Consider the following 53,774-nt stretch of genomic DNA (forward strand, 5'->3'; position numbering starts at 1 on the left):
CGACCTGATGCGAAGCCGTCAGTTTCTTGATTGTTGTTGTTTGGCATGGGCCGTCCTCCGGAAGCAGAACGGAGGTTATGGCTCCGGCCCCTCGTGTCAACGCACGCTGCGCGCATCCTGAAAGAAAAACCCCGCCTCGGTGGGACTCCAAGGCGGGGAAGGTTCATTGGGTAGAAATCCACGCGCGTGGAAAACGAGTGCGCGGGAAGTAGCGGCATCAATTCTATTCGGACGGCTGGCTCGGACAACGGGATTAAAGGGCGCACAACACCGGGACTTTTTCCCGATCCGGCCGGCAAAAATCCCGACCTCGCTCAAGCGACGCGGCTCACCGCACCACGTCGAGCCTGACATTCGCGACACCCTTGCCGATCATGCCGAGCGACTGCGCGGCAGAATGGGAGACGTCGACGATGCGCCCGGGAACGTAAGGTCCGCGGTCATTGACACGCACGGTGACCGAACGGCCGGTCTTGACGTCGGTGACGCGCAGCTTGGTGCCGAACGGCAATGTCGGATGCGCGGCAGTCAGTTCGCGTCCGTCGAACTTCTCGCCGCTCGCAGTCTCCTGCGCGTCGCTGTAGAAGCTCGCGACCCCCTGCGATGCAATCTTGGTGTTGCCGGTCCGGCGCGAGGCATAGGGCGTGTGCCTGTGCGCTGTGGCGACGCGTGTGCGCGTGGCAGACGAAGCAGTCCGTGTCGGCTCAGCCGATGCCGGCCTGCTCGCGAGCGCCTGCGAGCGCTGGCTGACAACGGAAGACTGCGCGCAGGCCGCGAGCGATGCGGCTCCGATCATGATGGCGAACAGCCGGAGCGGCTTGCGCGCCTGAGCAAACAGGACCGCGGGCGCAGCACCGCGCACACTGCGTTTGACGTCGACGTACGAAATGACTGCATCGTCGCGCAACATGTTGCATCCCCAACTCGCGCCCCAGCCCAAGCCGAAAATCCAACGCCCAATGAGCCGAATCCAATCAGGGCGGAACGGTGGCGGAGCGCGGTTGGACACGCCTCACGCAGCGCGATTTCCCCTCGGGTGTGGTGGATGCGCCACACAACTCAGGCGCTTCGCCTGGGAATGCAGTCCGGTGCCGTCCGTGTGTGGACATGGATGCCGGCGCCTCGGCCGCCGGTTTCGGTTCCCGAAACTCCCCAACCTCTCCATCCTCTCGCCTTGCTTTGGTCAAACCGGACTGGAGTCGTGGGGCCCGGGCCAGGGGTCGAAGCAGAGCGAGGATTCGCCGGCCGCCATTTGCGGTTGACCTTGGACTGAAACGGGGACCGCCAATGCAATCGACACTTAAAGACGCTGATCCGCACGATATTTTCGCGATCGAACCGAGCTTCGCTGCAACACGCAACGACAACGCCGCCGCCACGCCGGTAGCCGCCGGCAAGGGAGCGCCTGGGCAGCGCGAGCCCTGGTTCGGCCCGAGCCTCGCCCCCTCCGCCACGCCACCGGTCGCGTCCGCCGCTGCGGTCACCTCGGTGCCGCCGGTCACGCCGATACAACCAGCGACGCCGGTGCCGCCGGCCGCGCCGGAGTACAGCACCGCAAGCCATGACGGCAGACTGGACGACATCAGACTGGAGCGCGCGCCGCGCCCGACCAACAAATGGGCGATCCGCGCCTTCTGGTTCGTGTTCGCGATCGCCGGCGCCATGGGCACCGCGGCGTGGCAGCACTACGGACATCGCGTCAAGCAGGTGGTGGCGGAGTACGCGCCCCAGGTTGAGGCCCTGACGTCGCTGCTGCCGGGCAAAACGACTGCCGCTCCCGATCCGGCGAGCCCACCGGTCGCGCAGGAGGCGGCCGCCGATCAGCCGGCGGAGGCCGCTCCGGCCGCAGCCCCACAGAACGTTGCCGCAGCGCAGCCCACCCCTGCCGCAGCACCAGCGGCCGCAGCAGCACCGATCGCACCCGCCACCGCGACAACGCCGGCCGCAGCCGCACCTGACCAACCGCAGTTGCTGCAGTCGATGGCGCGTGACCTCGCGTCGATGGGACAGCAGATCGAGCAGCTCAAGACCAGCATCGATCAGCTCAAGGCCGGCCAGGATCAGTTGGCGCAGCGTGTCGCGCGGACAACCGAGACCAGGGCGGTCGAGCCACGGCCGGTCGCCCCACGCCCGCGCGCCGCAATCGCGCCGCCGCCGACGGTCCCCCACACGGCGGTTGCGCCGCCGCCGGTGCGCCGGCCGGCACAGGCCTACATCCCGCCGCCACCGCCGGCATCAGCAGCGCCGCTGCCGGCCCCGGTTGCAGTCTCCCCGCAATCGGCCGTGGCACCGCGGCCCGTGCAACCGCAGCAACAGTCCAGTGTTGTTGACGCGGATGATGGCGGCCCGGTGGTTCGGCCGCCGATGCCGCTGCGCTAGACGGATGAAAAAATGCGGCCGATCGCGATGACGCAATCGGCCGCATTGCACTTCGGTATTCGAATTACGCGCTCTGTCCCGGCGGCAGCACCACCACGGTCGCGCCCGGCTTGACGTGCTGGTAGAGATCGATGACGTCGGCATTGTTCATGCGGATGCAGCCCGACGAGATCGCCTGCCCGATATATTCGGGCTGGTTGGTGCCGTGGATGCGATACAGCGTGTCCTTGTTGCCCTGGTAGAGGTAGATGCCCCGGGCGCCGAGCGGGTTGGCGGGTCCACCGGCGACGCGCGCCGGGTACGGCCCGAGCCGCTCCTGAATATCCTTGGTCGGAACCCAATCCGGCCATTCGGCCAGGCGGCCGACGGTGGCGACGCCGGAGAACGCCATCGCCTCCTCGCCGACGGCGACGCCGTAGCGGATCGCCTTGCCGCCGGGCAGCACGTAATAGAGATAGCGCGCGTCGGTATCGACCAGGATCGAACCCGGCTGCTCCTTCCGCGTGTAATCGACAATGTGGCGCTGGAACTGATCGGGGATCCTGGCCTCCGCATAGGGCGGATGCGCCAGCAATTGCCGATCGCGCGGCGTCATCGCAGCATCCGTCACCGGCGACAGCGTCGCCTGCATGCAGCCGCCAAGCGCAAGCGAACCCACCAGCACCGCAGCAAGCCCCAACTTCGACACGATCATTCTCCCCCTGCGTCAACTTGTGGCACTTGCTGCCGAAATCGTGCTGAAATCGTGGCAGCCCCGCCTGGAACACGGCTGTTTGATCGGTTCCCTCGGCAGGTGTGTCCTGACGGTTGCAGGTGGTTCCCGCGGACGCTAGCCTTGCGACAAAATGTCTAAAACATCGGGAGGAATTCGATGCGTTACGCTCTGCTGGTCGGCGGTCTGATTGTCGCGGCAACACCGGCCCACGCCGATCCGCGCTCAGCGTATGTCACGATGGTGCTGCAGGCCTTTGCGGCCAAGGTCGAGTGCCCCGGCACCGATCTCGTCTATCAGGACCTTGTGCAGCGGGCGCAGGACATGCACCTGCCCGACGGCACCACCGAGCAGGTGCGCAAGGCGATCGCCTTCATGCACACCGGCGGCAAGATGGGCGAGAAGCAGCCCGACGACCTGATGACCGAAGTCGCGATCGCAACCCAGTCCACCGACCTCGACCAGCGCCGCGCCGGCAGCATGACGACCTGGTGCCAGGACCAGAAGTCGCGGCTCGCGGGCTACATCAGGACGAAGGAATAGAAAACGTTTTCGAGCGAAGGGGGCACCGGTTCGCGTGAAGAAAACGCGTCAAACAAGAATCCTCAATCAAGCTCCGGCGGCGCGAACCAGTTGGTCAGCGACAAGCCGCCGTCGACCACGATCGATGCGCCGGTGACGTAGCCGGAGAGCTTCTGCGACAGCACGGCGAGCGCCATCGGCGCGAGATCGTCCGCCTGGCCAAGCCGGCCAAGCGGGATGTGCCTTGCAAGCGCAGGATCGGCGACGAAGCCGCCGGCCGCAATCGCGCCGGGCACCAGCGCATTGATGCGGATGCCATAGCGGCCCCAGCTCTTGGCCAGCTCCTTCACCAGCATCGCCATGCCGGCCTTCGCCGACGAGTAATGCGGCAGGTTGCGCGGCGTGCCGGCATGCAGCGACGTGAGCAGCAGGAACGAGCCCGGCGACTTCGCCGCGATCAGCTTGCGCGCCAGTTCGCGCGACAGATGAAAGCCGGCATCGAGATTGACCGCGTGCATCTGCCGCCAGGTCTCTTCATCGACCGTCATCGCGTGATCAGCCTCGCGGCGCGGCGGCGACGCGCTATGGACGAAATGCGTCACCTGCCCGAGTGACGCTTGCGCATGCGCCAGCAAGGCGTCGCAAGCCTCGCGCTGTGCGAGATCGCCGATCCAAGGCACTGCGAGTTCGGGACGCGGAGCGGCCGTGATCGCGGCGACGACCTTGTCTTCATGCAGATCGGCGAACACCGTGCGCACGCCCTCGCCGACCAGCGCCTGCGCGATGGCGCGGCCGATGCCGTTACCGGCGCCGGTCACCAAAGCCGCTTCCCGAACGGGATCGAAGGGCGATGTGAAAAGGCTCATGATCCCGCAACTCCCGGACTTGCAGACCTGCGTTCAGTATGGCGGCGCTTTGCGCGCCCGCTGCGCCTTGGCAGCTTCGATCCACCAGTTGAAGTCGTCGGCAAAGCGAGGAAAGGCGCGCTCCAGCGATTTACCGCCCTCGCCGATCGGCTTGCCGTCGGCCGACAAGGTCTGCGCGATCGGCCCCGCGCTGATCGTGCTCGACACCACCACCATGCCCATCTCCGACAACGTGCCGTGCCAGGCGGTCGCGGCACGCGCACCGGCGAACCGCCCCGCCGAATAGCTTGCGATCGCCGCCGGACGCCAGAACCATTCCTCGAGGAAATGATCGGTCAGGTTCTTGAGCCCGGGCTGCATGCCCCAATTGTACTCGCCGGTGACGAACAGGAAGCCGTCGGCGTCGCGGATTTTTCCAGCGAGCGTTTCGAGCACGGCCGGCGCCTGCCCCTTGGGATGTTCCTTGTACATCCGGTCGAGCATCGGCAGGCCGACCTCCTTGGCATCGATCAGCTCGACATCGTCGCCACGGGCGCGAAGACCGTCGACGACGAAGTGCGCCAGCCGGATGCCCATGCGATCCGAACGATAGGAGCCATAGAGAACGAGAATGCGGTGGGTCATGGCGCGATCCTACCACGGCGCTGCGACAGCCGTCCTGCGGCCGGCGCGCAGATGTTAACGCCGTTCGGCGGGTATTTTCCCGGCGTTAAGCAATTGGTCGCAGGCCGGCCGCGGTGGCCAAAAATCGCCAGATTTGTTTTCTGGATATGTCGTCGCTTCGAGAAAGGAGAACCCGACATGCCGATCGCAAGGCTGTTTTTTGCAGGCTCGCTCGCCGCCATCGCCGCCATCGCCACTCCGGCGCTGGCAAAGAGTGCCGAGCGGCAGAAGCCCGACGAGAAGTCCACCACCGCCACGCCGACAGGCTGCCAGGCCTACCAGCAAGCCCCTGACGGCACCTGGAACCAGCTTCCCTGCGGCGAGGCGGGCTCGGGTGGCACGACCCAGCACCGCGCAGCGACCAAGGGCGCTGACGACGACGAGCACTGAACCGTCACGCGTGGCCCTTTGCCTTGGCCGAGCCTTGCCGGCCGTCGCGGCCGGGGCGGTGCGGCGCCTTCGACTTTCGATGATCGGGACCGCTGGGACCACCGCGGCCCCGTATCATAAACCCAAGCTTAATGCGCACCCGGTACGGTTGAGGTCTCTCCCCTCGTCCAGAATGGCGCGCATCCCATGAAAATTGGTACTCTCCTGACGGCCGCGATCGTCTCGTTATCAGCGGTCGGCGGCGGACTGGCGGCCTATGTCGCTGTCACCAAGTACCAGACCATGGACAAGATCTCGACCGCGCAGAGCCGGCTCGAAATCGTCCGCGCCGTTGGCGATATCCCGCGTTACATGAACCCCGAGCGTGGCTACGCCACCAACCTTTTGCTTGGGGGCGCCACGATCGATCCGAAGCAGATTGCCGAACTCGACCGTCAGCGCCAGCTGACCGACGGTGCGCTTGCCAAGGTCAACCAGGTGCGCGCCACCCTGCCGGGATCGCTCGACGATGGCGAGGCCGTCGCGCGCGAGATCGACGCGCTGAAGGTGAAGTTTACCGGACTGCGCGACGCCATCGCGGCTGCGATCGCCGGCCCCGTCGATGCCCGTCGCGCCGCCGCCGGCAAGATCGTCGCCGACAATTCCGTGTTCAACGCCGGCGTCACCACGCTGCTCGACGAGCAGGTGCGCCGCCTTGCCGGCCTCGACGGAAATGCCTATCGCCAGGCCAACTACGCCAACGTCGCCTGGACCTTGCGCGACATCGGCGGGCTGAATGCCAGCCTGCACAAGGCGCTGGTCGGCGCCAGGCGCGTCGCGACCGAGCCGGAGAAGCAGGAGCTCTATCGCTCGACCGGCCGCACCGAGCAGATCCTCTCGACCTTGCAGGAGCTGCGCAACAATCCCGCGACGCCTGCCAACGTCATGACGGCGCTCGGCAAGATGCAGGCCGATTATGTCGAGCGGTTCGGCAAGGCGCTGAAGCTTGCCAAGGAAGGCGCAGTGACCGGCAAGTACGAGCTGGATCTCGACGCCTACTACCCCGAATCGCAAATCGGCCTCGCCGCCATCATCACCGTCCGCGACGCGTTCTACGAGAATGCCGAGCAAGGTCTTGCCGCCGCCTATTCATCGGCACGCGTCAGCTTCGTGGTGGCGCTGACCGGGCTGCTCGCCGTCATTGCCGTCAGCGCCGCTCTGATCGTCATGGTCCGCCGCCGCATCCTCAACCCGATCGCCGCCCTCACCGGCCGGATGTCGCGTCTCGCCGCGGGTGACGTCGCCGAGGCGATCCCGGGCGCCGCGCGCAACGACGAGATCGGCGCGATGGCTGCCGCCGTGCAGGTGTTCAAGGACAACAAGATCGACGCCGATCACCTCGCGACCGAGAAGGAAGCCGAGAACGACGTCAAGATGCGCCGCGCCCGCGTGCTCGACGATCTGACACGCGCCTTCGAGGCCAAGGTCACGGAGCTGGTCGGCGGGTTGTCCGCCGCGTCCTCGGTGATGGAGAACACGGCGCAATCGATGTCGGCCACCGCCGCAGCAACCAACCGGCAGGCCGCGGTCGTCGCCGCGGCATCCGATCAGACTTCGACCAACGTGCAGACGGTCGCAAGCGCGACCGAAGAACTGACCTCCTCGATCTCGGAGATCGCCCGCCAGGTCGCGACCTCGACCGAGATCGCCGCGCGCGCGGTCGATCATGCCCGGCGCACCGGCGACACCGCCCGCTCGCTGGCCGAGGGCGCCCAGAAGATCGGCGACGTCGTGACGTTGATCCAGAGCATCGCCGCGCAGACCAATTTGCTCGCGCTCAACGCCACCATCGAGGCAGCCCGCGCCGGCGAGGCCGGCCGCGGCTTTGCCGTCGTCGCCTCAGAAGTGAAGTCGCTGGCCGGCCAGACCGCGAAGGCAACCACGGAGATTTCCGAGCAGATCACCGCGATCCAGACCGCCAGCGACGAGACCGTGACTGCCATCCGCAGCGTCGTCGACGTCATCACCGAGATCGACCAGATCGGCACCGCGATTGCCGCGGCGATCGAGGAACAGGGCTCGGCGACCAAGGAAATCTCGCGCAGCGTTCAGGAAGCTGCGCGCGGCACGCAGGAGGTCAATTCGAACATCTCCGGCGTGCAGCGCGCCGCCGACGACACCGGCGCGGCGGCAACCCAGGTGCTGGGCGCGGCCGAGCAGCTCTCGACGCAGTCCAAGGACCTCGCCGGCCAGGTCAACCGCTTCCTGTCAGACGTGCGGGCGGCGTAATCGACGGCACGCCGCTGTCAAAGGGGGCAGATATTTGCTCCCCGTCATTGCGAGCGCAGCGAAGCAATCCATCGCACCGCAAGCGGCAGCATGGATTGCTTCGTCGCTTCAGCGCAAAATTGCTTCGCAATTTTGTCGCGAGCTCCTCACAATGACGAGGTTTGGCAGCCCTCTAGCCGCCACGCAGGCCAAGTACGCGGCGGGCGATCGCCTGGCGATGGACCTCGCTCGGGCCTTCGTACACCCGCATCAGCCGCGCCTTTTGCCAGAGCGCGTTCAACGGCAATTCCAGCGTCACGCCGAGTGCGCCGAGCGTCTGCATGGCATGGTCGCAGGCGTCATAGGCCATCTCGGTCGCGAACACCTTGATCATCGAGGCCTCGTGGCGGATGTCCTCGCCGCGGTCGGTCTTGTCGGCGGCTTCGCGCACCATCAGCCGGCACGCATGCATGCGGGTGGAGATATCGGCAATCCACCACTGGATCGCCTGGCGCTCGGCGAGCTTGACGCCGAACGTCTCGCGCTGCTTGGCGTGCTCGCACATCATGTCGAGCGCGCGCTTGGTGATGCCGACGCAGGTCGAGCCCATCTCGAGCCGACGCGTGCGCAGGCGCAGCTGCATCGGCGCGTAGCCCTTGCCGACTTCGCCGAGCACCGAATCCTTCGGGATGCGGCAGTCCTCAAACACGATCTCGTAGGTCGAGCCGCCGCCGACCATCGGGATCTCGCGTTCGATGATGAAGCCCGCCGTGCCCTTCTCGACGATGAACGAGGTGATGCCGCCCTGGCGCTGATCGTTGCCGACCCGCGCCATCACGATGATGAAGTCGGCAGCGCGCGCATTGCTGATCCAGATCTTGCGGCCGTTCAATACCCACTCTTCGCCTTCGAGCACCGCACGCGTCTTCATCCCTGCGGGATCGCCGCCGGCGCCGGGCTCGGAGATCGCGATCGCCGATGTCATCCGGCCCTCGATATAGGGCTGCAGATATTTCTTCTTCTGCGCGTCGGTGCCGACCGCCTGCAACATGCGCAGGTTCGGCGAGTCCGGCGGCAGCACGAACGGCACGCAGCTGCGGCCGAGCTCTTCGTGCACCGCAGCCATCGTCCGCGTCGGCAGGTCGTGGCCGCCGAGATCCTCGGGCGCATCGAGGCCCCAGAGACCGAGCTCCTTCGAGACATCGCGCAGCCGTTTGCGCTGTTCCGGCGTGAGCTCGGGATGATCGCTGCCGGGCAATTTCGATTTCAGATATTGCGGCTCGAGCGGGATCAGTTCGCGATCGACGAACCTCGCGACGGTCTCGCGGATCATGGCTGTCTGTTCGTCATCGCTCATCTGGGATTCCTCGCCTGTGCTGTTGTGCTTCACAAATCCAGTAGCGCATTTTTTGTCGGCACAAATAGCGGAAACGCGCACCCACGCTCACTGTCGCGCGAGGGTTTCATGGTGCGGAATTCAATATCCCGCGGCGCGGTCAGCGACCGCGCAATTGCGCAAGATGCGCGGGCGCCTCGACCAAATCATCACGCAGCACGAAGTTGTCAGGCGTGCCCTAGTCGGCAAAGCCGACGTAGCTGACGAAGTCGCTGTTGGCCTCGCGGTCCGACCGCACCGCGTTGGCGGCAAAGCTGTCGTCGGGATAGCCCATCGCGACGCAGGTCATGATCACCTGGTCTTCCGGGATATTGGCGACCTCGCGCACGATGTCGGAGCGCATGATGCCCTGGCCGTTGATGACGCTGCCAAGGCCGCGATCCCAGGCCGCCAGCACGATGCCGTAGCAGAGCGCGCCGAGATCGAAATGGCAGACCGCGCCGGGATCGAGGATGCGGTCGTAGGTCAGGACCAGCGAGACCGGGGCGTCGAACTGGCGGAAACCGCGCAGCACCCAGTCCTGCCGCATCGGCTTGTCGTCGCGGGCGATGCCCATGGCGCCGAACAGCTTCTTGGCGATGTCGACCTGGCGGCCGCGGTGAACGCCCTGGTACTCGCCGTGGCTGACAATGTCGCGCTTGGCTTTGGCGCCGGCGATCATCTCATCCATATTGCGGCGACGCACTTCCTCCAGCGGCGCCCCGGTCAGGACATGGACGTGCCAGGGCTGGGTGTTCATCGAGGACGGCGCCCGCTTGGCCACCTCGATGATCTCCTCGACGGTCGCCCGCGACACCGGTCGCTTCTTGAACCCGCGCACGCTTTTGCGTGTCTGTACCAGCGCCTCGAACTCCATTCCGCGTGTCCCCCATTTTGTTCCGCACGGCACGCGGAATTTTCTCACGACTATCCGGGCATTTTATAGACAAATTTGGCTGTGGGAACTTGATCGGGCCAAGAATCCGATATCCAATCCGCCACTGGTTTGGTTTAGGGAGAACCCAGATGAAGCGGATTTTCTTGGCGGCCGTGATCGCGACCTTTGCCGCCGGTTCGGCATTTGCTCAGGACGCCTCCTGCGAGACAAAAGCCGTCGGCAAGGACGGCAAGCCGCTGGCCGGCGCGGCCAAGACCTCGTTCATGAAGAAATGCACGATGGATTCCTGCGCGACCAAGGCGGTCGGTTCCGACGGCAAGAAGCTCGCCGGCGCGGCCAAGAACTCGTTCATGAAGAAGTGCCAGAGCGGCGCCTGAGCCCTTCCCGGCGCTGATCGCCCCCAGATCGAAACAAACCATCGGGTCGCGCCGGGCGCGGCCCGAACGGCTATTGACGAGCAGACGGCCCAGGTCGGCGGGCGCTCAGAACGAGACGCCGACCCGCACGCCCCTGCTCCAGACCCGCCGGCAGCGCTTCTTCGTATTGCCGTGGAACATTTCGAAGCGTTCCGGCAGTTGGATGGGCTTTGAAAATTCCAGGCAGGCCCCGCCGGCGGAATAGTCCACCAGCCGGCATTCGATCAGCGGCGCCTTCGGTTCAAGCTGGAGCTTGACCACACTGGACACGCATCCCGTCGGTCGAACACGCGCAAATCGCCGGGGATGCATCAGGCCGCCTCTGGTGGAATCGTACCAACAGGTTCCTCGGCCGGCGTTAAGATTCCGTTCAGGCGGATTGTTACGATTCGTGTCTGCTCGATGACGGATCGGCACGCGGGACGCCTGGACGGCGCGCGGCCGCCAGCGTCTCCGACGGTGCTTCGCCGAACTGCGACCGGTAGCTCCGCGAGAAATCGCTCAGGTGCCAAAATCCATAGGCCAGCGCACAGGCCTTGACACTGGGCGCCCCGGCGAGCAGTTGCCGGCGTACCAGCCAGAGTCTGCGCAACCTCAGGTAGCGATGCAGGCTGACGCCGCGGTAGCGCAGGATAGCGTCGTGTAGCGCGCGCACTGACACGCCGATCTGCCTGGCGAGCTCGCCGCTGTAGATCGGGTGAGCGACGTCGCCGGCCAGGATGGCGCGCGCGTCGTTGAAGACCTTGAACTGGCGCGTCGTGTTGGCCCGTGTCGCCCACTTGGCCGGCACGATCTCGGCGAACGCGTTGTCGATCGCGGCGAGCAACGTCTCCTTGATCGATGCCCCGGTGGCGAACTCCGCAATCGTCACCTGTTCCGACGTGACGAGCAGAACCTGCCTGACCACTTCGCGCAGCCGATCCTGCGCGCGTTGGGAGATCTCGTGGATGCTGAAATGCAGACCAGGGTTCGGCCAGCCACGGTCGACAATCTCGGGCGTGAAGATCACCGAGGCATATTGGCGGGGTGTCTCCTCCACCGAGGTGTAGAACGCACCGCCGCCGCCGAGCACGATCACGTCGCGATCGCGCTCGGCGCCGTTGAACCGCATCGGAACGCCGTCGTCCATCGTGAAGCCGACCGCGGTGGTATGCGGCGCAAGCTGCGCGTCGACGATCCTTGGAAAGGACTGCGTGTAGTTGAGGTCGCATCCCGGCAAACTCAGGATGATCTGCTCGGCCGAAATCTTCCGCGCAAGCGGCGTGAAATCAACATCCAGATTTCGGATCGAACTCCGGAATGCATCAACATCGTCAAAACGAAAGACTCTCGGCACCAGCAATGGCGCCGTCAAATGACCGCTCCTATGAAATGATCTTGAAAATTTGCGCGCGGCGCGGCGTCCTGCGTGCCCGCATCATCGATAATGTCCATGCCCAAATGCGAATCGACCAATAAATTCAATCGGGAAAAATGCGGCCGTTGGACGGACCGAACAATCAGACAAAGTATCGCTGCTGCCGAATTTCGATAGTGTTTACCGGAATATCCACCGGTGGATCGGCTCTCCCCATCAAACTCTATACCCCTATTAAGGATTCGGGGAGCAGATTGACGTTGGGAACACTGATGTTCCTCGTCGCGGAACATTTTAGGTACCGCAATGACAGTCATTGCCTCGCCCGATCTTTTTGCCAAACTCGACCATGTCCTGAAAGCCGGCTCCCCCGATCTCCGCACGCGCATGCTGCGCGAGGTGGCCAGCCTGTTTCTGGACGACGTTCACCGCCTCAGCGCGCATCACGTCGAGATGTTCGACGGCATCCTGGTTCGCCTGACCGACGGCGTCGAGCTGCGGACCCTGACCACGCTCAGCCGCTCGCTCGCCGATTTGCCTGTGGTGCCGCGGGAGCTCGCACGCCGTCTGGCCAACCATGATGACGCCGATGTCGCCGCGCCGATCCTGCGAAAGTGCGACTGCATTCCGGATGCCGACCTGATCGACATCGCCTGGATGCGGGCCGAGGGACACCTCTGCGCGATCGCCGGCCGCAAGGCGGTCAACGCGGAACTCACGGACATTCTGCTGATGCGGGGCGACAGCAGCGTGCTTCGCGTTCTCGCGGGCAATCCCGGCGCCGCCATGACCAGCGCGGGTCTTGCGATGATGGTCGATGCCGCCGAGCGCGACGACGATATTGCGGACGGGTTGATCGCGCGCAGCGACCTGCCTCACCGTGTTGTCGCCGATCTCGTGATGCGATCGACGCCGCGCCAGCAGGTCCGGCTACTCAAGCTCGCACGTCCCGAACTTCGGGACACGATCCGCGCCGCCATCGATGCCGGCACAGCCCGCGCCTCCGCAAACCCGCCAGCCAAAATCGACTATGCAAAGGCGCCGGCCGCGGTGATTGTGAAACGCTCTCCGGCGGTGCGAGTGGTGTCATGACGTATGGTGACCGCAGGGCGGAGCGCGTCAAACTCGATACGCGCCATCCCGTCAACCTCATGGGCGTCGACGGCACATGGCGGCGGAGCTGCATCCTGCTCGACGTCTCGCAGAGCGGCGCCCGGCTCGAGGTCGATGGAACGCTCGACGTGCTGAAGGCGCAGGAGTTCTTCCTGGTGTTGTCCTCGCGGGGCCTGGCCTTCCGCCGCTGCGAGCTGGTCCGTGTCGACGGCAGCGAGATCGGCGTCAGATTCATCGAAGAAAGAAAGCGCAAGGGACGCGCCGTCATTCCGAAATGAGGATTTACGCAGACCGGCCTGAGGGGGGAAGTTGACGACATGACAACGCACAGAGCGACAGATATCGAGGTGTCGACCACCTCCGCCGCGCCATTGCGCGGGACCATCGAAATCGACTGCGCCGGCACCGTCGCGACGTTCGCGATCGATGAGGAACTCGCGCATCGCCTGTGCGCTGATCTCGAACGGTTTCTGACCCAGGTCCCGCGGCGCACCCGCACCGCGCGCGTCTGACAGCACCGAGCACCCGGCGGCCCGCGCCTACTCCCGCTTGAAGCGATAGTCGAAGCGTTCGCCGTCCGCCTTGATCAGACCGACCGTCGGGGCGGGAAAATGGATCGGCAGGATCAGCGTGTCGGTCTCGGCAACCGAGGCAAAGAATTTTCGCCGCGATAGAGCCGACTGCTTCGGATCCCAATCCGGCTTGGCCGACCACTCCGGCTCGCGGCACTGGATCGCGTGGTGCATCAGATCGCCGGCGACCACCGCGCGCTGCCCCTTCGAGAAGATGTTGACGCAGCAATGGCAAGGCGAGTGGCCCGGCGTCGGCGTCAGCGTGACGGTGTCGTCGAGCGCATAGTCGTCGTCGACCAACAGCGCCTGCCCGGCCTCGACGATCGGCAGGCAGTTGTCGCGAAACACCGTGCCGGGCGGATTGGCGCCCTTGGCATTCTCGGCCTCCCAGGCCGCATACTCCCCCTTGTGAAAGACGTATTTCGCGTTCGGGAAGGTCGGCACCCAGCGCCCGTCACGCAGCGTGGTGTTCCAGCCGGTGTGGTCGATATGCAGATGGGTGCAGAACACGTAGTCGATCTGCTCGTAGGAGATGCCGAGCGCAATCAGTTCGTTGCGCCAGCGCTCTTTGCCCGGGAAGTCGAACGGCGGCGGGTGTCCCTTGTCCTCACCGGTGCAGGTGTCGACCAGGATGGTGTAGCGCGGCGTCCGCACCACGAAGGTCTGGTAGGTGATCACCATCATGCCGCGCGCGGCATCGAAGACTTCCGGCTCCATCGTCTTCAAATGATGCTTGAACACATCATCGTTATAGGTCGGGAAGAAATCCTGCGGCCGCCGCCACGGCCCCTCGCGCTCGATCACCGCGTCGATCGTGATGTCGCCGATCCTGATCTGCTTCATGCCGTTTCACTCCCGCTTTTTTGCAAAGCGTAGCGGGCAGCGCCCGGCCTCACAAGCCGAACGCCGCGCAGCGCCCCATGCGGCATTGCATTGCCGGGAACGCTGCTGCCGCAATTCATCCGGAACGTTGTCCATGCTGCGGAGATGACCCATCGCGCGAGCAGAATTGCTTGCGCGATGCTGAGGTCGATTGCCGCGGCCGACGCCTTGAAGGATTGGGCTGCCGCAAATCGACCCAAAACGGCTCCTACCCGGAGCGACGGTCCAGCAAGGAAACGAGTCGCGTGGGCAGGAAATTGAAATACGCGGCAGCGGCGATCGTTGCCGTCACAGCCGGAATCTACCTCAACAACTCCAGCCTTCTCGCGCCCCACTCCGGCGGCAAGCCCGTGCTCCTCGCCCATCGCGGCATCGCGCAACGGTTCGACGAGCGCAATCTCAGGAACGACACTTGCACCGCGGCGCGCATGCTGCCGCCAAGCCATGACTACCTCGAGAACACGATCCGCTCGATGCGGGCCAGTTTCGATCGCGGCGCGGACATCGTCGAGTTCGACGTCCATCCGACCACCGATGGTGAATTCGCGGTGTTTCACGACTGGACGGTCGATTGCCGGACCGACGGCCAGGGCGTCACCCGCGAACAGGCGATGGCGCGGCTGAAGATGCTCGATATCGGCTATGGCTACACGGCCGATGGCGGCAAGACCTTTCCATTCCGCGGCAAGGGCATCGGCCTGATGCCGTCGCTGGATGAGGTGCTCAAGACCTTTCCGGATCGCCGGTTCCTGATCAACATCAAGAGCCGCGATCCCGCCGAAGGCGAGAAGCTCTCGGCGGTCTTGAACCAGCTCCCCGCCGAGCGGCGCAAGCTGATCATGGTCTATGGCGGCGACCAGCCGATCGAGGCCGTCCGGCGTCTTTCGCCGGAGACGCGCACCATTTCGCGCGCAGCGATCAAGAGCTGCCTGGTTCGCTATCTCGGCTATGGCTGGACCGGCATCGTGCCGGGCGCCTGCCGCAACGCCATCGTGCTGGTGCCGATCAACTACGCGCCCTGGCTATGGGGCTGGCCGGACCGCTTCCTCGACCGCATGGCGGCGGCCAACAGCGCGGTGTTCGTGCTCGGCCCCTATCAGGGCGGCGAGTTCTCGACCGGGGTCGACGATGCCGACACGTTCCGGCGACTGCCGGAAAACTATTCCGGCGGCATCTGGACCAATGAAATCGAGGCCATCGCCCGCCTCACCGGCCGGTAGATCCGCATCTTCTGTCATCTCACCGTAACAGAAATCGTGCGACTGAGACGGCTCGCCGCATCGAGGACAAACCTTATGACCGAACCGAATCCTTCCCTCCCCAAGCTTGCCGAAACCGTCATCGAGCCGACGGTCAAGCTGCGGGAGGTCAAGGTCGGACGTTGCTGCGAAGTCCTCGGCGACACCGCGATCGAATACACCGAGCTTGGCGATTACTCCTATCTCGGCAGCGGCTGCATGGTCGCTGACGCCGTGATCGGTCGCTTCTGCGCCATCGCCGCGCAGGTCCGGATCGGTGCGCCCAATCATCCGGTCGAGCGCCCGTCGCAGCATCGCTTCACCTACTGCCCGGAATATTACTCGGCCTCCGCCGAGCGCGATCACGGCTTCTTCAGCGATCGGCGCGCGGACCGCGTCGTGATCGGCAACGACGTCTGGATCGGCCATGGCGTGATCGTGCTGCCCGGCGTCACCGTCGGAGACGGCGCGGTGCTGGCAGCCGGCGCAGTGGTCTCACGCGACGTCGCGCCCTACACGATCGTCGGCGGCGTGCCGGCCCGGCCGATCAGGGAGCGCTTCAGCCGCAAGATCGCGGCCGACCTGTCGCAGATCGCGTGGTGGAACTGGCCGGCCGACACCATCTGGGAGCGCCTCCCGGAATTCCAGTCCGGCGACGTCGAAGCTTTTTGCGCGCGGTGGCGGGCTTGAGCTAGCTCCGCAACCCCGGCGCTTCGTGGCCGGTGCGCGCGACATATTCGGTGTAGCCGCCGCCAAATTGGTGGATGCCTTCCGGCGTCAGTTCCAGCACGCGGTTGGAGAGCGCGGCGAGGAAGTGCCGGTCATGCGAGACGAACAGCATGGTGCCCTCGAACTCGGCGAGCGCGTTGATCAGCATTTCCTTGGTGGCGAGATCAAGATGGTTGGTCGGCTCGTCCAGCACCAGGAAGTTCGGCGGATCGAACAGCATCTTGGCCATCACGAGCCGCGCCTTCTCGCCGCCCGAGAGCACCCGGCATTTCTTCTCGACGTCGTCGCCCGAGAAGCCGAAGCAGCCGGCAAGCGCGCGCAACGAGCCCTGGCCGGCCTGCGGAAAGGCGTCTTCCAGCGACTGGAATACGGTGCGCTCGCCGTCGAGCAGATCCATCGCATGCTGGGCAAAATAGCCCATCTTGACGCTGCCGCCGACCGCGACCGCGCCGTCGTCGGGCTCGGTTGAACCGGCGACCAGTTTCAGCAGCGTCGACTTGCCGGCGCCGTTGATGCCCATCACGCACCAGCGCTCGCGGCGACGGATCATGAAGTCGAGCCCGTCATAAATGCGCTTGCTGCCATAGGCCTTGTGAACGTTCTTCAGGCTGACGACGTCCTCACCGGAACGCGGCGCCGGTTGGAATTCGAACGCCACGGTCTGGCGCCGCCGCGGCGGCTCGACCCGCTCGATCTTGTCGAGCTTCTTGACCCGGCTCTGCACCTGGGCCGCGTGCGAGGCGCGCGCCTTGAAACGCTCGATGAACTTGATCTCCTTGGCGAGCATTGCCTGCTGCCGCTCGAACTGCGCCTGCTGCTGCTTGTCGGAGAGCGCGCGCTGCTGTTCGTAGAACTCGTAATTGCCGGAATAGCTGGTGAGCTGGCCGCCGTCGATCTCGACCACCTTGTTGATGATGCGGTTGATGAACTCGCGGTCATGCGAGGTCATCAAGAGCGCGCCTTCATAGCCCTTCAGGAACTGCTCGAGCCAGATCAGGCTTTCGAGATCGAGATGGTTGCTCGGCTCGTCGAGCAGCATGACGTCGGGACGCATCAGCAGGATGCGGGCCAGCGCCACGCGCATCTTCCAGCCGCCCGAGAGCTTGCCGACGTCGCCGTCCATCATCTCCTGGCTGAAGCCGAGGCCCGCCAGCGCCTCGCGCGCGCGGCCGTCGAGGGCGTAGCCGTCGAGCTCCTCGAACTGGTGCTGCACCTCGCCATAGCGCGCGATGATGTCGTCCATCTCGTCGGCCTTGTCGGGGTCGGCCATCGCGGCCTCGAGTTCCCGTAGCTCGGCCGCGACCACGCTGACAGGTCCCGCCCCGTCCATCACCTCGGCGACCGCGCTGCGGCCGGACATCTCGCCGACATCCTGGCTGAAATAGCCGATCGAGATGCCGCGATCGAGCGAGACCTGGCCCTCATCCGGGATTTCCCGGCCCGAGATCATCCGGAACAGGGTGGTCTTGCCGGCGCCGTTCGGCCCGACAAGGCCGATCTTTTCGCCCTTCTGGAGCGCGGCGGAGGCTTCGATGAAGAGGATCTGGTGGCCGACTTGCTTGGAGACGTTATCGAGGCGGATCATGCTTTAATGCTGGGGAAATGAGGGTTTGCGGCCTCTTATTCGATCTGGGACGCGGGTGGAAGCCCATTCCGCGGGTTTCGCGCCGCGCTTCATGCATGCCACGATCGTTGCCAATGGAATATGACAGGAATCCTTCGGCGATCGGTTCTGGGGCATCACATGCAGGTCTGGTTTCTCTATCTTCTCGCGCTCGGCGCCGGCATCAGCGTAGCCACGCAGCAAGTCCTGAATGGCAATCTGCGATCCGCCCTCAACTCGCCGGCATGGGCCGGGCTGGTCAGCTATCTTGGCGGGCTCGTGACGATGGCGGTCGTGCTGGTCGCAACGCGGGAGCCGGTTCCGTCCTGGAAACTGGTGACGGCTGTGCCCTGGTGGGCCTGGAGCGGCGGCATCCTCGGCGGCGTCTTCATTTTGCTGATGATCCTGCTGCTGCCTTCACTTGGTGCTGCCACCTTGCTGGCGCTGGTGGTCGCGGGTCAGATGCTCGCGGGGATCGCGATGGACCATTTCGGCATGTTCGGGCTGGCGCAGCACCCGGTGTCGGTGTCACGGCTGGCCGGCATCGCGCTCATCATCGGCGGCGTGCTCCTGATCAAGGATTGAGGCCATCGACAAGCCGGTCGCCGCGATCGATTCCCTGAATGAGAAAGCTCCGCTGACTCCGCCGGCGTATGACGTTATGGCGCAGCCACCCTGGGTAATCTCCGGGTGTGGACACCCGCCGATTCGTCGCTTAGCTGTAAGCACCCGCCCTCGTCGTGTTGCGTCCTGCGGGATCGCCCATCCCAGTTCATTTGCGTCAGAAAAGAATTGCGCATCCGCCATCGTCGAGAGGCCGCATCGCGGACTTCGGCATGGGTCGGAGGCTGCAAGGAGCATCACATGACCCATTGTTTCCGTTTGGTCGCCGCACTGGCGTTATTGCTCGGCAGTGGCGGTGCCGCTCTGGCCCAGTCGCTGCCCGACTACATGGCACCGATCTCCGGCAAGACCTCGTCGACGCCGGCCGATGTCGCGACCAAGGACGTGCTCGCACTCAACACCGGCATGTTCGAGCTCTACGGCGATGCGGCAAGGATCTTCCAGAAGAACGTCCTCGACAAGCACCCGGTGATCCTCGGCCTGTTCTCCGGCGCCGGCGGCCGCCTGATCCTGTACCGGCCGGGCAAGCCGCCGACCGAGGCGCCGCAGGTGCCGATCGTCTATCAGTTGCTCAAGTCGGTCGGCCACAGCACCATGGCGCTGGCCGAGGTGGTCGGCCCCTATGTCAACAATCCCGACGACAAATCATGGCGCGGGTCGATGCAGGCCTATCGCAGCCGGATGCAGTCGGCGCTCGACGGGCTCGATGCCACGCCGATGCAGGCGGACTGGCGTGACAACAACCGCGCCATCCTCAAGAACAACCTCGCCTTCATGGACGAATGCCTCACCGCCGGCGCCATCCCCTTCGCGACGCTCGAGGCGTTCGGCAAGAAGCAGGCCCCGCTGCTGGCCAAGAACGTCGCCTGGGCCGCACAGACCCAGGTCGCGCACTGGATGACGGTCATGGCCGACTGGAAGACCCAGCTCGGCGCCGACTGGGACAAGACCTACGGCGCGAGCAACACGATCTATGTGGCGCGGCAGAACAACGTGATCTTCAGCGTGCTGGCGCAGTTTTTCGGGCCCGATGCCATCAACAGCCGCCTGATGCTGATCGAGACCATCTCATTCACGACGACGCCGTCGGACATGCTGGAATCGCTGACCCGGATCATCGCCGACCGCTCGGTCGGGGCGCTGTTCTTCGGCAGCTACCACCTGATGGACTATGAGTTGATGGGGGGCGATGCGCGCGAGGCGATCATCGCCGAGACCAAGACGCGCGGCATGACGACCTTCCTGCCGCCGCTGGTGCCGTTCGGTTCCAAGCAGTGGCCGACGCTGATCACGCCGGGCCCGGGACCGGCCACCATTGCCGACCTCAAGTGAGGCCAAAGCGACAAGTGAGAGGGCCACGACCTATTGCGGCGTTGCGATTGCATCGGCTTTGCCGCAATACTTTCGCGTGTCTTGCACAGATCGTTAAACCCCGGCGCGATATGCCGGCGAGGTGTTGATGAAAGATCCGACCATGCGACCCTCGCGACGCGAATTCGTGAAGTGGCTGTCGGCGGGCGGCATTTCAGTCAGCCTGTCGCATCTGGCGCTTGCGAAGGAGCCGGCTTTCACGAGCCGCGAGACACTGCCCGGGCGCGGCCATTTCAATCCGGCGGCCAAGGGCGCAGGCCGTGTCGACGGGGTGGCGAAAGTCACCGGCGCAAAACTCTACGCCTCCGATTTTCGCGCCGCCGACATGCCGGGCTGGCCTGCGACCACCTCGCACGCCATCCTGGTCCGCGCCAATGATGCCACGCATGTCTATGCCGGCATGGACCTCGCCCGCCTCGACGGTCCGGCGAAGCCGTCCGTTGTCGTCACCGCAGCCGATCTTGACCGGATCGGCGCGCGGGTGCCGGAGTTCTACACCGGTGATCTGTTCTGCCCGATCGGCAAGACGCCGATCTATCTGGGACAGCCGGTTGCACTGTTGATCTTCGAGCAATTCGACGCCTTCGATCGGGCGCGCCTCGCGCTGCGCGATGTCGGCTTCGTCAAATTCGGCGACGAGACCGGCCCGGTCACCCTGCCGAACTTTGGCGCCTATCGCTTCACGCGTGTGGCCGGCGCCACGCCCGACGCGCCCGACGTCTACTCGCCGATCCTGGCCGGCTGGGTTTCGCCGAGCCGCATCCAGAATGCGGCGCTGCCGGTCTGGCTGCCGCTCGCCAAGGAGACCAAGGCCGACTACGCCAAGGCCGCCACCTATGGCGAGCAGATCCGCGCCCAGCTCGACAAGGATGATCCGTCACAGCTCGTGCTCGACCGCGAGTTCGAGACCCAGTCGGTCGATCCGATGTTCCTCGAGCCGGAGAGCGGCCTCGCCTGGTACAGCGACAACAGCGAAACGCTCGAACTGGTGCTCGGCGTGCAGTCGCCCTATGAGGCGACCGAGTCGATCGCCTTCATGCTGGGCAAGGCCCGTTCCCCGTTCAGGCCCTCGCACATCAACGCGCAGTTCGCCCATGTCGGCGGCGGCTTCGGCGGCCGCGACCACACCCCGTTCGTGCTTTACGTCGCGCTGGCGGCGATGTTCTTCCCGGGACGGCCGGTGCGGCTCGCACACGACCGCTACCAGCAATTCCAGGGCGGCATCAAACGCCACCCGATCAAGATGCGCTCGCGGATCGGCATCGATCGCGCGAGCGGCAAGATCACGGCGTTCGCCGCCGACCATGTGCTCGACGGCGGCGGGCTCGCCAACTTCTCCGCCAATGTCGCAACCGTCGCAGCGACCGCAGCGATCGGCATCTACGACGTCCCGAAGGTCGACGTCACCACCGTGGCGCTGCATTCACGCGGCGTGACCGCAGGCTCGATGCGCGGCTACGGCACGCTGCAGACCATGACCGCGCTCGAAGTGCTGATCGACGAGGTCGCCAGCGAGCTCAAGGTCGATCCGATCGCATTTCGCCGCAACAATGCGCTCAAACAGAATGGCCGGACCATGACCGGCAATCCCTACATCGTGTCGGTGCGCACGCCCGAAATGCTCGACAAGCTCGAGACGCATCCGATCTGGCAGCAGCGCGCCGCGTTCAAGCAGAAGGCCCCGGAGGGACGGCTGGTCGGCACCGGCGTCGCCTGCGTCACCAAGGATTACGGCGCGGGCGCGGATTGCTCGCTCGGCCGAGTCGAGATCGATCCCGACGGACGGATCGCGATCCACTGCGATCATGTCGAGATGGGCAACGGCATTGGTACCGCACTTGCGAACCGGGTCGTGATCCATCTCGGCGCCGTCGCCGACGAGGTCGCCGTCTCCCGGGTCGACAGCTTCGACGCGCTCGGGCTCGTCACCTCGGGCGATCCCTACACGATGGATCAGAAGACCCAGGACCTCGCCGAGAAGAACCCGCGCTGGGTGCCCGCGATCAGCTCGGCAACGAGTGCGTCGATCGGTGCCCATGTCGGCACGCATTCGGCGGCCGAGGCGGCGCGCGTCATCTTCCGCTTCGGCCTCTGGCCGGCAGCGCTCGAGCTCTGGCACATCGGCAAGGCCGATCCGCGCGCGCGGCAGTGGGACAAGGCACGCTGGCAGGGCGGGCAACTGGTGCTCGACGATCTCGCACCGCAGCCATTGTCGCAGCTTGCGGCAACCGCGCATAAGCGCGGCTTCGTCACCGGCGCGGTAGCGCACAGCTTCTCGCGCTGGGCCTGGTCGCGCGCACGTTTCCCCTTGTTCGGCGAGCAATACCGCGCCGAGATCGATGCGCTGGCGATCCGCCGTGGCCGCGGCAGGTTCGAGCGGATCGACCGAACAAGCGTGAAGTTTCCGCCGACCGACAACAACCGGATCGGCACTGCCTACACCTCGATGTGCGGCACGCTGGTCCGCGTCGAGATCGAGCGCGCGACCGGCATCCTGCGCATTGCCAAGGCCTACAGCGTGTTCGAATGCGGCCAGGCGCTGGTGCCCGAAGTCGTGCTCGGCCAGTCCCATGGCGGGTTCGCGATGGGCGTCGGCTACGCGCTGCTCGAGACCCTGCCGCCGTTCGAAGGCGGCCCCGGCAACGGGCAGTGGAATCTCGGCCAGTACCTGATCGCGCGCGGTTCCGACCTGCCGCTGCACGACCTCGAGATCGAGATGCTGCCGCCGCTGACGCCGGACGAAGCGCCGAAGGGCATGGCCGAAGTGGTGATGATCCCGATCGTGCCGGCGCTGCTCAACGCCATCAACGATGCCACCGGCCATCGCTTCCGCTCACTGCCGGTGACATCAGCCCTGCTCAAGGGAGCGCTTGCGTGACGACGCTCACCCTCACCATCAACGGCCACAAGCACGGCCCGATCGAGGTCCGTGACGACCTCTCGATGAACGACTTCCTGCGCGAAATGCTTGGGATGACCGGCACCAAGTTCGGCTGCGGCGCCGCGCAATGCCTGAGCTGCGCCGTCATCATCGATAATCCCGACGGCACCAGCTTCACCAGCCCGACCTGCGTGGTGCCGGCAGCGAATTTCGACGGCATGGCGATCCGCACCGTCGAGGGCCACGCCAAAGACGGCGAACTCTCGGCGTTGCAGCGCGCCTTCATCGACCACTTCGCATTCCAGTGCGGCTATTGCACCGCCGGCTTCCTCAATGAGGGCCAGGTTTTGCTCGAACGGCTGGCGAAAACGCCGGTCGCGCGCGACCAGCTCGAGGCCGTGATTGCAGATGCGCTCGACGGCCATCTGTGCCGCTGCACCGGCTACATCAAATATCACCAGGCGGTGCGCGATGTGATCCTCGCCGATTCCAGCCGCTATCTGACCGCCAACAAATGAGCCCGCGAGCGATGTCATCGGAAACGCGGTTTCGGATCATTGCAGTCGTGACGGCGGTCGCGACCAGCCTGTGCGCAGGATACGCGGCATCGGAGAGCGCAAGCCACGCCCTCGCCTCCCCGGAAAGCTTTGCCGGAATCGAGAATGTCGAGCAGCGCTCTGCGGCGATCTTCACCGAGCTCGGCAAGGTGCTGACCCATCCCCGCTGCACCAATTGCCACCCCGCCGGCGACAGCCCGCGGCAAGGCGATATCAGCCGCATGCACCAGCCACCCGTCACGCGCGGTACCGACGGCCACGGCGTTGCGACGATGCGCTGCTCGATCTGCCACCAGCACGCCAATTTCGATCCCGGCCGCGTGCCCGGGCATCCGGAATGGCATCTCGCGCCGCGCGAGATGGCCTGGGCCGGCAAGACCATCGGCGATATCTGCGCCCAGATCCGCGACCCCGCGCGCAACGGCGTACGCAGGGTCGAGGACCTGGTCGAGCATATCGGCAAGGACACGCTGGTCGGCTGGGCCTGGCATCCCGGCTTCGGCCGCTCGCCGGCACCCGGCACGCAGGCGCAGGCCGGCGCGCTGGTCGAGGCCTGGGTGAAAACCGGCGCGGCCTGCCCCGCGCCGTGAGCGGCGGGGATCACCGCGTAGTGTGACGCCTTGAATCGAGATCCATCCTCATCGTCGTTCCTGCGAAAGCAGGGACCCATAACCACAAATGCCAATTGCTGGGCGATGCCGGAACGACGATTCCCTTCAACAAGGTCTGCCGCGGCGTATGGGTCCCTGCTTTCGCAGGGACGACGTGTTGGAGGAGCCGCAGGCTCACGTCACGATTTCTGGATAATCGAAGAATACCGCTGATTTGCCCGACGAGTCAAGTTCTCGTGTCGAACGTAGCCTTGTCGAGCGCGGGCGGCCGCCGGCTACTTTGCATGGGGTTGTTTTCGATATTTGTCAGTGCGCCCTTGCGATGGCAGGCTATCGCATCCGGCTATCAGCCTCGTTCCATAACCCGGCCATGACGACGCGGATACATCGCAGAAGCCCGCAAGCGCCATATGCGATGGCCCTGCCCGCAAGCGGGAGAGCAGCGTCTTCGCTGTCGCCAGTTCAAACCAGCTTCAATGCCGCTTGAAATACTGCACGTCGCGCTCGTGCTTCTCCGCGGCCGCGCGCGACTTGAAGGTGCCGAGATTGCGGCGCTTGCCGGTCTTCGGATTGACCTTGCGGGAATACAGCCGGTACGCGCCGGAACGCAGCTTGCGGATCATGACTTCGCCTCGCCAATGCGTTTCGCATATCAACGAGACGCAGGCGCTGACGTTCCTGTTTGATTAGAAGCAGAGATTGGTCACGGCGTTGCCGCGCTTGTCCTTGATGACATAGGGACAGCGCGCGCGCTCAAGTGCCTTCTTGGCGTCCTCGTCGCCGAGCGCGGCTGCCCGTTCATAATAGGCTTTTGCCGCATCGCCATCCTTCGGCCCGCCGCGGCCGGCCTGCGCGAAGGCGCCCATCCGCTCCAGCGCGCCCGGATGGTTCTGCGCGGCAGCCTTCTCGAACAACGCGCGCGCGCCGGCATCATCCTGCGCACCGCCCTTGCCTTCAGCCAGCATCATGCCGAGCTGGTACTGCGCCTCGGCATTGGTCTCGGCAGACTTGGCGAGCAATTCGCGCGCGCGTGCGGGGTCTGACGCCGTGCTGCCGCCGAGTGCGGCGAGATTGCTGACGCCGCGCGCGTTGCCGGCCTGCGCCGCACGCTCGAACAATTTGCGCGCCTGCGCCTCGTCTTTGGCGACGCCGGTGCCGTTGCCGTAGAGCACGCCGAGCTCGACCATCGCCGATGTCGAGCCCTTGTCGGCGGCCTTGCGCCAGACGCTTGCGGCTTCCGCCGTCTGCCGGTTGGCGGCGTAGGCGCGGCCGAGCTCGTACATCGCGCGGCGCGACGATTTTGCCGCCAATCCGCAATACTTGATCGCGGTCGCGACATCGGCTGACGCGATGTCGCCCACGCCCTTCACGTCGGCCGGCTTGTCGGGATCAGAGGGATCGGCTGCGAGCCGGTCGCACAGCACGAGATCGGCCGATTGCGCACGAGCAAGTACCGGCGCTGCCAGCGCCGCGGCAACAAGAATGGCTTGGAGCGGTTTGAACATGATCAGCAGGTTGCGTCGCGGTGCAGGCAAATTCAAGGCTCGAGTCCGGTCTCGCGCAGCACCGGCGCGACATCGGCCGAGGACAGGTAGCGCAGCAGATGATCGGCCGCCTCCGTGCGCTCCGACGTCGTCATGCGGCCCGCGGAGAACACCGCCGGCGTCTGCAAGCCCAGGGGAATTGGCCCGACGACCTCGATACCGTCGACCTGCTTCAACTCGCTGATCTGCTGGATCGCAAGATCGGCTTCACCGGTGACAAGCCTCTCCGCGGTGAAGCCCATCGGAATGATCACCGCCCGCGCGTTGATCGCCTCCGCAATGCCGAGACGCGCGATCAGCTGCGCGAACAGGATGCCGCTGGCACCGAGCCGCGAATAGGCCACCGCCCGTGCGCCGAGTAGCGCCGAACACAGCGCGACTTCGGTGGCGATGTCGGGATGAACGGCACCCGCCTTCACTGCGACGCCGACATAGGAGCGCGCGAGATCGACCGCACTGTCCCGCGCAACGCGGCCCTCGCCGATCATCTCGGCGAGGCCTTCACGCGTCAGGATCACGAGATCGGCCGCCTCGCTACCGCGCAGGCGTTCGAGCAGCGCCAGGGTCGGCGCGAAATCGGCATCGATCCGAACGCCGCTCGCCGCCAGATAAGCCTCGGCAAGGCGCGCGACCGCGCCCTTCAGTGCCAATGTCGAGAGCACGCGAACCGAACTGCTCATGTCGCTTAGGCCCGCCGCATCAGCTTGAGTGTGGCGGTGAGGCGCAGGCTGCGCTTACCAGCAAGCGCGGTCGCCTCCAGCACGGCGCTCTCCGCGTCGCAGGTGCCTGCAAAGCCGATCCCGACCTCATGGCCACCGAAGATCGGGTTCTCGCCCATCGCCGAGGTGTGTTCCTGATTGAGGATCTGGCCCTTCCAGCGGCCTTTCTCTGACGTGTAGGTGCCGAGATAGTAGAAGAACGCATCGCCGCCGAGGATGCGGCCATTGTTCAGCAGCATCACACCCGTGAGGCTGCCATCGACCCCATCGAGCAGCTGGATGTGGATCGAATAGAGTCCGTTGACGATACCGCCCTCGCCAACCCCGCCGGCGATCGGCACTTCGTCTCCCGTGATCGGCGTCATCACCGACTGGAACGGCACGCCGGGCAATTCCTTCAGCTCGCCCTTGAAGCGGTAGAGATCGCCGTCCGGCCAGCCCTTGGCGAGCAGCGTCGCGTCGTCGGTACCGGCCATCGCGCGGTAGTTCAGGTCGGGGTTGTGGCGGACGGTCTGAATCTCGACCGCGACGTCGTCGCCGTCCTTCTCGTAGGTGCCGATATGGGCGAACGCCGAGTTGCCGCCGAGCATCTTGCCGTCGCCGGCATACATCACGCTGCGGCCGACGGTGCCGCCCAGCTCGAACCGGACCTTGTAAAACCCCTCAAACAAGCGCCGTGTCCCCGGCAGCCAAGATACAAGCGTTGTCTAGCGCGGTTCATAACGCAGCGAAACCGCTTTCGGCGGAGCGCCGCCCGCAAAGACTGTCGTTAAAGTGCAAAGGTCCGCCAAGGCAGTCGCCCTGGCGGACCCTATTGCAATACCGAATGGCTCCATCCGGCTCCGATCGTTACTTAAGCCGCAGCCATTTTAAGCCGCAGCCTTGGCGCCGGTCGGCACTTCGGAGATCGTCTTCAGGATCTGCGAAGCGATCTGGTAGGGGTCGCCTTGGGAGTTCGGGCGGCGGTCCTCCAGATAGCCCTTGTAGCCATTGTTGACGAAGGAGTGCGGCACGCGGATCGAGGCACCACGATCAGCCACGCCGTAGCTGAACTTGTTCCACGGCGCGGTCTCGTGCTTGCCGGTCAGGCGCTTGTCGTTGTCCGGGCCGTAGACCGCGATGTGGTCCATCAGGTTCTTGTCGAAGGCCTTCATCAGGCTTTCGAAATAATCCTTGCCGCCGACTTCGCGCATGTACTTGGTCGAGAAGTTGGCGTGCATCCCCGAGCCGTTCCAGTCGGTGTCGCCGAGCGGCTTGCAGTGGAATTCGATGTCGATGCCGTAGCTCTCGGTGAGACGCAGCATCAGATAGCGGGCCATCCACATCTGGTCAGCGGCGGTCTTGGAGCCCTTGCCGAAGATCTGGAATTCCCACTGGCCCTTCGCCACCTCGGCGTTGATGCCTTCGTGGTTGATGCCGGCGTGCAGGCAGAGATTGAGATGCTCTTCGACGATCTTGCGGGCGACGCTGCCGACGTTCGAATAGCCGACGCCGGTGTAGTACGGACCCTGCGGCGCGGGATAACCGGCCTCCGGGAAGCCGAGCGGACGGCCGTCCTTGTAGAAGAAGTATTCCTGCTCGAACCCGAACCAGGCGCCTTCGTCGTCCAGAATGGTCGCGCGCTTGTTCGAGACATGCGGCGTCTTGCCATCGGGCATCATGACTTCGCACATCACCAGCACGCCGTTCTCGCGCGCACCGTCGGGATAGCAGGCGACCGGCTTCAGCACGCAGTCAGAGCTGTGGCCTTCAGCCTGCTGGGTGGACGAACCGTCAAAGCCCCACAGCGGAAGCTGTTCGAGGGTCGGGAACGACGCGAATTCCTTGATCTGCGTCTTGCCGCGCAGGCTCGGCGTCGGCGTATATCCGTCGAGCCAGATATACTCGAGCTTGTACTTGGTCATTGAACCTCTCTGTTGATGATGCAAAACCGTGAGGAACCGAAAGCCAGTCGGTCGCCGCACGCGTACCCGGCCACCATCGGCCGGCTCTTACTAAGCAATTAAAATGCCAGTCGCTGCACTGCGGCACCCACCCAGTTCACGGATGTCCACAGCGGACATCGCATTTTTAGCTGCGACATAGCAGCGCGGCTGGCATGCGCCGCGGTCAGCCAAATTCTTCTCTCCGCCCCCTCCGCCGCCCGTTTCTGCAGCAAATTCGGCTACGACATCGTCAGCCGATTAATGCGGCGGCAGCGCTGTATGACAGTTCGTGTCCAAGGGTCCGTCGCCCAGCAACCAACTCTTCGGCCCAAGCGTTGGTCAGCGGCATCCTGCCTCGCAGGAGGCAAACCCAGATTTGCACACGAATTAAACAGAGAATGACTATTTCTTGGTCAACTTGCACCGGGGCAGGCCCGGGCCGATATCGAGATCACGGTAACCACACGCGAATGAGTCGGGCGCACCATGGAGGCTCGCTCCGGCCACAGGAGACTTTGACATGATCACCACGGGCCAAAATCAGGGATCGGCAACGATCTATCAATTTCCGGCGGGGGGCCGCGCGGCCCTCGGCGGACGCCGCTACGGCGACATGCGGACGGCGCGCGAGCTTGCTTCAGAGGTCGAGACCTCGGCCTGCAGCGAGAGCTGGTACCATCAGGCCGCCATCGACGACGCCAAGCCGAGCCGCGATCACTGATGTCGATGCAACAGCGAGGCGTGACGCCCAAACGTCAGACAGCATCAGAACAATAGAGAAGGGTCGAAACGCAACGTTTCGGCCCTTTTTTCATGCCAGCTCGTTTCATGCGAGCTCGCAGGCCGTCAGCGGCCGCTTGGCATGCCGGAGCCTGGTCAATCCGGCGCGCGTGATCTCGAGCGTGACGCCGCCGCCTTTATAACGTGCGCCCGTCAGCGACAGCCGCTTCGTCAACGTCACCGCCTTGCCGTCGAGTTGCAGATGCGCGCGGCTATCGCCGTTGAAGAAAGCCGCAATGAATTGCGTGCCGTCGGCACAATGATAATTCCGGAAGGCGGACTGCGCCGGCGCCACCGAGGAACCGAATATCTCCAAAACAAATGCGCCAACCAGAATGGCGCCCCCGCGATAAGTCATATTCTCTCCCCGAGACGACGGTTATAGACCTGTCTGCGCCCTTATTTCTGCGCCAAAGATTGAGCCAAGACCTCAACAGCTGCAACAGGCCCGCCCGATGTCAGACGCCCCTGCCCGTCACCTCAATCTCGCCGGCGCCAGCAATTTTCGCGACCTCGGCGGTTATCAGACGCACGACGGCCGGATCGTGCGCTGGCGTCAGATCTTCCGCTCCAACCATCTGGCGAATCTCACCGAGCGGGACGTTGCCGTGGTGCGCTCGCTCGGGGTCAAGAGTGCGTTCGATTTCCGCGGCGTCGCCGAGCGCGCCGAGGCGCTGTGCAGCATGAGCGACGTGACCGTGCATTCGCTTCCGGTCGAGCCGACAGTGGTGGCTGCGCTGCGCGCGATCGCGGGCAGCCGTCAACTATTGGAAGCCGATGCGATCGACGTGATGCGGGAGTCCTACCGCGGCTATGTGCAGGACAACACGCCGCGCTATCGCACGCTGTTTGCCCATCTGCTCGAGGACCGCGCGCCGCTGGTGATCCACTGCACCGCGGGCAAGGATCGCACCGGCTTTGCCTGTGCGCTGATCCTGCACGCACTCGGCGTGTCCGAGCCGGCGATCGCGGACGACTATCTGTTGACCAATCAGTACTACAAGCGCGATCCGGCCCACAGCACCGAGCTGCCCGACGACGTTAAGCAGGTGCTCGGCACCGTACGCGCGGCATTTCTGGAAGCGGCGTTCGAGGCGATCGATGCCGACTATGGCAGCCTCGACGGCTATTTCCGTGAGGGCCTCGGGCTCGGCGAGGCCGAGCGCAAGGCGCTTGAAGGCCGCTATCTGCAAGCCTGATCAGCCCAGCTGATCAGGCCATTGGCTCAGGCCGCGGCGGCCTCGAGCTCGAGTTCGGCATCGAGGTCGGCAATCACGTCCTCGAATGCCGAGATCGCCTGCTGGATCGCTGCGATCTGCATCAATTCCCAGCTGCCCACCGGTCCGTTACGGTTTTGCAGCGCCACCACGAGATCGCGCCGCTGCTCCTTAAGCTGAACGAGCGGTAAACCGTGGTCCGGAAGATATCCCATCGAAAACCCCTACCTTGGCTGGAGTTCCGCTTCTAAGGGACAGGGTTCTGCAAACGACTTACAGAACTGCCGCAAATTTTACGCAACCACCCCTCCCCCGTAGTCTTACGTAGTCGGACTTCACGCAAGCAGGCCTACGCGATCGCTTCCGGCTTCAACGCGTCATCGATCGCAGCGAACAGCGACTGGGTCACGCAATTGGTCGCCCATTCGCTGGTGTGAAGCTGTCCGCCATCGTCGAGCTCGGCGAGCGGAATCCCGTCATCGGCCCAGCGCTTCATCAGCGCGAAGCGGCTGAACAGATTCACCTTCTTGCTTGCGGTCACCTCCACGATCATCGGCATGATCACATTGGCGAGATCAAGCGCGGCCTGCGTCCCGACGATCGCCTGCGTATATTGGGAATCCATCACGATCACGTCGAGCGGCAGCGCGGCGAGCACGTCGAGCCCGGCCTCCAGCGTGGCACGCACCTCCGCGGGATTGTAGCTCTTGTAGACCGCGTTGGTGCCGACCTGCCAGATCACCAGCACCGGGGCTTCGGCGCTGACGTCGGACTCGATGCGCGAATATTCCTCCGGTGCTTCCTGGCCACCGACCCCGCGATTGATCACATCGATCATCCGGCCGAAAAAGCGTTGCCGCAGCAGCATTTCGAGCCGCGGCGGAAACGGCATGACATTGTCGGCGCCCGCCGTCGACGACGATCCGAGCGCCACCACCTTGACCTTGCGCTGATGCCGCAGCGCTTCGGCGAAGTGCGGCAGCGGATGGCTGAACTTGACGATGTCGAGATGGGTTTCGCAGGGCCTCGGTGTCGGCATCGCAAACATCCTTGGGGTGAATGAACTGATGAATGCGCGCAGTAGGAGACGAATTTGGCGGCATTGCAAATGAATTCCGCCTGATCATAGTGAGCACTCAGCCAGCCCGTGCGTACGGAGACCACCATGAACGGAAAAGCCATCGTCATCACCGGCGCCCTCGGCGCGCTTGGCAAGGTGGTCGCCGAGGAAGCGCTGGCGCGTGGCGCGCGCGTCGCCGGCGTCGATCATGCGGCTTCGCAGCTCGCGGCAACGGCCGACCGTATCGAGCTCGGCGGTGTCGATCTCACCGACACGGCGCAGGCGACCGCCGCAATCGACAAGGCGGCCGCGCATTTCGGCCGGCTCGACGGGCTGATCAACATCGCCGGCGGTTTCACCTTCGAAGCGGTGAGCGACGGCGATCCCGCGACCTGGCAACGCATGTATGCGATGAACGTGATGACCGCCTTCAACACGTCGCGCGCGGCCATTCCGCATCTCATCAAGTCGGGCGCCGGACGCATCATCAATATCGGCGCGCTGGGCGCGTTGCAGGCCGCCTCCGGCATGGGGCCCTATGCCGCGTCGAAGGCCGGCGTGCATCGCCTCACCGAGTCGCTCGCCGCGGAACTCAAGGGCAAGGTCACGGTCAACGCCGTGCTGCCCTCGATCATCGACACCGCAGCCAATCGCGCCGCGATGCCGAAGGCCGATATCTCCAAATGGGTGACGCCGAAGGAACTCGCCGAGGTGATCCTGTTCCTCGCCAGCGATGCAGCGAGCGCCGTCACCGGCGCGCTGCTGCCCGTGAACGGACGGGTTTAGTCGGCAACCAGCAGTCGCAGCTTCGACCTGAAGCGGATGCTCTGCTTGCCGGCGAGCGCCATGCCGTCACCCTCGGCGGTCTGGTCGGTGTAGGTGCCGGTGAAGCCGATGGTGACGACCTTGCGTTCCCACACCGGGCGCTCGCCATAGGTCGGCGAATGCTCCTCATTGGTGACCTCGCCCTTCCATTTGCCGTCGGCCGCGGTGTAGCTGCCATGGGCGAAGAAGAACGAGTCGCCGCCGCGCATCTGGCCATCGCGCAGCACCATGACGCCCTGGTTGCCGCCAGAGACGCCGTCAAGAAATTCGACGGTGATGTGATAGAGCCCGTTCCGGATCATGAAATTGGTCGCGCCTTGCCCGGCTGTACAATAGCCGCTGGAACAGGCTTTGAGCAAATTCCATCCGCATCGGCCGCAGCCTTTCCGGGCTATGCTGCTGCGAATTGAGTCGCGGCCAAAGCGGCCGCCGGAGCCCTCGCCGTTGGAAACCGCGCTTTACCTGCCCGTCAAACGCTTCCTGGAAAAGCTCGGCTTCACGGTCAAGGGCGAGATCGGCGGCTGCGACCTCGTGGCATTGAGCGGCGATGACCCACCGGTCGTCGTGATCGGTGAACTCAAGCTCGCCTTCAATCTCGAACTGATCCTGCAGGCGGTGGACCGTGCGGGCGCCGCCGACGAAGTGTGGATCGCGGCCAAGGTGTCGGCCCGCGGCAAGGGCCGCGAGAGCGACGCGCGCTATCGCAATCTGTGCCGGCGGCTCGGCTTCGGCATGCTTGGCGTCACCGACCGCGGCGACGTCGAGGTGCTGGTGCCGCCGCCGACCGCGGCACCGCGCCGCAATCCGAAGAAGCGCTCGCGCCTGATCACCGAGCACCGCAAGCGCAAGGGCGATCCCGCCATGGGCGGATCGACGCGCGCGCCGATCATGACCGCCTACCGCCAGCAGGCGCTGGCCTGCGCCTGTGCACTCTCGGACGGGCCACGGCGGGTTCGCGACCTGCGCACCGACATTCCGGACGCCGGCAAGATCCTGCTGCATAATGTCTACGGCTGGTTCGATCGTGCCGAGCGCGGTATCTATGTGCTGACCGATGCCGGCCGCGCCGCGCTGAAGCGCTGGCCGCAACAGCCGATGAGTGCATCAGGGGCCGAAGCCGCCCCGTAACAAACTGGGGGAGATCATGATCGTCGTCACCGGCAGCGTCACCGCCCGCCCCGACAGCTTCGACGAAGTGCGACGGCTGAGCCTCGAGCATGTCCATCGCTCGCGCACCGAGCCCGGCTGCATCTCGCACGCGGTCCACGTCGACTGCGAGAATCCGCTCCGGCTGGTGTTTTTCGAGCAATGGGCCGACCGCGGCGCGCTGGCGGCGCATTTCGCAGTCCCTGCGTCACGTGATTTCGTGCGGTCCCTGCAATCGCTTGCCGCAGCAGCGACCACGATCGAACTTTATGACGCTCACAAGATTGAGAGACTCTAGCTGCATGGCTGGATTGCCATCTCACATTCATATTGCAATGCAACATTGGGCACCTTACGTATCTCCCGCGATTCAAGGATGAGGCGGCGATGAGCGGAGACTGGAACACCAAATACGGCACAAGGCGCGTGCGGCACGATCCGCCGACGCTGGAGGAGGCAATCTTCGCCGCCATCGGTATTACCGATGACGTGGAGGCCCAGGCCGAGATCGCGTCGTCCCTGATGGGGCTGCCCTATGAGGAAGTCCTGGCCGAGGTGAAGAAGACCGCGCGCGTCAGCGCCCGTACCGGCACCGCGACCCGCGTGATCGCCGGCGAACAGGGCGCGCAGCGCTCCGTCGTAGTCGAGCGCCGCGTGGTCCGCCGTCTCGCGCCGGCCAAGCGCACCGGCACCTGAGAAACAACATCCGTTAGCTCAAAGAAAAAGGGCAATCCACTGAGCGGATTGCCCTTTTTGTATTTCATCTTAGATCTGAATTCAGGCCGCCCGGCCCCAGCCGGACATCTGCATCACCATGCGCCAATAGGCGCGGTTCATGTCGACGATCGCGCGCGCAGCTTCGACCGGTGTAACCGGGGCGAGTGCGGGCGCCGGTTCAGCCTGGTGCTGCTCGGTCAAGTCGATGCTGCCGGTCGACTCACCGTGACGGAAGGTCAGCTGCGCACCGAACTTGGTGGCGAGTGTACGCATCGCGTCGTTCTGCGCGCCGGTGGTGATACGCAGATTGGTGTAACCCTTGGCATGTGCCTCGGCGATCAGCTTGCGGAACAGCGTGCTGCCGACGCCCTTGCGCCGCACCGACCGCTCCACGCTGAAGGCGATCTCGGGCTGGGCATCCGGTGACTGCTCCGGCGGATGCAGTTCCGCCGCCCCGCGGACCACGCCATCCTCGAAATAAGCGATGATGACCGTCCCGTCGTTGGCGCAGCGCTCGGCATAACGGCGGATGAAGCTGTCGTCGATGAAGCCATGAAAACGATCATGACGGCTGGTACGATCCAGCCGCAGCAAATGATCGCGCAACAGAGGGAGCTCCTCCTGCTGGCTCAACGTCCGCACGGTACCCTTGGCAGCCGTCGGACGGATGGAATCATAGTTCATTTCATAACTCCTCTTGGTAGCCCTCGAGGAGGCGTCGAGTCCCTAGCAGCTCCTATATTGTGCGCTGCACCATATAATTCAAGTGTCTAGATTCATTTAAGTAAACAATGATGTGATCGGTAAATCACATCATTGCCCCATCATAGTACCAATTGCGTCTGGGTGACGACGGCGACCAGCTTGCCGTCTTCGGTCTCAAGCCTGGTCTGCCAGACCTGGGTCCGCCGGCCCCGGTGCACCGGCGTCGCCGTCGCGATCACGGTGGTGCCCTCCTTGGCGCCGCCGATGAAGTTGGTCTTGCTCTCCAGCGTCGTGGTGCCCTTGGCGTCCTCAGGCAGGTTGATCACGGTGGCGGCGGCGCCAACCGAGTCCGCAAAGGCCATCACCGCGCCGCCGTGGATCGTGTTGCGGAGGGTGCAGAGGTCCGGCCGCACCAGCATTTTCGCGACCACGCGATCCTGGCCAGCCTCGGTGAACGTGACGCCCTTCAGTTCCGCAAACGGCATCTTCATCGACTGGATCTTTTCGAGCGGCGTCATGGGCACTCCCTGCTTTGTGGCCGTCTTCGAGGTTTGGTGCCGGTATGATGGATTGCTCGATCGGGCCCGGCAATGACGTCCGAGGTAATGGCGACCATGACGTTATCGCCACCGTGACAATGTGCCGCCCAGCCTGCATACCTCGCCGATGCGCGACTTCCCTCCCCGCCGGATCGTCTGCCTGACCGAAGAGACGGTCGAAACGCTCTATCTGCTCGGAGAACAAGACCGCATCGTCGGCGTCTCAGGCTATGCGGTGCGGCCGCCGCAGGTGCGCCGCGAGAAGCCGCGCGTGTCCGCCTTCATATCCGCCGACATTCCGAAGATTCTGGCGCTCGACCCCGATCTGGTGCTCGCCTTCTCCGATCTGCAGGCCGACATCGTTGCCGATCTCGTCCGTGCCGGCGTCGCCGTCCATGTCTTCAACCAGCGTGACGTCGCCGGCATCCTGGCGATGATCCGCACCCTCGGCGCGATGGTCGACGCCGCCGATCGCGCCGGTGGGCTCGCGCAAAGCCTCGAGCAACGGCTGGCCGCGATTGCAGCCGCGCCGCGCCCGGGGCCGCGGCCAAAAGTCTATTTTGAGGAATGGGACGATCCGCTGATCAGCGGCATCGGGTGGGTCTCCGAACTGATCGAGATCGCGGGCGGCACGGACGCATTGCCGCACTTGCGCGCGCACAAGGCCGCCAAAGATCGCATCGTCACGCCGGATGCCGTGCGCGAGGCGATGCCCGACGTGATCCTGGCCTCCTGGTGCGGCAAGAAGGTCGTGCCAGACCGCATCCGCCAGCGCCCCGGCTGGAGCGACATTCCGGCTGTCCGCAACGACCGCATCGTCGAGATCAAATCGCCGATCATCCTGCAGCCCGGCCCTGCTGCGCTGACCGATGGGCTCGATGCGATCGTCAAGGCGTTGTGGGCGCGGCACCTTTGATTGCTCGCCGCAGTCACTATGAGGCTTCGGGATAACGCTCGTTGCTCACGTCACCGCATTCACGACCTGATATTCTTGCCGGCGCCACACCTCGCCATTGATCACCTCCTCAATGATCCCGGCGGCCTTCAGCACCTCGGCTTCGCCGATATAGAGCGGCGTGATCCCGAACCGCATGATGTCCGGCGCCCGGAAGTCGCCGATCACGCCGCGGGCAATCAGCGCCTGCATGGCGGCATACCCGCCGGCGAAGGCGAAGGAAACCTGCGAGCCGCGCTGCGCATGCGCCCGCGGCGTTACCAGCCTCAGCGACGGACAGCGTCGTGCGATCTCAGCAATCAGCAAGTCGCCGAGCGCGAGTGAGCGCGCGCGGACTTCGCCAATATCGACCCGATCCCAGATGTCGAGCGATGCCTCCAGCGCGGCCATCGCCAGCACCGGCGGTGTGCCGACACGCATGCGCTCGACGCCATCAGCAGGTTGATAGCCGAGGTCGAAAGCGAACGGCTTTGCGTGCCCCATCCAGCCCGACAACGCAGCGCGCGCCTGATCAGCATGCCGGGGCGCGACGTAGAGGAAGGCCGGAGCGCCGGGGCCCGCGTTGAGATATTTGTAGGTGCAGCCGGCTGCGAAATCGACGCCGACGCCGGCAAGATCGACAGGCAGCGCGCCGGCCGAATGCGCGAGATCCCAGACCGTGACGATGCCGAGCGCATGCGCCTTCGCGGTCAGGGTCCGCATGTCGTGGCGACGGCCGGTGCGGTAGTCGACCTCAGTCAAATAGAGCACCGCAATCTCGTCCGACAGCGATGGCTCGACCTCCTCCGGGGCCGTCAGCCGCAATTGATGTCCACGCCCGAGCGTGGCGATCAGCCCTTCCGCCATATAGAGATCGGTCGGGAAATTACCCGTATCGGACAGAACGACCTTGCGCTCCTGGTTCATCTCGAGCGCGGCCGCAAGCGCCTGATAAACTTTGAGCGACAACGTATCGCCGATCATCACCGTGCCTGGAGCGGCGCCGATCAGGCGAGCGAGGCGGTCGCCAACGCGACGCGGCTGCACGTACCAGCCAGCGCTGTTCCAGGCGCGAATGAGTTCATCGCCCCACTCGGCCGTGATGACATGCGCAACGCGTTCGGCAACGGCCGTTGGCAGCGCACCGAGCGAGTTGCCGTCGAGATAGATGACATCAGCGGGCAGATGGAACATTGCCTTGGTGTCGTCGTAGACGCGCAATTGCGATTTCGCTTCGATCATGGCCATTCGCTCAGAGGATGGTACGGACGCGCCACAGTTCAGGAAACAGCTCGACCTCGAGCATCCGCTTCAGATAGCTGACCCCATCGGTGCCGCCAGTGCCGCGCTTGAAGCCGATGACGCGCTCCACCGTCGTCACGTGATTGAAGCGCCATCGACGAAAATAATCTTCGAAGTCGACCAGTTTCTCGGCGAGCTCGTAGAGCGTCCAGTTGGCTTCGGGAGCTTCATAGACGCGGCGCCAGGCTTGCATCACGCCCTCGTCGAAGTGATGGGTGTCGTGGACGTCGCGTGACAGGACGGTCACGGGCATGGTGAGCCCCTTGCGGTCGGCAAACCGGAGCACCTCGTCATAAAGGCTCGGCGTCGCAAGCTCGGTCTTGAGCAAAGCCACCACCTCGGGGGCATGCGCGTGCGGTTTCAACATCGCCTCATTGCGATTGCCGAGCAGATACTCGATCAGCCGGTATTGATACGACTGGAAGCCAGAGGATTGACCCAGCCTCGAACGGAAATGGGTGTACTCGCTGGGCGTCATGGTACGTAGCACATCCCAGGCATTGTTCAGCTGCTCGAAGATGCGGGAGACACGCGCGAGCATCTTCATCGCCGGCGACACATCTTCGCGGGCGATGGCGTGACGGGCGGCACGGAGCTCGTGGATGGCGAGCCGCATCCACAGTTCGGAGGTTTGATGCTGGATGATGAAAAGCATCTCGTCGTGCGCCTCCGAAATCGGATGCTGGGCGCCAAGCAGTGCATCGAGCCGCAGGTAGTCGCCATACGACATTTTCCGGGCGAAATCGGTCTCGGCGCCCTCGACCGCGGGATCGTAGTGGCTGCTGCTCATGACACATCCTCTCGATCGATCCACTGCCTCAAACAAGGCCCAGAAGACGCCTCGTGATGGCAGAGGATGGATCCTTCAGCCCATCGACAACAGTAAAATGGTTATGCCCGGGGTCGACGACGAGGTGCGTGGGCACGTCGAATCCAGTCCAGATGTTGGCCATCAGCTCTGCCTGACGGATAAACTCGGGTCGTTCGCTACCGCCGACCCAGGTGGTAAGCGGCGACTTGCCCCGTGGCAGATGCAAGGCGGCGCTTTCGAGCGCTGCCTCGCCCATGTTCATCCGGAGCGTCTCGTTCATCACGGTCTTCAGGAGCGGTCGCAGGTCGTGCAGACCGCTGATTGACAGCGTCGCCGCGATCCTGTCGTAGACCTCAGGTTCGAGAAGGCCGTCGTCGCACAGCATGCGCGTAACGAGATGGCCGCCTGCGGAATGGCCGGCCAATCGAATAGGCCCCGAGACCTGGGCGGCAGCCGAGGCAATCGCGACCGCAATCTCGGTCGTGATGTCGGAGATGCGCACGGCCGGTGTCAGCGTGTAGCTTGGCAGCGCCACCGTCCAGCCGTGGCTTCGCGCGCCCTCCGCGAGGTCGGTCCATGACGATTTATCGAAGCGCATCCAATAACCGCCATGCACGAAGACGACGAGACCCTTGCTGTCGCCGTCCGGCAAGACCAAGTCGAGACGCTGCCGCTCTTCGGATCCATAAGCGATGTCCGGCCTGAATGATTTGAGTCTGGCGCGATAGGCGGCCGCGCGCTTCGCCCACCGCGCCGGCAGCTCGTCCGAACCCGGCACGTGGGCCGAATTGGCGTAGGCATCATCCCAATCGCGCATCGTGGCTCTCCGAGGATTCGCCGTCGATCGGACGCCACTCTGCCACCGGCGGGGTTGTTCGCCCAGCCCTTATTTGAAGCTTAAAGCATCGGGATCGCTTTTCAGGCAAGTGGTCGATTGGGCCGCGGGTTCCATTCGCCTCTCCCGATTGCGGAGGCCAGCGGCGCGCCGGGCTCTCTCCACTCGGGCAATGTTCCTCGCCCGAGCCCCCCGGCAAACGGAGCGATAGCGCGCCGAGCCCGCAACACAAAAGGCTACGCCTTCTCCACCCCGCACCATTCCGCGATGAACAGCGCCATGGCCTTGGTCGCTTTCCGCAGCGAGTCCAGCTCGACATATTCGTTGAAGCCATGCATCGCCGCGCCGCTGGCGCCGAAGCAAAGGCTCGGGATGTCGTGGTTCAGGCCGTAGAAGCGCGTGTCGGTCAGCGCGGTGAAGGCGCGATCTTCCACTGCGCCGCCATAGACCGCCTGATGCGCCTTGGCGAAGGCGGCCTCCGGCGCCTCGGAATTCACCAGCTCGTAGCCTTCCGACAGGAAGCCCGACCATTCCACCTGCGGCGGATTGTTGGAGAGGAAGCGATGATCGCGCGCCGCCGCCGACACGCAGGCCAGAATCTCCTTCTGGCATTCGGCGATCGACCAGCCCGGCAGCACCGCAATCCGGCAGTCGACGTCGCACCAGGCCGGCACGCTGGAGGCCCAGTCGCCGCCCTTGATGATGCCGGGATTGAAGTTGATCGGATGATTGACGTCCTTGAAATGCTTGTCGGCCTTGGCGCGCTCGTTCCAGGCGATCTCGAGCTTCTCCAGCGCGTGCACCAGATGATACGCCGCCATGATCGCGTTCGAGCCGGCTCCGGCCTCGAACACATGCACCGGGAAGCCGCGCACCTTCAGGCGGAACCAGATCACGCCGACCTGCGAGCGGATCATCTTGCCGTTGGTCGGCTCCGGGATGAAGCAGGCATCGGCGCGATAGCCGCGCTGCAAGGTCGAGAGCGCGCCGACGCCGGTGCTCTCTTCCTCGATCACGGACTGGAAGTGAATCCGCGCTGTCGGCCTCAGCCCGGCCTTCTTGATCGCATCCAGCGCATAGAGAGCGGCGATGGTGCCGGACTTCATGTCGCAGGCGCCGCGGCCGTACATCCTGCCGTCCTTGATGACGGGCGAGAACGGCGGCGTCTCCCACATCTCCACCGGGCCGGTCGGCACCACGTCGCAGTGGCCCTGCAGGATCAGCGATTTGCCGGCGTTGGTGGCCGGACGGTAGGTACCCACCACCGTGCGGGCCTTGGAGAAATCATGCTCGATCGGGCCGAAGCCGCGCAGGTCCTTCAGCTCGTCGAGATTGATGTGCCAGTCGTCGACCTCGTAGCCGCGCTCGCGCAGGAGATCGGCGATCATGTCCTGGCACGGCCCCTCGGCGCCGCGGGTCGAGGGGATCGCGACGAAAGCCTGCGTCGTCGCAAGCTGCGCATCGAATCCTTCGTCAACGGCGCTGAGGATTCGTTGTTGCGTCTCGGCAGTCATGCGGTGGCTCCATCGGGAAAGGCAGAAAGGTGGGAGCCGCAACGTAACCTGATTTCACTCAGCGGGGTATTGCGCAAAATAGGCATCCCGCAATGCATCTTCGAGCAGACGGCCTTCCGAATAGCCATCGAGCGTCGCAGGCCGCGTCACGCCGTCGAGCAGCCGCGGACACGGCTCGGGCGCACCGAGCACGGTGCGCACCGGAATGCGCTCGGCATAGATCGGCAACTCGTAATCCTCATCCTCGTCGGCGACGCCCTTGGCGCGCACCTTCGCCGAGGCCTCCTCGATCTCCATCGCGATGAACGAGGTCGCCTTGATCTCCTGCTTGTTGCTGGCGCGCAGGCCCGCGGTGCGCTCGGGAAAGAAGCGATCGACCATCGCGACGATCGCCCGCTCCTTCTCTGCGGGATCGGTGACGAGATAGGCGGAGCCGAACGCCATCACCGCGCGATAGTCGGCCGAATGGTTGAAGCCGCAGCGCGCCAACACCAGACTGTCGAGATGGGCGACCGTCAGGCAGACGGGCTGGCCCTCGGACTGGTTCTCCAGCATCCGGCTCGCGCTCGAGCCGTGCCAGTAGAGCTTGGTGCCTTCGCGCCAGAAGAAGGTCGGCGTGCAATAGGGCTGGCCGTCGATCACATAGGAGACGTGGCATAGCATCGAGGCGTCCAGGATCTTGTGGACGGTGGCGTGGTCGTAGAAGCCGCGATCGTGGCGGCGCTTGACCCGGTTGCGGGGCGATAGGGGATAGGACGGAGTGGACGCGCCTTCGGTCACGGTGAGCCTCGCGAAATCTGGAATATGTCCAGAGTTGTAGCTGTTCATTTGGTCTGCGATAGTGCCAATTCCATGCGAAAAATTCCGACCAATTCCCGCAGGCCCGCGGCACGCAAGCCGGAGCTGCCGCTCGACCTCACCGGCCCGCATGTGACGGCGGGCGCGGCCTCGCAGCAGCGGCTCTATCAGGCGCTGTGCCACACCATCGTCGGCGGCCTCGTCAAGCCGGGCGAGCCGCTGCCGCCGTCGCGCACACTCGCCAGGCAGACCGGCTTTCGCCGCAACGCCGTCACCACGGCCTATGAGCGGCTGATCGCCGACGGCTTTGCGGTGGCAACCACCGGCTCCGGCACCTTCGTCGCCGCGCGCATTCCGGCGCAGGCCGGCGCGCCGCGGCGTGCCAGGATCGAGATCGAGCCGCCGCAGCACAATGCGCTGTCGCTCGGCTGCACCCATATCGATGAGCGCGCGTTGCAGCGCTTCCGCGCCTTTGCCGGCCGCAGGCTGCGCGCCTTCGGTTCCGAGCACCTGCACTATGGCGATCCCCGCGGCAGCAGCGAGCTGCGCGCCGCGATATCGGACCATCTGCTGTCGGCGCGCGGGCTGCGCTGCGACCCCGACCAGATCATGTTGGCGTCGGGCACGCTGCATGCGCTGCGTATCGTGTTGGGGGCTATCCTCAAGCCGGGCGACCAGGTCTGGTGCGAGGACCCTGGCTATCCGGCTGCGCGGCGCGCGATCGAGCATTGCGGCTATCGCCCGGTGTCGGTGCCGGTCGATGCCTCGGGCATGCGCGTCGACAAGGGCCGCGCGTCCGCGCCGAGCGCGCGCGCCGCCTACGTCACACCATCGCACCAGTTTCCGCTCGGTGTGCAGATGTCGATGCCGCGCCGGCTTGAATTGCTCGACTGGGCCATGGATGCCGGCGCCTTCGTGTTCGAGGACGATTACGACAGCGAGTTCCGCTATGACGGCGCGCCGCTGTTGTCGCTCGCGGGCATCGATCATTTGCGGCGTGTGATCTACATGGGCACGTTTGCAAAGACGCTGTTTCCGGGATTGCGGATCGGTTACTGCGCCCTGCCCGAGGCCTTGATCGGTCCGGTGACGGCAGCGCGCGCCGCGCTCGATCGCTTCCCCGGCACGCTGATGGAAGGCGCGGTCGCCGACATGCTGAACTCCGGCGCCTTCGCCGCCAATCTGCGCAAGGCGCGCAAGCTTTATCGCGAGGCGCGCGACGTGTTGGCGTCGACGCTTCAGAATGCATCCGAAGGCGAGCTCACAGTCCCCGTGCCGTCGCAGGGCCTGCACCTCGTGGCGCGGCTCGATCCTTCGACCGATCCGCTTGTGGCCGCGCAGGCCAAGGCGGCCGCCGGCGTCGGCGGCTGGCTGCTCGCCGAGACCTATCATCGCGCGCGTCCACTGCCTGGCTTCGTGCTGGGATTTTCCGGTCATCCGGTTCCGCAACTCGTCGCGTCGGCGGAACAGCTGGCGAAGACAACGCTGACTGCGCTGCGCGCGACGCGCAAGATATCTGTCAAGCCAGCCGCCAGGCTGCCACGCTCTAGGAGAATCGCAGCCGCCTGACTAAGGTCGCCCCCGTTCAGTCAGTGTCCGCTTACGGAGATACCGGATGCCCAATCGGAACGTCCTGTATCTCGTGATCGGCGCGCTGGTCGTGATCGCAGGCATGCTCGGCTACAATCTTTATCAGGCGAAGAAGCAGCCCGAAGGCCTGCAGATCAATGTCGGCCCGGATGGGGTCAAGATCCAGAACAAGTGAAGGAGGCCGCGATGCCGCGCATCGGATTGGTCGCGCTGGTCAGCGCCGCAGCACTTGGCGCGATGGCTCACTCCGCCGTCGCGGAGCAATCCTACATGCGCGAGGGCGACATCGTCGACCTCCGGGTCGGTCAGCGCGTCCTCGTCGATGACGGCTCGTGCCCGGCCGGGCAGATCAAGCAGGTCATCGGCGCCAAGCTGAGCCAGAACGGCGTGGTGCGGACCCTCAGCTGCGTGCCGCGCCTCGCCAAAAAATAACGCCCCGCTTCCGCGAGGCGCGCCTGCATCGTCATTGCATCAACACGCCGCTCAGTTCGAGATCGGCTCGAACATGCATTGCAGCGTCGGCTTGGCGATCTTGGTGAAGGTCGGGCCGATCTCGCTTTGCTTGGACGACGGCACCCAATCGGTCTCGATCGTCGGCACACCGGTCTCGCTGATGCCGCGCAGCAGCGCCTGGCGGAGATCTGGATCATCCACCGTCGCAGCGGCATGATCATGCAGGCAGCCGCACACGGCCTCGGGATGCGCCCAGCGGCCGAGCATATGCGGCGCGCATTGGCGGACGAATTCGTCGCGCGGTTCAGGCGCCCGGTACAGCGACCGGATCTGCATCGACTCGAGCGGGAGTTGGGATTGGGCTTGCGCGGAACCCGCCAGAACAAGCGATGCCAACATCGCGGCGGAACAGATACGGAGCAACATGGGGAGCCTTTACCGGCAGTTCTGTTTGTCGCGTCGCGCTCAGTTGGCCTGCGCCATCACCATCGGGGCCGAGGTGACGACCGGCGAGCCGTTATAGGAGAAGGTGCCGATGCCGGGCAAACCGCTGTCCGGGGTGCCAGCCATCGACGAATCGGACATCACGAAGGCGAAGGCGAGGATCAGGCTCATGGTCCGCATTTGTCTGTCTCCGTCATTCCGACTTGGCGCCCGGCGCCGTTGTGTTGACGGCTTGATAACGATCTGCCGTTTCCGGAGTTCTGCGGAACAAGCTGAAAATGGTTTCGTCGGCACGAGACTTGTTTCGTCGACGAGCGGTCCACGAAACATTGGCCGAAAAATGCCAATGTTTTCAGTAGCCGCTGAGCGGCAGGCAGCCTGCTCAAGATTTCGAGCGTTCAACCTGGCCTGGCTGTGGATGGCTCGATTATGCGTGCAAATTGAGCGCCCTACCGCGCTTTCTTAACTTTCCTCTGCTGAGACAGGATGCAGCGCAGCAAGGGCTGCATGAACCGGGCGACGGTTCGGCCGACTTATCTGGGCGCCGTGCAACCATCTCCGCGGTCGCACGTTGTGGTGATTCCCGATCACAACGGTTGTTGTGATCCGATCCAACGAAGGATGTCGGTCGTGGGCAATGGCAACATGGGTGTTGGCAACGAATCCGCGGCGAGCAAATCCGGCCAGCAGCAACAGATGACGGCCGCGATGCCGCAGCAGGGCGCTTATGTGATGGGCGACAACGAGTGCGCGCCGCAGAAGCTGGTCCGCCTCGTCGGCTGCCGCGACTCGAAGGTCCGTCCCGGCCTCAGCCTCAGTACGAAGCAGTTCGGGCAAACCAACCGCTAGCTCGTCCGCCGCTTCAGCCGAACCGGCCAAGCCCCTGCTCCGGCTATTGAATGAACTCGCCGCACTTCTGCACGGCGGTGGCGTCGGCTGCGCCCCAAGGCATGATCGGCACCGACGACGTCGAGTTCTTCGGCGAGCCTTCGATCAACCGGTCCGAATAGACCATGTAGACCAGCACATTGCGCTTGGCGTCGCAGCCGCGCACGATCTGCATCTTCTTGAAGAACAGCGACCGGCGCTGCCGGAACATGTCGTCGCCCTGGCCGAGCTTGTTCTTGAAACGAATAGGCCCGATCTGCCGGCAGGCCAGCGAGATGTCGGAGACTTCCTCGGCGAGGCCAAGCCAGCCCTTGAAGCCGCCCTTCTCCGGCACCGTGAAGTGACAGGCCACGCCCTCGACCTCGGGGTCGTCGACGCCATAGGTCGCGAGCTTGTCGTTGGGGCTCACCCATTTGAACACGGTCGAGCGGCGAAAAATCAGGTCCGGCTCATCCGCTGCGGCCGCGGGAGGTGCCTGTCCCAAGGTCAACACCAGGCTCAGCACCGTCAGCAGCGCCGCGCATCCCCATCGAGACAACAACCGCACGTCACACAAGCTCACAGTTCTCGATGTCATTGAGGTCTCCGCGGGATGGTTCCCGCCTATGTAGTGCGCAAACGCCGCACAGGAAGGCGCTGACAGTTCGGTGATCAGACCGCGCGCTTTAACCTCTTGTGAGGCTTTTTTGTTACTGTTTCGTCGAAACTTAGCCCCTCACGGAAGGGTTAGATCGCTTGCGCTGGTGAACGCGTTCGGCGTCTGCGACAACCAATGGATAGTTTGGACTGGGATTCGGAATATGCGCGCAAGCGGACGTCGGATTTCGATTTTTGATTCTGCGAATGGGCGGTTCTGGCAGTTTGCAATTCTGACGGCGGCCGGCACCCTCGCCGCCTCCTCACAGGCCGATGCAGCGCTGTTCTACTGGAATCGCGACTCTGCCTATTACGGCGGCGATTACGAGCCGCTGCCACAGCCGCACCGGCAAAAGCTGAAGGGCAATGCCGCCAAGAAGAAGCCGGCGATTGAGAAAGAAGCCGGCAGCAAGCCGCAGGGTCCCCTGATCATCTCGGTCTCGATCGACCAGCAGCGGGTCAGCGTCTACGACGCCAACGGCCTCTACGCCGAGAGCCCGGTGTCGACGGGCATGAAGGGTCACTCGACCCCGATGGGCGTCTTCAGCGTCATCCAGAAGCAGAAGTACCACCAGTCCAACATCTATAGCGGCGCCCCGATGCCGTACATGCAGCGCATCACCTGGTCGGGCATCGCGATGCACGCCGGTGTGCTGCCCGGCTATCCGGCGTCCCATGGCTGCATCCGGATGCCGATGTCGTTTGCGGTCAAGATGTACAACTGGACGCGGATGGGCGCCCGCGTGTTCGTCACGCCGGGCACGATCTCTCCGGAGAATTTCTGGCATCCGTTGCTGGTGACGCAGAAGGTCGCACCGCCGCAGCCGGTTGCCGACGATGTTCTGAAGATGGATGCGCCGCTCGGCGTGAAGACCGACAAGGGCGCCGACAAGCCGCAGACCGGCCTCGATCTGCGCAGCAGCGTCGGCCATGCGGCCTCGCTGCGTGACAACACCCACACCGCCGATGCCAGCGGCGCGATGCCGGCGGCGAGCGCGTCGGCGACGATGTCCGATGCGTCCACCGCCGCCGCACGCGACGCCATCGCGGAGAAGCTTGCGGCCGACAGGCCCGAGCTGACCAAGCCCGAGACCACCGCCGCTGACACGGCCGAGACCAATTCCGCCGCCGGCAACGGCAGCCTCGCCACCGACGACAAGACGGTCGGCGAATCCACCGGCAGCACCGACACGCCGAAGGCCGAGGTCTCCGCGAACGACCCGGTGAAGGCCGAAGCCAAAGCCGACGAGCCGAAGGCGGACGCCGCCACGCCCGGCGTTGCCGATGCGGCCAAGACCGATCAATCGAAGGGCGATGCACCCAAGGCTGATGCACTCAAGGCTGACGCGGCAAGCAAGGACACGGCCAAGGCTACGGATGCGGTCAAGACCGCTGACAAGCCCGCCGAGGCAGCTACCGCCGATGCGCCCGATGCCACGAAGGATGTAGCCAAGGATCCGGCCCGGCTGCCCGGCGTCGCCAGGATCGACGCGCCGAAGCGCGCCGGCCAGATCGCGGTGTTCATCAGCCGCAAGGATTCCAAGCTCTATGTGCGGCAGAACTTTACGCCGCTGTTCGAGGTACCGGTGACGATCGCGGAAAGCGACCGGCCGCTCGGCACCCACGTGTTCACGGCGGAAGCCGACAAGACCGATACGAACCTGCTGCGCTGGTCGGTGGTGACACTGCCGACCCGCAACGCCGCGCGCATCGACGTCGAGGAGCGTGCCTCGCATCGCCGCAAGGTGGCGGCCGCATCGCCGGTCGAAGCCAAGCCGCAGCCGGCAATCAACACCCCGGCCGAGGCACTCGACCGCATCTCGATTCCGGCCGATGCAATGGCGCGGGTCAACGAAGCGCTCAGCACCGGCGGTTCGATCATCGTGTCTGACCTCGGCGTCAACCAGGGCGAGACCGGCGAAGGCACCGACTTCATCCTGCCGCTACGCTGACTGCAAGCCATAACGCCTTCTTGAAGGCCCGCGCTTGCCCTGCTGGACTATAGTCGCCGGAACATCTGTTCCGGGGACGAGACCATGATGGACCGCAGGACACTGATCGTGGCGGCATTCGCCGCGGCCGCAGGATCCCGTGCATGCCGAGCAGCCCGCGATGAGCCGGATCACGGCTTACGCCTTCTCATTCCCGGCACTCAGCGGCGGCGACATTCGCCTTGCCGACTACGCCGGCCATCCCCTGATGATCGTGAACACGGCATCGCTCTGTGGCTTCACGCCGCAATATGCCGGCTTGCAGCAATTGTGGACCGAATTCCGCGAGCGCGGCTTCGTCATCATCGGCGTCCCCTCCAACGATTTCGGCGGCCAGGAACCCGGCGGCCCGACCGAGATCGCCGAGACCGCGCAGCATCAGTACGGCGTCACCTTCCCGATCGCTGCGAAAGCGGTGGTCAAGGGCGCAAACGCGCATCCGTTTTACCGCTGGGCCGCCGAGGCGCGGCCGAAGGACGTGCCGCGCTGGAATTTCCACAAATACCTGATCGGCCGCGACGGCTACATTGCCGATGTCTTCCCTGAGTCGGTCACGCCCGACGATACCCGCATCAAGACCGGGATCGCACGGGCATTGGCGGCCGCCTGACAAGCGGCGATAATCCCCGGAATTAACTGATCCCACGAGGATTTTGGGCACAGGCCCGCCACGTTCATTGCCTTGGCGTCGCGACTGCGACTAAGGTACAATGGGTTGGGGGCGAAAGCGGCCCGGTCGCGGCGATGCCGCCGCCTGGAGCGCGATCAGCAGGGAACACGCCATGCGCATTGCGGCAGGTCTGATTTTCGCAGGGACCGTATCGTTGCTCGCGTCGAGCGCAGCTTGGTCGCAGACGCCGCCCGCCAAGGGCGCCGCGCCGGCCGCGGCACCGGCGGCCGCGGCTCCAGCACCTGCGCCCGCCGCAGCGGCCGCTCCAGCGCCGCCGAAGCAAGCGCCACAGCCGGCCCGCGCGGCCTGCAACAATCCGAATGCGCTCGGCGTCGCCCGCACCGTCGAGATCGACACGACAGGCGGTCCCGGTTTCGGCTTCGAGCACTTCAAGCAGCTCGACTTCCTGCGCGACCACGAGGTGGTGCTGACCTTCGACGACGGTCCGTGGCCGGGCAACACGCCGGCGGTGCTGAAGGCGCTCGCCGATGAATGCACCACGGGCATCTTCTTCCCGATCGGCAAGCACGCCACCTACCATCCGGAAATCCTGCGGCAGGTCTATGCCGCCGGCCACACCGTCGGCTCGCACACCTGGTCGCACGAGAACCTGAACAACAAGAAGCTGACCGAAGACCAGAAGAAGGACGAGATCGAACGCGGCCTGGCCGCCGTCAAATGGGCGCTCGAGACCTCACCCTCGCCGTTCTTCCGCTTCCCGGCGCTGCAGCATCCGCCTGAAATGGTGACCTATCTCGGCAATCGCAACATCGCGATCTTCTCCTGCGACCTCGACTCCTTCGACTTCAAGTCGAAGAACTCGCAAGCCGTGATCGACACCGTGATGAAGAAGCTCGCCAAGCTCGGCAAGGGCATCATCCTGATGCACGACTTCCAGAAGCACACCGCGGAAGCCCTGCCCACGCTGCTGACGCAGCTCAAGGCCGGCGGCTACAAGGTGGTCGCGATGCGTGCGAAATTCCCGGCGACGGTGCTGCCGCAATACGAGCAGGAGCTCGCCAAGGACGTCAAGCTGCCGACCGTGAGCTCGCGGCCGGTGAACAGCGTCGTCACCACGGTCGATCAGTAGACCGCCGGTCATCGTCCTGGTGTCTGCGTTGCGTATCGAGGGTTTCGTCATCGTCTCTGCCGACGGCCGGCTGGCGAATGCGCGGAATGTGATGCCCGACGATCTCAAGATCGAGGGCGACAAGCGGTTCTTCACCGCAGCCCTCGACCGTGCCGACCTCGTCGTGCATGGCCGACACTCCCAGGAAGAGCAGCCGAACGCACCGAAGCGGCATCGCCTGATCCTGACGACCAAGGTCGCGACCACCGCGCCCGACCCTGATAATCCGAAGGCGCTGCTGTGGAATCCCGCAGGCTGCCCGTTTGAGACCGCGAGCCGCGAGGCCGGCGTGACATCGGGCATGGTCGCCGTCATCGGCGGCCCCGGCGTGTTCGGCATGTTCATGGACCGCTACGACACATTCTGGCTCTCGGTCGCGTCGAAGGTGCGCCTCCCCGACGGCGAGCCGTGCTTTCCCGGCGTCCCTGCCCGCACCCCGCAGCAGGTGCTCGCTGCGCACGGCCTTCACGCCGGCGCGCCGCAACTGATCGACCCGGAGAACGAGGTTAGCGTCACGCCGTGGCGGCGCGCGGGTTGAGAGATTGATGGGCGGGTAACGCCCTACACGTCCCCGTACGCCGGGTCGTCGCGGCGCGGGCCGCGGCCGTAGCCGGCGATGATGAACAGCGCGCCGATCAGCGACAGGTTCTTCAGCGCATCGATCAGGGTTCTGAAGTTGTCAGGCGCCGGCTGGTTCCAGAAATCATGAAAGTAGAAGGTCACGACGCACACGTAGATGATCAAAAGGAGCGCGAAGAACCGCGCCAGCAGGTTCACCGCGATCATCAGCCCGGCGAGGATCTCGAAGCCACCGATAGTGATCGCGAGCAACTGCATGAACGGCATGCCGACGAAGGTTTCGATCTGCTGTGTGTAGGGCGCGGCGATGGCCGGGATCGTCAGCTTCGCCGCGATCACATCCGCCGTTGCCTGGATGCCGAACAGCTTGCTCGCTCCTGAATAGAGGAACAGCACGGCGAACAGAATCCGTCCGAAGGTGATGAACGCTGGCATGGGTCGGCCTCAATGGATGGCGGAAATCGGACGAAGCAGGCGGAGCGATTATGGCCGCCCCGCCTGTTTCGATCAAATCGAATCCATCTCGGCTCAAGCACGATTCGGAAAACAGCGCTGCGGTTTTCCGAACATAACGTGCTCAAACAACCCCGTCAGCCGAACAGCGTCGGCTGCGCGCGACCGGCCCGCTCCTGTGCCTCGACCGCGGCAACCGCGGTCATGTTGAGGATGCCGCGCGCCGTCACGCCGGGGGTGAGGATGTGCGCCGGACGCGCCGGACCGATCAGGATCGGTCCGACCGGCAGCGCGTTGGCCAGCGATTTGATCATCTGGTAGGCGATGTTGGCGGCGTCGAGGTTCGGCATGATCAGGATATTGGCCTCGCCTTCGAGCCGCGATTGCGGCAACACCAGCCGCCGCGCCACGGCCGACAGCGCGGTGTCGCCCTGCATTTCGCCGTCCGCCTCGATCTCCGGATGCTTGTCCTTGAGCAGCTGGGTAGCCCGCCGCATCTTGCGCGAGGAATCCGTATCATAGCTGCCGAAGTCGGAATGTGACACGAAGGCGACCTTCGGCTTGAAGGCGAAGCGCTGGACGTGGATCGCCGCGAGCGACGCGACCTCCGCCAGTTCCTCCGCGCTCGGATTCGGCCGCACTTGGGTGTCGGCGAGGAAATGGGCGCCGGTGGAGGTGATCATCAACGCCAACGCGGCATAGTCGCTGACACCCGGCAGGAAGCCGATGATCTCGCGGACGTGGCGCAGGTGGCTCATGTAGCGGCCCTCGACGCCGCACAGCATCGCATCGGCCTCGCCGCGCGACACCGCTAGTGCTGCGATCACCGTATTGTTGGTGCGGACCACGGTACGTGCGCCCTCCGGCGTGACCCCGCGCCGGCCGGCGACGTCGATGTAGGACTGCACATAGGAGCGGTAGCGCGGATCGTCCTCGGGATTGACGAGATCGAAGTCGCGGCCGGCCTTGATCGACAGGCCGAAGCGCTTGATCCGCGTCTCGACCACCGACGGACGACCGACCAGGATCGGCCGCGCCAGCTTCTCCTCGAGCACCACCTGCGTCGCGCGCAGCACGCGCTCGTCCTCGCCTTCGGCGTAGATCACGCGCACCGGCTGGGTCTTGGCCTTGGCGAATACCGGCTTCATGGTGAGGCCGGAGCGGAACGCGAAGCGTTCGAGGTTGGCGGCGTACTCGTCGAAATTGGTGATCGGCCGGGTCGCGACGCCGGACTCGATCGCGGCCTTGGCGACAGCCGGCGCGATGCGCAGGATCAGGCGCGGATCGAACGGGCTCGGGATCAGCGAGCCTGGACCGAACCCCTGGGTCTCGCCGGTCTCGAAACCGTGCGCCACCGCATCCGACGGCGGATCGCGCGCGAGCTGCGCGATCGCATCCACCGCGGCATGCTTCATCGCCTCGTTGATCGCGGTGGCGCCGACGTCAAGCGCGCCGCGGAAGATGAAGGGGAAGCACAACACATTGTTGACCTGGTTCGGATAGTCCGACCGGCCGGTGCAAATCATCGCGTCGGGCCGCGCCGCGCGCGCCTCTTCCGGCATGATCTCCGGCACCGGATTGGCAAGCGCCATCACCAGCGGCTTGTCGGCCATCTGCTTGACCATTTCAGGCTTCAGCACGCCCGGCGCCGACAGCCCGATGAAGATGTCCGCGCCCGGAATGACGTCGGCCATCACGCGAGCGTCGGTCTTCTGGGTATAGACCGCCTTCCAGCGATCCATCGTGGTGTTGCGGCCGTCATAGACCACGCCGTCGATGTCGCAGACCCAGATGTTCTTGCGCTGCGCCCCCATCGAGACCAGGAGATTGAGGGTCGCGATCGCAGCGGCGCCCGCGCCGGAGCAGACGATCTTCACATCGGGCAGTTGCTTGCCGTTCAACAGCAGCCCGTTGACGATCGCGGCGGCGACGATGATGGCGGTGCCATGCTGGTCGTCGTGGAACACCGGAATCTTCATGCGCTCCTTGAGCTGCGTCTCGATCTCGAAGCACTCCGGCCCGCGGATGTCCTCCAGATTGATGCCACCGAAGGTCGGCTCCAGCGCGGCGACGGTCTCGACCACGCGCTCGATCGTGTTGGCATTGATCTCGATATCGAAGACGTCGATGCCGGCGAATTTCTTGAACAGCACCGCCTTGCCTTCCATGACGGGCTTGGAGGCCAGCGGGCCGATATTGCCGAGACCGAGCACGGCGGTGCCGTTCGAGACCACGGCCACCAGGTTGGCGCGGGCCGTGAGCGTTGCCGCCTCGGCCGGGTTGTTGGCGATCTCGGTGCAGGCGGCGGCTACGCCGGGCGAATAGGCCAGCGCCAGGTCGCGCTGGTTGGCGAGCGGCTTGATCGCCTGGATCTCGAGCTTGCCCGGCCGCGGCAGCCGGTGATAGGCGAGCGCGGCGTTATGGAGTTCTTCAGACGATGACGACATACGTGCTCCCCGCGTTTCCGGCCCAAATTTCTTGTTTCTGTGCTAATCCAGGCAAAAGTCAGTTGTCCGGCAAATCGAGCTGGATGTGAAGCATGTCCAGCCGCTTGGATGCAACATCCGATAATGTCCCCGTCAACAGGCCCGGGCGGGCCATTCATCGATGCTGCACCTTCCGACCGCCGCTTGGCAATTTTTTTCCCTTGATGATCCGGAGTTGACCGAATGAAGAAAATTCTGCTCGGCCTGGTCGCCGTCGCAGTTATCGCGGCCGGCGGCTACTTCGGTCTCGACTTCTATGCCCAGCGCCGGGTCACGCGCGACGTCGAGGCCGCCTTCGAGCAGATCCGCGCCGGCGGCGCCAAGGCGAGCCACGGCAAGATCGCCTTCGACACCAAGAGCCGCACCCTGACGATTTCGGACATCGCCACCGAGTTGGGCGCGCAATCCCCTGTTAACGTCAAGATTGCCAGCCTCACGATGACGGGCCTCGGTCAGCCGGACGGGGCACGGGTCTCCGCCGACAACGTCGCATTCAATGATGTCGAGATCGGCGTGGCCGGGCCGACCCCGACGATCGCCTCCCTCAGCTACAAGGCGCCACGGATCACGGTGAAGGACTATTCTGGTCCCGCCGCCCTGGCGCAGCTTCCGGCCTCCTCGTCGATCTTCGATCTGTACCGGTTTGCATTCACTCAGCTTGCGCACATCAACGCGTCATCGGTGAGCGCGCCCACTTTGACCGGACCAATGATCTTCAGCGCGGTCGCGCATGCTGGCGACGGCGCCAGCGGCGAATTCGCTTATTCGGGCCTTGCCATCGAAAACATGAAGGACGGAAAAATCGCGTCCAGCAAGACCGACAAGGTTGCGTTCACGGTCAACCAGCAAGCGACCGGCACGCCGATCAAGATGACCGGCGAGCTCGCCAATATCGTCGCGACCGATATCGACGTCGGCGCGATGGCGGCGATATTCGATCCCGCCAAGGCCAACGACGACCGGGAGTATCGGGTTCAGGGGCATGTTTCCGCCGGCCCTTATGTGATCACCGCCACGACCACGCCTCGCGTCAACATGCGGATCGACGGCATCACCGTTGACGACGTCAGGATCAACC

At 64.7% G+C, this 53,774-nt stretch carries 61 protein-coding genes and 1 pseudogene (1 of these 62 running past the window's edge); 31 read left to right on the forward strand and 31 right to left on the reverse strand.

Going from position 1 to position 53,774, the window contains the following annotated elements; genetic code table 11:
* Positions 1-328: 328 nt before the first annotated feature.
* Entirely contained in the window at positions 329-910 is a 582-nt protein-coding gene (locus FNJ47_RS04525) for a septal ring lytic transglycosylase RlpA family protein (protein ID WP_163151052.1), read from the reverse strand.
* Between the two features lie 377 nt (positions 911-1,287).
* On the opposite strand from FNJ47_RS04525, the gene FNJ47_RS04530 reads away from it, so the two are divergent.
* Positions 1,288-2,379 carry a hypothetical protein gene (locus FNJ47_RS04530; RefSeq protein ID WP_163151054.1) on the forward strand — a complete coding sequence of 364 codons (1,092 nt, stop codon included), beginning with the start codon at positions 1,288-1,290 and terminating at the stop codon, positions 2,377-2,379.
* A gap of 64 nt (positions 2,380-2,443) precedes the next feature.
* On the opposite strand, the gene FNJ47_RS04535 is transcribed toward FNJ47_RS04530, so the two are convergent.
* Positions 2,444-3,073 carry a L,D-transpeptidase gene (locus tag FNJ47_RS04535; protein WP_165445527.1) on the reverse strand — a complete coding sequence of 210 codons (630 nt, stop codon included), beginning with the start codon at positions 3,071-3,073 and terminating at the stop codon, positions 2,444-2,446.
* A 177-nt stretch (positions 3,074-3,250) separates the two neighbouring features.
* On the opposite strand from FNJ47_RS04535, the gene FNJ47_RS04540 reads away from it, so the two are divergent.
* Complete coding sequence (locus tag FNJ47_RS04540) at positions 3,251-3,634, forward strand: hypothetical protein (protein ID WP_163151058.1); 384 nt, start codon at positions 3,251-3,253, stop codon at positions 3,632-3,634.
* Positions 3,635-3,696: 62 nt separating this feature from the next.
* Here the strand turns inward: FNJ47_RS04540 and FNJ47_RS04545 are convergent, their stop codons facing one another.
* Together FNJ47_RS04545 and FNJ47_RS04550 are read right to left on the reverse strand one after the other, a co-directional pair.
* Positions 3,697-4,479, reverse strand: a complete 783-nt coding sequence (locus tag FNJ47_RS04545; protein WP_163151060.1) for an SDR family NAD(P)-dependent oxidoreductase — start codon at positions 4,477-4,479, stop codon at positions 3,697-3,699.
* A 33-nt stretch (positions 4,480-4,512) separates the two neighbouring features.
* Complete coding sequence (locus FNJ47_RS04550; RefSeq protein WP_163151062.1) at positions 4,513-5,103, reverse strand: NADPH-dependent FMN reductase; 591 nt, start codon at positions 5,101-5,103, stop codon at positions 4,513-4,515.
* 177 nt (positions 5,104-5,280) lie between these two features.
* Between FNJ47_RS04550 and FNJ47_RS04555 the strand changes: the two genes are divergently transcribed.
* Together FNJ47_RS04555 and FNJ47_RS04560 are read left to right on the forward strand one after the other, a co-directional pair.
* Positions 5,281-5,532 carry a hypothetical protein gene (locus FNJ47_RS04555; RefSeq protein WP_163151064.1) on the forward strand — a complete coding sequence of 84 codons (252 nt, stop codon included), beginning with the start codon at positions 5,281-5,283 and terminating at the stop codon, positions 5,530-5,532.
* Between the two features lie 186 nt (positions 5,533-5,718).
* Complete coding sequence (locus FNJ47_RS04560) at positions 5,719-7,800, forward strand: methyl-accepting chemotaxis protein (protein WP_163151065.1); 2,082 nt, start codon at positions 5,719-5,721, stop codon at positions 7,798-7,800.
* Positions 7,801-7,972: 172 nt separating this feature from the next.
* Here FNJ47_RS04560 and FNJ47_RS04565 read toward each other — a convergent pair whose 3' ends face one another.
* Both FNJ47_RS04565 and FNJ47_RS04570 read right to left on the reverse strand, forming a co-directional pair.
* Positions 7,973-9,136 carry an acyl-CoA dehydrogenase family protein gene (locus tag FNJ47_RS04565; protein ID WP_163151067.1) on the reverse strand — a complete coding sequence of 388 codons (1,164 nt, stop codon included), beginning with the start codon at positions 9,134-9,136 and terminating at the stop codon, positions 7,973-7,975.
* A 217-nt stretch (positions 9,137-9,353) separates the two neighbouring features.
* Entirely contained in the window at positions 9,354-10,031 is a 678-nt protein-coding gene (locus FNJ47_RS04570; RefSeq protein ID WP_163151069.1) for a nitroreductase, read from the reverse strand.
* A gap of 149 nt (positions 10,032-10,180) precedes the next feature.
* Between FNJ47_RS04570 and FNJ47_RS04575 the strand changes: the two genes are divergently transcribed.
* Entirely contained in the window at positions 10,181-10,429 is a 249-nt protein-coding gene (locus FNJ47_RS04575) for a hypothetical protein (RefSeq protein ID WP_163151071.1), read from the forward strand.
* 105 nt (positions 10,430-10,534) lie between these two features.
* Here the strand turns inward: FNJ47_RS04575 and FNJ47_RS04580 are convergent, their stop codons facing one another.
* Together FNJ47_RS04580 and FNJ47_RS04585 are read right to left on the reverse strand one after the other, a co-directional pair.
* Positions 10,535-10,780, reverse strand: coding sequence for a PilZ domain-containing protein (locus FNJ47_RS04580; protein ID WP_163151073.1), 246 nt, complete (start codon positions 10,778-10,780; stop codon positions 10,535-10,537).
* 70 nt (positions 10,781-10,850) lie between these two features.
* Positions 10,851-11,822, reverse strand: a complete 972-nt coding sequence (locus FNJ47_RS04585; RefSeq protein WP_235999452.1) for a helix-turn-helix domain-containing protein — start codon at positions 11,820-11,822, stop codon at positions 10,851-10,853.
* Between the two features lie 309 nt (positions 11,823-12,131).
* On the opposite strand from FNJ47_RS04585, the gene FNJ47_RS04590 reads away from it, so the two are divergent.
* The 3 genes from FNJ47_RS04590 to FNJ47_RS04600 are packed head-to-tail and all read left to right on the forward strand — an operon-like array spanning position 12,132 to position 13,450.
* Positions 12,132-12,917 (forward strand): DUF2336 domain-containing protein, encoded by a 786-nt coding sequence (locus tag FNJ47_RS04590; RefSeq protein ID WP_163151075.1) that lies wholly within the window; start codon positions 12,132-12,134, stop codon positions 12,915-12,917.
* Positions 12,914-13,216 (forward strand): PilZ domain-containing protein, encoded by a 303-nt coding sequence (locus FNJ47_RS04595; RefSeq protein WP_163151077.1) that lies wholly within the window; start codon positions 12,914-12,916, stop codon positions 13,214-13,216. Before FNJ47_RS04590 ends, FNJ47_RS04595 begins: the two co-directional genes overlap by 4 nt.
* Positions 13,217-13,255: 39 nt before the next feature.
* Positions 13,256-13,450: a hypothetical protein gene (locus FNJ47_RS04600; protein WP_163151079.1), complete on the forward strand. Its 195-nt coding sequence runs from the start codon at positions 13,256-13,258 to the stop codon at positions 13,448-13,450.
* A gap of 27 nt (positions 13,451-13,477) precedes the next feature.
* On the opposite strand, the gene FNJ47_RS04605 is transcribed toward FNJ47_RS04600, so the two are convergent.
* Positions 13,478-14,353: an MBL fold metallo-hydrolase gene (locus FNJ47_RS04605; protein WP_163151081.1), complete on the reverse strand. Its 876-nt coding sequence runs from the start codon at positions 14,351-14,353 to the stop codon at positions 13,478-13,480.
* A 284-nt stretch (positions 14,354-14,637) separates the two neighbouring features.
* Here FNJ47_RS04605 and FNJ47_RS04610 point away from each other — a divergent pair, with 284 nt between their 5' ends.
* Together FNJ47_RS04610 and FNJ47_RS04615 are read left to right on the forward strand one after the other, a co-directional pair.
* Positions 14,638-15,612, forward strand: coding sequence for a glycerophosphodiester phosphodiesterase family protein (locus tag FNJ47_RS04610; RefSeq protein ID WP_163151083.1), 975 nt, complete (start codon positions 14,638-14,640; stop codon positions 15,610-15,612).
* Positions 15,613-15,687: 75 nt separating this feature from the next.
* The gene (locus tag FNJ47_RS04615) at positions 15,688-16,320 is read left to right on the forward strand and encodes a DapH/DapD/GlmU-related protein (protein ID WP_163151085.1); all 633 of its coding nucleotides are present in this window, start codon (positions 15,688-15,690) and stop codon (positions 16,318-16,320) included.
* 1 nt (position 16,321) lies between these two features.
* Here the strand turns inward: FNJ47_RS04615 and FNJ47_RS04620 are convergent, their stop codons facing one another.
* Complete coding sequence (locus FNJ47_RS04620; protein WP_163151087.1) at positions 16,322-17,944, reverse strand: ABC-F family ATP-binding cassette domain-containing protein; 1,623 nt, start codon at positions 17,942-17,944, stop codon at positions 16,322-16,324.
* A 159-nt stretch (positions 17,945-18,103) separates the two neighbouring features.
* Between FNJ47_RS04620 and FNJ47_RS04625 the strand changes: the two genes are divergently transcribed.
* The 5 genes from FNJ47_RS04625 (at position 18,104) to FNJ47_RS04645 (ending at position 23,985) form a co-directional block, all read left to right on the forward strand.
* Positions 18,104-18,547 carry a DMT family transporter gene (locus tag FNJ47_RS04625; RefSeq protein WP_163151089.1) on the forward strand — a complete coding sequence of 148 codons (444 nt, stop codon included), beginning with the start codon at positions 18,104-18,106 and terminating at the stop codon, positions 18,545-18,547.
* A gap of 279 nt (positions 18,548-18,826) precedes the next feature.
* Positions 18,827-19,918 carry a hypothetical protein gene (locus tag FNJ47_RS04630; RefSeq protein WP_163151090.1) on the forward strand — a complete coding sequence of 364 codons (1,092 nt, stop codon included), beginning with the start codon at positions 18,827-18,829 and terminating at the stop codon, positions 19,916-19,918.
* Positions 19,919-20,060: 142 nt separating this feature from the next.
* On the forward strand, positions 20,061-22,835 hold the full coding sequence (locus tag FNJ47_RS04635) for a xanthine dehydrogenase family protein molybdopterin-binding subunit (RefSeq protein ID WP_163151193.1): 2,775 nt from the start codon (positions 20,061-20,063) through the stop codon (positions 22,833-22,835).
* A complete protein-coding gene (locus FNJ47_RS04640) occupies positions 22,832-23,356 on the forward strand; it encodes a 2Fe-2S iron-sulfur cluster-binding protein (protein WP_163151092.1) in 525 nt (174 codons plus the stop codon). Before FNJ47_RS04635 ends, FNJ47_RS04640 begins: the two co-directional genes overlap by 4 nt.
* Before the next feature lie 11 nt (positions 23,357-23,367).
* Positions 23,368-23,985: an Isoquinoline 1-oxidoreductase subunit gene (locus tag FNJ47_RS04645; protein ID WP_163151094.1), complete on the forward strand. Its 618-nt coding sequence runs from the start codon at positions 23,368-23,370 to the stop codon at positions 23,983-23,985.
* A gap of 494 nt (positions 23,986-24,479) precedes the next feature.
* Here the strand turns inward: FNJ47_RS04645 and FNJ47_RS49780 are convergent, their stop codons facing one another.
* From FNJ47_RS49780 to FNJ47_RS04665, 5 genes are all read right to left on the reverse strand, one after another.
* Complete coding sequence (locus FNJ47_RS49780; RefSeq protein ID WP_165445528.1) at positions 24,480-24,629, reverse strand: hypothetical protein; 150 nt, start codon at positions 24,627-24,629, stop codon at positions 24,480-24,482.
* 63 nt (positions 24,630-24,692) lie between these two features.
* Positions 24,693-25,511, reverse strand: a complete 819-nt coding sequence (locus FNJ47_RS04650; protein WP_163151195.1) for a tetratricopeptide repeat protein — start codon at positions 25,509-25,511, stop codon at positions 24,693-24,695.
* Between the two features lie 32 nt (positions 25,512-25,543).
* The gene (locus FNJ47_RS04655; protein ID WP_163151096.1) at positions 25,544-26,230 is read right to left on the reverse strand and encodes a substrate-binding domain-containing protein; all 687 of its coding nucleotides are present in this window, start codon (positions 26,228-26,230) and stop codon (positions 25,544-25,546) included.
* Between the two features lie 5 nt (positions 26,231-26,235).
* A complete protein-coding gene (locus tag FNJ47_RS04660) occupies positions 26,236-26,940 on the reverse strand; it encodes a hypothetical protein (RefSeq protein ID WP_163151098.1) in 705 nt (234 codons plus the stop codon).
* 198 nt (positions 26,941-27,138) lie between these two features.
* Complete coding sequence (locus FNJ47_RS04665) at positions 27,139-28,173, reverse strand: glutamine synthetase beta-grasp domain-containing protein (protein WP_163151100.1); 1,035 nt, start codon at positions 28,171-28,173, stop codon at positions 27,139-27,141.
* 541 nt (positions 28,174-28,714) lie between these two features.
* Between FNJ47_RS04665 and FNJ47_RS04670 the strand changes: the two genes are divergently transcribed.
* Positions 28,715-28,915, forward strand: coding sequence for a DUF2735 domain-containing protein (locus tag FNJ47_RS04670; RefSeq protein WP_163151102.1), 201 nt, complete (start codon positions 28,715-28,717; stop codon positions 28,913-28,915).
* Positions 28,916-29,020: 105 nt separating this feature from the next.
* Here the strand turns inward: FNJ47_RS04670 and FNJ47_RS04675 are convergent, their stop codons facing one another.
* Positions 29,021-29,332, reverse strand: coding sequence for an MliC family protein (locus FNJ47_RS04675; RefSeq protein ID WP_163151104.1), 312 nt, complete (start codon positions 29,330-29,332; stop codon positions 29,021-29,023).
* A 97-nt stretch (positions 29,333-29,429) separates the two neighbouring features.
* On the opposite strand from FNJ47_RS04675, the gene FNJ47_RS04680 reads away from it, so the two are divergent.
* Complete coding sequence (locus tag FNJ47_RS04680; RefSeq protein ID WP_163151106.1) at positions 29,430-30,173, forward strand: tyrosine-protein phosphatase; 744 nt, start codon at positions 29,430-29,432, stop codon at positions 30,171-30,173.
* A gap of 26 nt (positions 30,174-30,199) precedes the next feature.
* Here the strand turns inward: FNJ47_RS04680 and FNJ47_RS04685 are convergent, their stop codons facing one another.
* Together FNJ47_RS04685 and FNJ47_RS04690 are read right to left on the reverse strand one after the other, a co-directional pair.
* A complete protein-coding gene (locus FNJ47_RS04685) occupies positions 30,200-30,406 on the reverse strand; it encodes a hypothetical protein (RefSeq protein ID WP_163151108.1) in 207 nt (68 codons plus the stop codon).
* Positions 30,407-30,540: 134 nt separating this feature from the next.
* Positions 30,541-31,230 (reverse strand): SGNH/GDSL hydrolase family protein, encoded by a 690-nt coding sequence (locus FNJ47_RS04690; RefSeq protein ID WP_163151110.1) that lies wholly within the window; start codon positions 31,228-31,230, stop codon positions 30,541-30,543.
* Between the two features lie 126 nt (positions 31,231-31,356).
* Here FNJ47_RS04690 and fabG point away from each other — a divergent pair, with 126 nt between their 5' ends.
* Positions 31,357-32,037, forward strand: a complete 681-nt coding sequence (gene fabG, locus FNJ47_RS04695) for a 3-oxoacyl-ACP reductase FabG (RefSeq protein WP_163151112.1) — start codon at positions 31,357-31,359, stop codon at positions 32,035-32,037.
* Here fabG and FNJ47_RS04700 read toward each other — a convergent pair.
* Entirely contained in the window at positions 32,034-32,378 is a 345-nt protein-coding gene (locus FNJ47_RS04700) for a GrlR family regulatory protein (protein WP_050401415.1), read from the reverse strand. The two genes, fabG and FNJ47_RS04700, sit on opposite strands and share 4 nt — an antisense overlap.
* A gap of 142 nt (positions 32,379-32,520) precedes the next feature.
* Here FNJ47_RS04700 and FNJ47_RS04705 point away from each other — a divergent pair, with 142 nt between their 5' ends.
* The 3 genes from FNJ47_RS04705 (at position 32,521) to FNJ47_RS04715 (ending at position 33,918) form a co-directional block, all read left to right on the forward strand.
* A complete protein-coding gene (locus tag FNJ47_RS04705) occupies positions 32,521-33,204 on the forward strand; it encodes a DUF2161 domain-containing phosphodiesterase (RefSeq protein ID WP_163151114.1) in 684 nt (227 codons plus the stop codon).
* Positions 33,205-33,220: 16 nt separating this feature from the next.
* Positions 33,221-33,520 carry a putative quinol monooxygenase gene (locus tag FNJ47_RS04710; RefSeq protein ID WP_163151116.1) on the forward strand — a complete coding sequence of 100 codons (300 nt, stop codon included), beginning with the start codon at positions 33,221-33,223 and terminating at the stop codon, positions 33,518-33,520.
* 89 nt (positions 33,521-33,609) lie between these two features.
* Positions 33,610-33,918, forward strand: a complete 309-nt coding sequence (locus FNJ47_RS04715; protein WP_050401418.1) for a hypothetical protein — start codon at positions 33,610-33,612, stop codon at positions 33,916-33,918.
* Between the two features lie 81 nt (positions 33,919-33,999).
* On the opposite strand, the gene FNJ47_RS04720 is transcribed toward FNJ47_RS04715, so the two are convergent.
* Complete coding sequence (locus tag FNJ47_RS04720; protein WP_163151118.1) at positions 34,000-34,623, reverse strand: GNAT family N-acetyltransferase; 624 nt, start codon at positions 34,621-34,623, stop codon at positions 34,000-34,002.
* Positions 34,624-34,763: 140 nt separating this feature from the next.
* On the reverse strand, positions 34,764-35,162 hold the full coding sequence (locus FNJ47_RS04725; RefSeq protein ID WP_092113549.1) for a PaaI family thioesterase: 399 nt from the start codon (positions 35,160-35,162) through the stop codon (positions 34,764-34,766).
* 148 nt (positions 35,163-35,310) lie between these two features.
* On the opposite strand from FNJ47_RS04725, the gene FNJ47_RS04730 reads away from it, so the two are divergent.
* Positions 35,311-36,099, forward strand: coding sequence for a cobalamin-binding protein (locus FNJ47_RS04730; protein ID WP_163151120.1), 789 nt, complete (start codon positions 35,311-35,313; stop codon positions 36,097-36,099).
* A gap of 45 nt (positions 36,100-36,144) precedes the next feature.
* Here the strand turns inward: FNJ47_RS04730 and kynU are convergent, their stop codons facing one another.
* The 5 genes from kynU to FNJ47_RS04755 all read right to left on the reverse strand — a co-directional run bounded on the left by kynU (position 36,145) and on the right by FNJ47_RS04755 (position 41,407).
* Positions 36,145-37,359: a kynureninase gene (gene kynU, locus FNJ47_RS04735; protein ID WP_163151122.1), complete on the reverse strand. Its 1,215-nt coding sequence runs from the start codon at positions 37,357-37,359 to the stop codon at positions 36,145-36,147.
* A gap of 10 nt (positions 37,360-37,369) precedes the next feature.
* Positions 37,370-38,209, reverse strand: a complete 840-nt coding sequence (kynA, locus tag FNJ47_RS04740; protein ID WP_163151124.1) for a tryptophan 2,3-dioxygenase — start codon at positions 38,207-38,209, stop codon at positions 37,370-37,372.
* 28 nt (positions 38,210-38,237) lie between these two features.
* Positions 38,238-39,047: an alpha/beta hydrolase gene (locus FNJ47_RS04745; RefSeq protein WP_163151126.1), complete on the reverse strand. Its 810-nt coding sequence runs from the start codon at positions 39,045-39,047 to the stop codon at positions 38,238-38,240.
* A 254-nt stretch (positions 39,048-39,301) separates the two neighbouring features.
* Positions 39,302-40,579: an ArgE/DapE family deacylase gene (locus tag FNJ47_RS04750; RefSeq protein ID WP_163151128.1), complete on the reverse strand. Its 1,278-nt coding sequence runs from the start codon at positions 40,577-40,579 to the stop codon at positions 39,302-39,304.
* Positions 40,580-40,633: 54 nt separating this feature from the next.
* Complete coding sequence (locus FNJ47_RS04755; protein WP_165445529.1) at positions 40,634-41,407, reverse strand: pyridoxamine 5'-phosphate oxidase family protein; 774 nt, start codon at positions 41,405-41,407, stop codon at positions 40,634-40,636.
* A 24-nt stretch (positions 41,408-41,431) separates the two neighbouring features.
* On the opposite strand from FNJ47_RS04755, the gene pdxR reads away from it, so the two are divergent.
* The 3 genes from pdxR to FNJ47_RS04765 are packed head-to-tail and all read left to right on the forward strand — an operon-like array spanning position 41,432 to position 43,399.
* The gene (pdxR, locus tag FNJ47_RS04760) at positions 41,432-42,946 is read left to right on the forward strand and encodes a MocR-like pyridoxine biosynthesis transcription factor PdxR (RefSeq protein ID WP_163151130.1); all 1,515 of its coding nucleotides are present in this window, start codon (positions 41,432-41,434) and stop codon (positions 42,944-42,946) included.
* A gap of 46 nt (positions 42,947-42,992) precedes the next feature.
* Positions 42,993-43,142 carry a hypothetical protein gene (locus tag FNJ47_RS49785; protein WP_165445530.1) on the forward strand — a complete coding sequence of 50 codons (150 nt, stop codon included), beginning with the start codon at positions 42,993-42,995 and terminating at the stop codon, positions 43,140-43,142.
* An 11-nt stretch (positions 43,143-43,153) separates the two neighbouring features.
* On the forward strand, positions 43,154-43,399 hold the full coding sequence (locus FNJ47_RS04765; RefSeq protein ID WP_165445531.1) for a DUF6719 family protein: 246 nt from the start codon (positions 43,154-43,156) through the stop codon (positions 43,397-43,399).
* 51 nt (positions 43,400-43,450) lie between these two features.
* Here the strand turns inward: FNJ47_RS04765 and FNJ47_RS04770 are convergent, their stop codons facing one another.
* Together FNJ47_RS04770 and FNJ47_RS49790 are read right to left on the reverse strand one after the other, a co-directional pair.
* A complete protein-coding gene (locus FNJ47_RS04770) occupies positions 43,451-43,846 on the reverse strand; it encodes a hypothetical protein (RefSeq protein WP_163151134.1) in 396 nt (131 codons plus the stop codon).
* 39 nt (positions 43,847-43,885) lie between these two features.
* On the reverse strand, positions 43,886-44,044 hold the full coding sequence (locus FNJ47_RS49790; RefSeq protein ID WP_165445532.1) for a hypothetical protein: 159 nt from the start codon (positions 44,042-44,044) through the stop codon (positions 43,886-43,888).
* 306 nt (positions 44,045-44,350) lie between these two features.
* On the opposite strand from FNJ47_RS49790, the gene FNJ47_RS51025 reads away from it, so the two are divergent.
* Positions 44,351-44,713 (forward strand): hypothetical protein, encoded by a 363-nt coding sequence (locus tag FNJ47_RS51025; protein WP_235999453.1) that lies wholly within the window; start codon positions 44,351-44,353, stop codon positions 44,711-44,713.
* A gap of 43 nt (positions 44,714-44,756) precedes the next feature.
* Here the strand turns inward: FNJ47_RS51025 and FNJ47_RS04780 are convergent, their stop codons facing one another.
* Positions 44,757-45,329 carry a CreA family protein gene (locus FNJ47_RS04780; RefSeq protein ID WP_235999454.1) on the reverse strand — a complete coding sequence of 191 codons (573 nt, stop codon included), beginning with the start codon at positions 45,327-45,329 and terminating at the stop codon, positions 44,757-44,759.
* A 223-nt stretch (positions 45,330-45,552) separates the two neighbouring features.
* Here FNJ47_RS04780 and FNJ47_RS04785 point away from each other — a divergent pair, with 223 nt between their 5' ends.
* From FNJ47_RS04785 to FNJ47_RS04800, 4 genes and pseudogenes are all read left to right on the forward strand, one after another.
* Positions 45,553-47,340: a L,D-transpeptidase gene (locus FNJ47_RS04785; protein ID WP_163151136.1), complete on the forward strand. Its 1,788-nt coding sequence runs from the start codon at positions 45,553-45,555 to the stop codon at positions 47,338-47,340.
* Positions 47,341-47,424: 84 nt separating this feature from the next.
* Positions 47,425-47,989 (forward strand): annotated as a pseudogene (locus FNJ47_RS04790) (glutathione peroxidase).
* 172 nt (positions 47,990-48,161) lie between these two features.
* Complete coding sequence (locus tag FNJ47_RS04795; protein WP_163151138.1) at positions 48,162-49,139, forward strand: polysaccharide deacetylase family protein; 978 nt, start codon at positions 48,162-48,164, stop codon at positions 49,137-49,139.
* Between the two features lie 19 nt (positions 49,140-49,158).
* Positions 49,159-49,716 (forward strand): dihydrofolate reductase family protein, encoded by a 558-nt coding sequence (locus FNJ47_RS04800; protein WP_347341608.1) that lies wholly within the window; start codon positions 49,159-49,161, stop codon positions 49,714-49,716.
* Between the two features lie 23 nt (positions 49,717-49,739).
* On the opposite strand, the gene FNJ47_RS04805 is transcribed toward FNJ47_RS04800, so the two are convergent.
* The gene (locus tag FNJ47_RS04805) at positions 49,740-50,192 is read right to left on the reverse strand and encodes a DoxX family protein (protein ID WP_163151140.1); all 453 of its coding nucleotides are present in this window, start codon (positions 50,190-50,192) and stop codon (positions 49,740-49,742) included.
* 155 nt (positions 50,193-50,347) lie between these two features.
* Positions 50,348-52,657, reverse strand: a complete 2,310-nt coding sequence (locus FNJ47_RS04810) for an NADP-dependent malic enzyme (protein ID WP_163151142.1) — start codon at positions 52,655-52,657, stop codon at positions 50,348-50,350.
* Positions 52,658-52,879: 222 nt separating this feature from the next.
* On the opposite strand from FNJ47_RS04810, the gene FNJ47_RS04815 reads away from it, so the two are divergent.
* Positions 52,880-53,774, forward strand: partial view of a hypothetical protein gene (locus tag FNJ47_RS04815; protein ID WP_163151144.1) — the start only. 1,103 nt of this gene lie beyond the right edge of the window; only the first 895 of its 1,998 coding nucleotides appear in the window; its start codon is at positions 52,880-52,882; its stop codon lies beyond the right edge, outside the window.

Origin of the sequence: Bradyrhizobium uaiense, assembly GCF_010811875.1 — a bacterium.
In the GTDB taxonomy this organism is placed as follows: Bacteria; Pseudomonadota; Alphaproteobacteria; order Rhizobiales; family Xanthobacteraceae; genus Bradyrhizobium; species Bradyrhizobium uaiense.

Bases quoted from the DNA above. Each gene is read 5' to 3' on its own strand.
- FNJ47_RS04795 (WP_163151138.1), top strand. From the start codon at position 48,162: ATGCGCATTGCGGCAGGTCTGATTTTCGCAGGGACCGTATCGTTGCTC.
- FNJ47_RS04545 (WP_163151060.1), bottom strand. From the start codon at position 4,479: ATGAGCCTTTTCACATCGCCCTTCGATCCCGTTCGGGAAGCGGCTTTG.
- FNJ47_RS04645 (WP_163151094.1), top strand. From the start codon at position 23,368: ATGTCATCGGAAACGCGGTTTCGGATCATTGCAGTCGTGACGGCGGTC.
- FNJ47_RS04630 (WP_163151090.1), top strand. From the start codon at position 18,827: ATGACCCATTGTTTCCGTTTGGTCGCCGCACTGGCGTTATTGCTCGGC.
- FNJ47_RS49785 (WP_165445530.1), top strand. From the start codon at position 42,993: ATGCCCAATCGGAACGTCCTGTATCTCGTGATCGGCGCGCTGGTCGTG.
- FNJ47_RS04765 (WP_165445531.1), top strand. From the start codon at position 43,154: ATGCCGCGCATCGGATTGGTCGCGCTGGTCAGCGCCGCAGCACTTGGC.
- FNJ47_RS04625 (WP_163151089.1), top strand. From the start codon at position 18,104: ATGCAGGTCTGGTTTCTCTATCTTCTCGCGCTCGGCGCCGGCATCAGC.
- FNJ47_RS04720 (WP_163151118.1), bottom strand. From the start codon at position 34,623: ATGAACTATGATTCCATCCGTCCGACGGCTGCCAAGGGTACCGTGCGG.
- FNJ47_RS04540 (WP_163151058.1), top strand. From the start codon at position 3,251: ATGCGTTACGCTCTGCTGGTCGGCGGTCTGATTGTCGCGGCAACACCG.
- FNJ47_RS04710 (WP_163151116.1), top strand. From the start codon at position 33,221: ATGATCGTCGTCACCGGCAGCGTCACCGCCCGCCCCGACAGCTTCGAC.
- FNJ47_RS04620 (WP_163151087.1), bottom strand. From the start codon at position 17,944: ATGATCCGCCTCGATAACGTCTCCAAGCAAGTCGGCCACCAGATCCTC.
- FNJ47_RS04535 (WP_165445527.1), bottom strand. From the start codon at position 3,073: ATGATCGTGTCGAAGTTGGGGCTTGCTGCGGTGCTGGTGGGTTCGCTT.
- FNJ47_RS04665 (WP_163151100.1), bottom strand. From the start codon at position 28,173: ATGACCAAGTACAAGCTCGAGTATATCTGGCTCGACGGATATACGCCG.
- FNJ47_RS04565 (WP_163151067.1), bottom strand. From the start codon at position 9,136: ATGAGCGATGACGAACAGACAGCCATGATCCGCGAGACCGTCGCGAGG.
- FNJ47_RS04555 (WP_163151064.1), top strand. From the start codon at position 5,281: ATGCCGATCGCAAGGCTGTTTTTTGCAGGCTCGCTCGCCGCCATCGCC.
- FNJ47_RS04590 (WP_163151075.1), top strand. From the start codon at position 12,132: ATGACAGTCATTGCCTCGCCCGATCTTTTTGCCAAACTCGACCATGTC.
- kynU (WP_163151122.1), bottom strand. From the start codon at position 37,359: ATGATCGAAGCGAAATCGCAATTGCGCGTCTACGACGACACCAAGGCA.
- FNJ47_RS04615 (WP_163151085.1), top strand. From the start codon at position 15,688: ATGACCGAACCGAATCCTTCCCTCCCCAAGCTTGCCGAAACCGTCATC.
- FNJ47_RS04700 (WP_050401415.1), bottom strand. From the start codon at position 32,378: ATGATCCGGAACGGGCTCTATCACATCACCGTCGAATTTCTTGACGGC.
- FNJ47_RS04550 (WP_163151062.1), bottom strand. From the start codon at position 5,103: ATGACCCACCGCATTCTCGTTCTCTATGGCTCCTATCGTTCGGATCGC.
- FNJ47_RS04605 (WP_163151081.1), bottom strand. From the start codon at position 14,353: ATGAAGCAGATCAGGATCGGCGACATCACGATCGACGCGGTGATCGAG.
- FNJ47_RS04745 (WP_163151126.1), bottom strand. From the start codon at position 39,047: ATGCGCGATTGGGATGATGCCTACGCCAATTCGGCCCACGTGCCGGGT.
- FNJ47_RS04600 (WP_163151079.1), top strand. From the start codon at position 13,256: ATGACAACGCACAGAGCGACAGATATCGAGGTGTCGACCACCTCCGCC.
- FNJ47_RS04805 (WP_163151140.1), bottom strand. From the start codon at position 50,192: ATGCCAGCGTTCATCACCTTCGGACGGATTCTGTTCGCCGTGCTGTTC.
- fabG (WP_163151112.1), top strand. From the start codon at position 31,357: ATGAACGGAAAAGCCATCGTCATCACCGGCGCCCTCGGCGCGCTTGGC.
- FNJ47_RS04770 (WP_163151134.1), bottom strand. From the start codon at position 43,846: ATGTTGCTCCGTATCTGTTCCGCCGCGATGTTGGCATCGCTTGTTCTG.
- FNJ47_RS49780 (WP_165445528.1), bottom strand. From the start codon at position 24,629: ATGATCCGCAAGCTGCGTTCCGGCGCGTACCGGCTGTATTCCCGCAAG.
- kynA (WP_163151124.1), bottom strand. From the start codon at position 38,209: ATGAGCAGCAGCCACTACGATCCCGCGGTCGAGGGCGCCGAGACCGAT.
- FNJ47_RS04730 (WP_163151120.1), top strand. From the start codon at position 35,311: ATGCGCGACTTCCCTCCCCGCCGGATCGTCTGCCTGACCGAAGAGACG.
- FNJ47_RS04715 (WP_050401418.1), top strand. From the start codon at position 33,610: ATGAGCGGAGACTGGAACACCAAATACGGCACAAGGCGCGTGCGGCAC.
- FNJ47_RS51025 (WP_235999453.1), top strand. From the start codon at position 44,351: ATGCAGCGCAGCAAGGGCTGCATGAACCGGGCGACGGTTCGGCCGACT.
- FNJ47_RS04635 (WP_163151193.1), top strand. From the start codon at position 20,061: ATGCGACCCTCGCGACGCGAATTCGTGAAGTGGCTGTCGGCGGGCGGC.
- FNJ47_RS49790 (WP_165445532.1), bottom strand. From the start codon at position 44,044: ATGCGGACCATGAGCCTGATCCTCGCCTTCGCCTTCGTGATGTCCGAT.
- FNJ47_RS04690 (WP_163151110.1), bottom strand. From the start codon at position 31,230: ATGCCGACACCGAGGCCCTGCGAAACCCATCTCGACATCGTCAAGTTC.
- FNJ47_RS04530 (WP_163151054.1), top strand. From the start codon at position 1,288: ATGCAATCGACACTTAAAGACGCTGATCCGCACGATATTTTCGCGATC.
- FNJ47_RS04560 (WP_163151065.1), top strand. From the start codon at position 5,719: ATGAAAATTGGTACTCTCCTGACGGCCGCGATCGTCTCGTTATCAGCG.
- FNJ47_RS04725 (WP_092113549.1), bottom strand. From the start codon at position 35,162: ATGACGCCGCTCGAAAAGATCCAGTCGATGAAGATGCCGTTTGCGGAA.
- FNJ47_RS04755 (WP_165445529.1), bottom strand. From the start codon at position 41,407: ATGAACAGCTACAACTCTGGACATATTCCAGATTTCGCGAGGCTCACC.
- FNJ47_RS04810 (WP_163151142.1), bottom strand. From the start codon at position 52,657: ATGTCGTCATCGTCTGAAGAACTCCATAACGCCGCGCTCGCCTATCAC.
- FNJ47_RS04580 (WP_163151073.1), bottom strand. From the start codon at position 10,780: ATGCATCCCCGGCGATTTGCGCGTGTTCGACCGACGGGATGCGTGTCC.
- FNJ47_RS04670 (WP_163151102.1), top strand. From the start codon at position 28,715: ATGATCACCACGGGCCAAAATCAGGGATCGGCAACGATCTATCAATTT.
- FNJ47_RS04570 (WP_163151069.1), bottom strand. From the start codon at position 10,031: ATGGAGTTCGAGGCGCTGGTACAGACACGCAAAAGCGTGCGCGGGTTC.
- FNJ47_RS04675 (WP_163151104.1), bottom strand. From the start codon at position 29,332: ATGACTTATCGCGGGGGCGCCATTCTGGTTGGCGCATTTGTTTTGGAG.
- FNJ47_RS04650 (WP_163151195.1), bottom strand. From the start codon at position 25,511: ATGTTCAAACCGCTCCAAGCCATTCTTGTTGCCGCGGCGCTGGCAGCG.
- FNJ47_RS04685 (WP_163151108.1), bottom strand. From the start codon at position 30,406: ATGGGATATCTTCCGGACCACGGTTTACCGCTCGTTCAGCTTAAGGAG.
- FNJ47_RS04655 (WP_163151096.1), bottom strand. From the start codon at position 26,230: ATGAGCAGTTCGGTTCGCGTGCTCTCGACATTGGCACTGAAGGGCGCG.
- FNJ47_RS04525 (WP_163151052.1), bottom strand. From the start codon at position 910: ATGTTGCGCGACGATGCAGTCATTTCGTACGTCGACGTCAAACGCAGT.
- pdxR (WP_163151130.1), top strand. From the start codon at position 41,432: ATGCGAAAAATTCCGACCAATTCCCGCAGGCCCGCGGCACGCAAGCCG.
- FNJ47_RS04750 (WP_163151128.1), bottom strand. From the start codon at position 40,579: ATGACTGCCGAGACGCAACAACGAATCCTCAGCGCCGTTGACGAAGGA.
- FNJ47_RS04575 (WP_163151071.1), top strand. From the start codon at position 10,181: ATGAAGCGGATTTTCTTGGCGGCCGTGATCGCGACCTTTGCCGCCGGT.
- FNJ47_RS04780 (WP_235999454.1), bottom strand. From the start codon at position 45,329: ATGACATCGAGAACTGTGAGCTTGTGTGACGTGCGGTTGTTGTCTCGA.
- FNJ47_RS04680 (WP_163151106.1), top strand. From the start codon at position 29,430: ATGTCAGACGCCCCTGCCCGTCACCTCAATCTCGCCGGCGCCAGCAAT.
- FNJ47_RS04785 (WP_163151136.1), top strand. From the start codon at position 45,553: ATGCGCGCAAGCGGACGTCGGATTTCGATTTTTGATTCTGCGAATGGG.
- FNJ47_RS04595 (WP_163151077.1), top strand. From the start codon at position 12,914: ATGACGTATGGTGACCGCAGGGCGGAGCGCGTCAAACTCGATACGCGC.